The organism is Micromonospora sp. WMMD964, assembly GCF_029581455.1.
Taxonomy (GTDB): domain Bacteria; phylum Actinomycetota; class Actinomycetes; order Mycobacteriales; family Micromonosporaceae; genus Micromonospora.
The window spans coordinates 2,685,288-2,742,958 of record NZ_CP120860.1 but is presented as its reverse complement, the minus strand read 5'-3'; the positions used below and the strand labels follow the sequence as shown (position 1 = coordinate 2,742,958).

The 57,671-nt window shown below is 71.7% G+C and carries 53 protein-coding genes (2 of these 53 cut by a window edge); 22 read left to right on the top strand and 31 right to left on the bottom strand.

All coding sequences use genetic code 11. From position 1 onward, the window contains the following. From O7616_RS12770 to O7616_RS12755, 4 genes are all read right to left on the bottom strand, one after another. A protein-coding gene (locus O7616_RS12770; protein ID WP_282303345.1) for a transposase family protein crosses the window boundary here: on the bottom strand, positions 1–67 show its 5' portion. Its footprint begins 815 nt before the window's first position; the window shows 67 of its 882 coding nt (coding positions 1–67); its start codon is at positions 65–67; the stop codon falls past the left edge of the window. Between the two features lie 397 nt (positions 68–464). Further along, entirely contained in the window at positions 465–2,198 is a 1,734-nt protein-coding gene (locus tag O7616_RS12765) for a DEAD/DEAH box helicase (RefSeq protein WP_282261694.1), read from the bottom strand. Between the two features lie 180 nt (positions 2,199–2,378). Beyond that, complete coding sequence (locus tag O7616_RS12760; RefSeq protein ID WP_282261696.1) at positions 2,379–3,023, bottom strand: trimeric intracellular cation channel family protein; 645 nt, start codon at positions 3,021–3,023, stop codon at positions 2,379–2,381. A 40-nt stretch (positions 3,024–3,063) separates the two neighbouring features. Next, positions 3,064–3,282 (bottom strand): DUF3039 domain-containing protein, encoded by a 219-nt coding sequence (locus O7616_RS12755; RefSeq protein ID WP_007456912.1) that lies wholly within the window; start codon positions 3,280–3,282, stop codon positions 3,064–3,066. A gap of 88 nt (positions 3,283–3,370) precedes the next feature. Between O7616_RS12755 and O7616_RS12750 the strand changes: the two genes are divergently transcribed. Then, positions 3,371–4,306, top strand: a complete 936-nt coding sequence (locus O7616_RS12750; protein ID WP_282306981.1) for a pseudouridine-5'-phosphate glycosidase — start codon at positions 3,371–3,373, stop codon at positions 4,304–4,306. Continuing rightward, positions 4,303–5,202 carry a PfkB family carbohydrate kinase gene (locus O7616_RS12745; protein WP_282306980.1) on the top strand — a complete coding sequence of 300 codons (900 nt, stop codon included), beginning with the start codon at positions 4,303–4,305 and terminating at the stop codon, positions 5,200–5,202. Before O7616_RS12750 ends, O7616_RS12745 begins: the two co-directional genes overlap by 4 nt. A 27-nt stretch (positions 5,203–5,229) precedes the next feature. On the opposite strand, the gene O7616_RS12740 is transcribed toward O7616_RS12745, so the two are convergent. Next, the gene (locus O7616_RS12740; protein ID WP_282261708.1) at positions 5,230–5,589 is read right to left on the bottom strand and encodes a DUF3099 domain-containing protein; all 360 of its coding nucleotides are present in this window, start codon (positions 5,587–5,589) and stop codon (positions 5,230–5,232) included. Positions 5,590–5,692: 103 nt separating this feature from the next. Between O7616_RS12740 and O7616_RS12735 the strand changes: the two genes are divergently transcribed. Both O7616_RS12735 and O7616_RS12730 read left to right on the top strand, forming a co-directional pair. Further along, positions 5,693–5,980, top strand: a complete 288-nt coding sequence (locus O7616_RS12735; RefSeq protein WP_282261710.1) for a hypothetical protein — start codon at positions 5,693–5,695, stop codon at positions 5,978–5,980. A 14-nt stretch (positions 5,981–5,994) separates the two neighbouring features. Then, on the top strand, positions 5,995–6,306 hold the full coding sequence (locus O7616_RS12730; protein WP_124771984.1) for a hypothetical protein: 312 nt from the start codon (positions 5,995–5,997) through the stop codon (positions 6,304–6,306). A 3-nt stretch (positions 6,307–6,309) separates the two neighbouring features. Here O7616_RS12730 and O7616_RS12725 read toward each other — a convergent pair whose 3' ends face one another. After that, entirely contained in the window at positions 6,310–6,894 is a 585-nt protein-coding gene (locus O7616_RS12725; protein ID WP_282307612.1) for an HhH-GPD-type base excision DNA repair protein, read from the bottom strand. 96 nt (positions 6,895–6,990) lie between these two features. Here O7616_RS12725 and O7616_RS12720 point away from each other — a divergent pair, with 96 nt between their 5' ends. Continuing rightward, a complete protein-coding gene (locus tag O7616_RS12720; protein WP_282306979.1) occupies positions 6,991–8,475 on the top strand; it encodes a methyltransferase in 1,485 nt (494 codons plus the stop codon). Positions 8,476–8,533: 58 nt separating this feature from the next. Then, positions 8,534–8,956: a D-aminoacyl-tRNA deacylase gene (gene dtd, locus O7616_RS12715; RefSeq protein ID WP_282306978.1), complete on the top strand. Its 423-nt coding sequence runs from the start codon at positions 8,534–8,536 to the stop codon at positions 8,954–8,956. Positions 8,957–9,133: 177 nt separating this feature from the next. Here dtd and O7616_RS12710 read toward each other — a convergent pair whose 3' ends face one another. Next, positions 9,134–9,922, bottom strand: a complete 789-nt coding sequence (locus tag O7616_RS12710; protein WP_282307611.1) for a sporulation protein — start codon at positions 9,920–9,922, stop codon at positions 9,134–9,136. A 244-nt stretch (positions 9,923–10,166) separates the two neighbouring features. On the opposite strand from O7616_RS12710, the gene sigB reads away from it, so the two are divergent. Then, positions 10,167–11,171, top strand: a complete 1,005-nt coding sequence (gene sigB / locus O7616_RS12705) for an RNA polymerase sigma factor SigB (protein WP_282307609.1) — start codon at positions 10,167–10,169, stop codon at positions 11,169–11,171. A 101-nt stretch (positions 11,172–11,272) separates the two neighbouring features. Next, positions 11,273–11,680 carry a VOC family protein gene (locus tag O7616_RS12700; RefSeq protein ID WP_282306977.1) on the top strand — a complete coding sequence of 136 codons (408 nt, stop codon included), beginning with the start codon at positions 11,273–11,275 and terminating at the stop codon, positions 11,678–11,680. A 10-nt stretch (positions 11,681–11,690) separates the two neighbouring features. Here the strand turns inward: O7616_RS12700 and O7616_RS12695 are convergent, their stop codons facing one another. Genes O7616_RS12695 through O7616_RS12685 form a run of 3 tightly spaced genes read right to left on the bottom strand, consistent with a single transcriptional unit; the run spans position 11,691 to position 16,351 of the window. Then, on the bottom strand, positions 11,691–14,246 hold the full coding sequence (locus tag O7616_RS12695) for a bifunctional GNAT family N-acetyltransferase/acetate--CoA ligase family protein (RefSeq protein WP_282306976.1): 2,556 nt from the start codon (positions 14,244–14,246) through the stop codon (positions 11,691–11,693). A 14-nt stretch (positions 14,247–14,260) separates the two neighbouring features. Further along, on the bottom strand, positions 14,261–15,442 hold the full coding sequence (locus O7616_RS12690; protein WP_282306975.1) for an acetoin utilization protein AcuC: 1,182 nt from the start codon (positions 15,440–15,442) through the stop codon (positions 14,261–14,263). A 48-nt stretch (positions 15,443–15,490) separates the two neighbouring features. Beyond that, positions 15,491–16,351, bottom strand: coding sequence for a sulfurtransferase (locus O7616_RS12685; protein WP_282306974.1), 861 nt, complete (start codon positions 16,349–16,351; stop codon positions 15,491–15,493). 100 nt (positions 16,352–16,451) lie between these two features. Here O7616_RS12685 and O7616_RS12680 point away from each other — a divergent pair, with 100 nt between their 5' ends. Further along, entirely contained in the window at positions 16,452–17,141 is a 690-nt protein-coding gene (locus O7616_RS12680) for a metal-dependent transcriptional regulator (RefSeq protein ID WP_282261732.1), read from the top strand. 19 nt (positions 17,142–17,160) lie between these two features. Here O7616_RS12680 and O7616_RS12675 read toward each other — a convergent pair whose 3' ends face one another. Further along, complete coding sequence (locus O7616_RS12675; protein WP_282306973.1) at positions 17,161–17,709, bottom strand: hypothetical protein; 549 nt, start codon at positions 17,707–17,709, stop codon at positions 17,161–17,163. Between the two features lie 99 nt (positions 17,710–17,808). Further along, positions 17,809–18,063 carry a DUF5522 domain-containing protein gene (locus O7616_RS12670; RefSeq protein WP_282261736.1) on the bottom strand — a complete coding sequence of 85 codons (255 nt, stop codon included), beginning with the start codon at positions 18,061–18,063 and terminating at the stop codon, positions 17,809–17,811. 69 nt (positions 18,064–18,132) lie between these two features. Between O7616_RS12670 and O7616_RS12665 the strand changes: the two genes are divergently transcribed. Then, entirely contained in the window at positions 18,133–19,074 is a 942-nt protein-coding gene (locus O7616_RS12665; protein ID WP_282306972.1) for a MerR family transcriptional regulator, read from the top strand. Positions 19,075–19,079: 5 nt separating this feature from the next. Here O7616_RS12665 and O7616_RS12660 read toward each other — a convergent pair whose 3' ends face one another. Next, a complete protein-coding gene (locus O7616_RS12660) occupies positions 19,080–20,015 on the bottom strand; it encodes a DUF2332 domain-containing protein (protein ID WP_282306971.1) in 936 nt (311 codons plus the stop codon). A 138-nt stretch (positions 20,016–20,153) separates the two neighbouring features. On the opposite strand from O7616_RS12660, the gene O7616_RS12655 reads away from it, so the two are divergent. Together O7616_RS12655 and O7616_RS12650 are read left to right on the top strand one after the other, a co-directional pair. Beyond that, entirely contained in the window at positions 20,154–21,266 is a 1,113-nt protein-coding gene (locus O7616_RS12655) for an FAD-dependent monooxygenase (RefSeq protein WP_282306970.1), read from the top strand. Between the two features lie 144 nt (positions 21,267–21,410). Next, a complete protein-coding gene (locus tag O7616_RS12650; protein WP_282306969.1) occupies positions 21,411–21,722 on the top strand; it encodes an NIPSNAP family protein in 312 nt (103 codons plus the stop codon). A gap of 120 nt (positions 21,723–21,842) precedes the next feature. Here the strand turns inward: O7616_RS12650 and O7616_RS12645 are convergent, their stop codons facing one another. The 3 genes from O7616_RS12645 to nrdR all read right to left on the bottom strand — a co-directional run bounded on the left by O7616_RS12645 (position 21,843) and on the right by nrdR (position 26,175). After that, positions 21,843–22,337, bottom strand: coding sequence for a hypothetical protein (locus O7616_RS12645; protein ID WP_282306968.1), 495 nt, complete (start codon positions 22,335–22,337; stop codon positions 21,843–21,845). A 411-nt stretch (positions 22,338–22,748) separates the two neighbouring features. Beyond that, a complete protein-coding gene (locus O7616_RS12640; RefSeq protein ID WP_282306967.1) occupies positions 22,749–25,652 on the bottom strand; it encodes a vitamin B12-dependent ribonucleotide reductase in 2,904 nt (967 codons plus the stop codon). 34 nt (positions 25,653–25,686) lie between these two features. Then, positions 25,687–26,175, bottom strand: coding sequence for a transcriptional regulator NrdR (gene nrdR, locus O7616_RS12635; protein ID WP_282261759.1), 489 nt, complete (start codon positions 26,173–26,175; stop codon positions 25,687–25,689). A gap of 538 nt (positions 26,176–26,713) precedes the next feature. Here nrdR and lexA point away from each other — a divergent pair. Further along, a complete protein-coding gene (gene lexA / locus O7616_RS12630; RefSeq protein WP_282306966.1) occupies positions 26,714–27,499 on the top strand; it encodes a transcriptional repressor LexA in 786 nt (261 codons plus the stop codon). 70 nt (positions 27,500–27,569) lie between these two features. On the opposite strand, the gene O7616_RS12625 is transcribed toward lexA, so the two are convergent. Then, positions 27,570–29,294: a hypothetical protein gene (locus O7616_RS12625; protein ID WP_282306965.1), complete on the bottom strand. Its 1,725-nt coding sequence runs from the start codon at positions 29,292–29,294 to the stop codon at positions 27,570–27,572. A 50-nt stretch (positions 29,295–29,344) separates the two neighbouring features. Further along, positions 29,345–30,799 (bottom strand): GTPase HflX, encoded by a 1,455-nt coding sequence (hflX, locus tag O7616_RS12620; RefSeq protein ID WP_282306964.1) that lies wholly within the window; start codon positions 30,797–30,799, stop codon positions 29,345–29,347. Positions 30,800–30,982: 183 nt separating this feature from the next. On the opposite strand from hflX, the gene O7616_RS12615 reads away from it, so the two are divergent. Further along, the gene (locus O7616_RS12615; RefSeq protein ID WP_282306963.1) at positions 30,983–32,449 is read left to right on the top strand and encodes an NAD-dependent malic enzyme; all 1,467 of its coding nucleotides are present in this window, start codon (positions 30,983–30,985) and stop codon (positions 32,447–32,449) included. 126 nt (positions 32,450–32,575) lie between these two features. On the opposite strand, the gene dapF is transcribed toward O7616_RS12615, so the two are convergent. Genes dapF through O7616_RS12600 form a run of 3 tightly spaced genes read right to left on the bottom strand, consistent with a single transcriptional unit; the run spans position 32,576 to position 35,218 of the window. Further along, complete coding sequence (gene dapF / locus O7616_RS12610; protein ID WP_282306962.1) at positions 32,576–33,424, bottom strand: diaminopimelate epimerase; 849 nt, start codon at positions 33,422–33,424, stop codon at positions 32,576–32,578. A 7-nt stretch (positions 33,425–33,431) separates the two neighbouring features. Next, complete coding sequence (gene miaA / locus O7616_RS12605) at positions 33,432–34,355, bottom strand: tRNA (adenosine(37)-N6)-dimethylallyltransferase MiaA (RefSeq protein WP_282307608.1); 924 nt, start codon at positions 34,353–34,355, stop codon at positions 33,432–33,434. After that, entirely contained in the window at positions 34,340–35,218 is an 879-nt protein-coding gene (locus O7616_RS12600) for a hypothetical protein (RefSeq protein ID WP_282306961.1), read from the bottom strand. The genes miaA and O7616_RS12600 overlap by 16 nt, the downstream gene beginning before the upstream one ends. Before the next feature lie 150 nt (positions 35,219–35,368). On the opposite strand from O7616_RS12600, the gene O7616_RS12595 reads away from it, so the two are divergent. After that, positions 35,369–36,577 (top strand): DUF349 domain-containing protein, encoded by a 1,209-nt coding sequence (locus tag O7616_RS12595; protein ID WP_282306960.1) that lies wholly within the window; start codon positions 35,369–35,371, stop codon positions 36,575–36,577. A gap of 695 nt (positions 36,578–37,272) precedes the next feature. Further along, positions 37,273–38,622 carry a cellulose binding domain-containing protein gene (locus tag O7616_RS12590; protein WP_282306959.1) on the top strand — a complete coding sequence of 450 codons (1,350 nt, stop codon included), beginning with the start codon at positions 37,273–37,275 and terminating at the stop codon, positions 38,620–38,622. A gap of 39 nt (positions 38,623–38,661) precedes the next feature. On the opposite strand, the gene miaB is transcribed toward O7616_RS12590, so the two are convergent. After that, positions 38,662–40,155: a tRNA (N6-isopentenyl adenosine(37)-C2)-methylthiotransferase MiaB gene (gene miaB / locus O7616_RS12585; protein WP_282306958.1), complete on the bottom strand. Its 1,494-nt coding sequence runs from the start codon at positions 40,153–40,155 to the stop codon at positions 38,662–38,664. A gap of 220 nt (positions 40,156–40,375) precedes the next feature. Between miaB and O7616_RS12580 the strand changes: the two genes are divergently transcribed. Then, the gene (locus O7616_RS12580) at positions 40,376–41,284 is read left to right on the top strand and encodes an alpha/beta hydrolase (RefSeq protein WP_282306957.1); all 909 of its coding nucleotides are present in this window, start codon (positions 40,376–40,378) and stop codon (positions 41,282–41,284) included. A gap of 115 nt (positions 41,285–41,399) precedes the next feature. On the opposite strand, the gene fxsT is transcribed toward O7616_RS12580, so the two are convergent. From fxsT to O7616_RS12550, 6 genes are all read right to left on the bottom strand, one after another. After that, a complete protein-coding gene (gene fxsT, locus O7616_RS12575; protein ID WP_282306956.1) occupies positions 41,400–45,269 on the bottom strand; it encodes an FxSxx-COOH system tetratricopeptide repeat protein in 3,870 nt (1,289 codons plus the stop codon). Continuing rightward, on the bottom strand, positions 45,266–46,537 hold the full coding sequence (locus O7616_RS12570) for a TIR-like protein FxsC (RefSeq protein ID WP_282306955.1): 1,272 nt from the start codon (positions 46,535–46,537) through the stop codon (positions 45,266–45,268). Before O7616_RS12570 ends, fxsT begins: the two co-directional genes overlap by 4 nt. After that, entirely contained in the window at positions 46,534–47,193 is a 660-nt protein-coding gene (locus O7616_RS12565) for a TIR-like protein FxsC (protein WP_282306954.1), read from the bottom strand. Before O7616_RS12565 ends, O7616_RS12570 begins: the two co-directional genes overlap by 4 nt. A 52-nt stretch (positions 47,194–47,245) precedes the next feature. Further along, positions 47,246–48,070, bottom strand: coding sequence for an AAC(3) family N-acetyltransferase (locus O7616_RS12560; protein WP_282306953.1), 825 nt, complete (start codon positions 48,068–48,070; stop codon positions 47,246–47,248). After that, positions 48,054–50,315 (bottom strand): FxsB family cyclophane-forming radical SAM/SPASM peptide maturase, encoded by a 2,262-nt coding sequence (locus O7616_RS12555; RefSeq protein ID WP_282306952.1) that lies wholly within the window; start codon positions 50,313–50,315, stop codon positions 48,054–48,056. The genes O7616_RS12560 and O7616_RS12555 overlap by 17 nt, the downstream gene beginning before the upstream one ends. A gap of 63 nt (positions 50,316–50,378) precedes the next feature. Next, positions 50,379–50,564, bottom strand: a complete 186-nt coding sequence (locus O7616_RS12550) for a hypothetical protein (protein ID WP_282306951.1) — start codon at positions 50,562–50,564, stop codon at positions 50,379–50,381. A gap of 165 nt (positions 50,565–50,729) precedes the next feature. Here O7616_RS12550 and O7616_RS12545 point away from each other — a divergent pair, with 165 nt between their 5' ends. Then, positions 50,730–50,978: a DUF2277 family protein gene (locus O7616_RS12545; protein WP_282306950.1), complete on the top strand. Its 249-nt coding sequence runs from the start codon at positions 50,730–50,732 to the stop codon at positions 50,976–50,978. A 28-nt stretch (positions 50,979–51,006) separates the two neighbouring features. Here the strand turns inward: O7616_RS12545 and O7616_RS12540 are convergent, their stop codons facing one another. Then, entirely contained in the window at positions 51,007–51,486 is a 480-nt protein-coding gene (locus O7616_RS12540; protein WP_282306949.1) for a hypothetical protein, read from the bottom strand. A gap of 230 nt (positions 51,487–51,716) precedes the next feature. Continuing rightward, complete coding sequence (selD, locus tag O7616_RS12535) at positions 51,717–52,706, bottom strand: selenide, water dikinase SelD (RefSeq protein WP_282306948.1); 990 nt, start codon at positions 52,704–52,706, stop codon at positions 51,717–51,719. Positions 52,707–52,902: 196 nt separating this feature from the next. On the opposite strand from selD, the gene O7616_RS12530 reads away from it, so the two are divergent. The 4 genes from O7616_RS12530 to O7616_RS12515 are packed head-to-tail and all read left to right on the top strand — an operon-like array spanning position 52,903 to position 56,310. Next, positions 52,903–53,658, top strand: a complete 756-nt coding sequence (locus tag O7616_RS12530; RefSeq protein WP_282306947.1) for an amino acid ABC transporter ATP-binding protein — start codon at positions 52,903–52,905, stop codon at positions 53,656–53,658. 57 nt (positions 53,659–53,715) lie between these two features. Further along, the gene (locus tag O7616_RS12525; RefSeq protein WP_282306946.1) at positions 53,716–54,594 is read left to right on the top strand and encodes a glutamate ABC transporter substrate-binding protein; all 879 of its coding nucleotides are present in this window, start codon (positions 53,716–53,718) and stop codon (positions 54,592–54,594) included. Between the two features lie 40 nt (positions 54,595–54,634). Beyond that, positions 54,635–55,342, top strand: coding sequence for an amino acid ABC transporter permease (locus tag O7616_RS12520; protein WP_282306945.1), 708 nt, complete (start codon positions 54,635–54,637; stop codon positions 55,340–55,342). Then, positions 55,339–56,310 (top strand): amino acid ABC transporter permease, encoded by a 972-nt coding sequence (locus O7616_RS12515; RefSeq protein ID WP_282306944.1) that lies wholly within the window; start codon positions 55,339–55,341, stop codon positions 56,308–56,310. Before O7616_RS12520 ends, O7616_RS12515 begins: the two co-directional genes overlap by 4 nt. A gap of 540 nt (positions 56,311–56,850) precedes the next feature. On the opposite strand, the gene rny is transcribed toward O7616_RS12515, so the two are convergent. Continuing rightward, on the bottom strand, positions 56,851–57,671 hold the final stretch of the coding sequence (rny, locus tag O7616_RS12510) for a ribonuclease Y (protein ID WP_282306943.1). The gene runs 946 nt beyond the window's last position; 821 of the gene's 1,767 nt are visible here — the last part of the coding sequence; the start codon falls outside the window, past its right edge; its stop codon occupies positions 56,851–56,853.

Here is a 57,671-nt window from a genome sequence, read left to right as displayed (position 1 = left end):
TGGACAGCGCAAGGCTCGACTGGTAGACAAGCGGCGAGCCCTCGGCCACCGGGTTTTTGTGTGTCACGACCGAACACCCTGGCCGAGGGCTCATCTATCTTCTGCACGCCACACCGTCACCACCGGCAAACGATCACCGCGAAGATCACCAGCGGTTGACCTGCTCCATCCCCGCCACCCCCGCACCGTCAAGACCCCCTGACCAGCCAACTCAGGATGGAACTACCCCCGGGATGTTGCTGCCTCCCGCACGTCCGAGGCAGCAACATCCCCGAACTTGCGCGGATCTTGGCGCGGACACGGGCGCGGGCGCGGCGCGGCGCGGGCGCGGGCGGCAGACGCGGGCCGGGCGCGGGCGGCAGACGCGGGCCGGGCGCGGACGGCATCCCCGGCGGCAGACGCGGGACGCGGACACGACGCCGGGCGGCGGGCGCATGCGGATGGTGTCGGTGGTGTGGGTGGCCCTAGAGGGTCTGGACGGTGGCGATGCGTTCCTCGAGTTGCTCGATGGTGGCCTGGGCGCTCGGGGGACCGCCGCAGAGGCGGCGTAACTCGGCATGGATCTTGCCGTGCGGCTGGCCGGTGCGGTGGTGGCGTGCCGCCACCAGAGCGTTCAGTTGGCGCCGGAGCGCCACACGGCGCTGGGCGGCGCTCATGGGTGCCGGCGGCGCCGCGGTGGGCGCAGCGGCCGGCTGAGCGGGCCCGTCGGCGGTACGGCGGCGCTGGGCGGCGAGTTGTGCGGCCTGCCGCTTGGTCAGCAGCAGCGACACCTGATCGGCGGTGAGCAGACCGGGCAGGCCGAGGTATTCCTCCTCCTCGGGGGTGCCGGCCTGCGCCGTGGTGCCGAACGACGCGCCGTCGAAGATCACCTGGTCCAGCTCGGCGGTGGCCGAGAGCGCGGCGAAACGCTTCTCCAACTCCCCGCTGGCCTGGTCGTCGCGCTGCGCCCGTTCCAGCAGGTCGTCGTCGAAGCCGTCGGACTCCTTGGGTTTGCCGAGTACGTGGTCGCGCTCGGTCTCCATCTCGCTGGCCAGCCCGAGTAGGTGCGGCACGCTGGGCAGGAAGACCGACGCGGTCTCCCCGGGACGGCGGGCCCGGACGAACCGGCCGATCGCCTGGGCGAAGTAGAGCGGCGTGCTGGCACTGGTGGCGTAGACCCCGACCGCGAGGCGGGGGATGTCGACACCCTCGGACACCATCCGTACCGCGACCAGCCACCGCTGGTCGGACGCCGCGAACGTCGCGATCCGGGCGGAGGCACCCTGGTCGTCGGAGAGCACCACAGCGGCCTTCTCGCCGGTCACCTGCTCGATCAGCTTGGCGTACGAGCGGGCGGTCTGCTGGTCGGTGGCGATGATCAGCCCACCGGCGTCGGCCATGCCGGCGTTGCGCAGCACGGTGAGTCGGGCGTCGGCGGCCCGCAGGACCTGCGGCATCCAGTCTCCGGCGGGGTCCAGGGCGGTACGCCAGGCCTGTGCCACCAGATCCTGTGTCATCGGTTCACCGAGGCGGGCGGCCAGCTCCTCCCCCGCGTTGGTCCGCCAGCGGGTCTCCCCGGAGTACGCCAGGAAGAGCACCGGCCGGACGACGCCGTCGCGAAGCGCGTCGGAGTAGCCGTAGACCGAGTCGGCACGGGAGCGGAGCAGCCCGTCTCCGCCGCGTTCGTAGCTGACGAACGGGATCGGGTTGTCGTCGGAGCGGAACGGGGTGCCGGTGAGCATCAGCCGGCGTACGGCGGGCTCGAAGGCCGCCTTCACCCCGTCGCCCCAGGATCGGGAGTCACCCGCGTGGTGGATCTCGTCGAGGATGACGAGGGTGCGTCGGGTCATGGTGCGCCGCCGGTGCACCTGTGGGGCCATTCCCACCTGGGCGTAGGTGATCACCGCGCCGTGGAAGTCGGCCGCGGAGTGCACGTCGGCGTTGCGGAACGCGGCGTCGAGTTGGATGCCGACCCGGGCAGCGGCTTCGGCCCACTGGTTCTTCAGGTGTTCGGTCGGTGCGACAACGGTGACCGCCTCGACGGTGCCGTCGGCGAGCAGCTCGGCCGCGATCCGCAGGGCGAAGGTGGTCTTACCGGCGCCGGGGGTGGCGACCGCGGTGAAGTCCTCCGTGCGCCGGCGCAGGTATTCGACCAGGGCCTTACGCTGCCAGGCGCGTAGTGCCGGGAACGTCTCGAGTACCGGCGTCCGGGCTGCCACGCGAAGCTCCTCTCCGACCGCACGACGGCGGATCCGGGGCGAGGGCCACGGTGACCGCCGCCCATGAAAACGCCTCCGCGCAGAAGCTGCCGCGAAGGCCGACTCAGCATAACCAGCGTCGGCCCCACGTCCCAGGCGACGCCACGCTGGTCACATCTGTCACCCCCGACGGGAGGGGTCTCACCACTCCGGGTCACCGGTGCGCGGCGGGCGCAGCGTCGCCACCGGGGCGGACCACCGGCGTCGTAGGGCGATCAGGCGTAGCCCGAACACCAGGACGGCGGCGGCGGTGAGCGGCACCGGCCCGGTCTGGTCGGTGGCGTACAGGAGCACCACGAGGATCGAGCCGGCCAGCGCGGCCAGCGCGTAGATCTCCCGGCGCAGCACGACGGGGATCTCGGCGGTGAGCAGGTCGCGGCCGAGCCCGCCGCCGATCGCGGTGAGCATGCCGATCAGGCATGCGCCGACCGCCGGCACCTGGGCGTCGAGCGCCTTCAGCGTGCCGGTGACGGTGAACAGCGCCAGACCGGCCGCGTCCAGCACCAGGACGGTGGTGCGCAGTCGGGCCAGTTGCGGGTGCAGCCAGAAGACGGCGAGTGCGGTGATCGCGGCGGTGGCCGCGTACCGCCAGTCGGCGAAGGCCAGTGGTGGGACCTCGTCGATGACCAGGTCCCGGAGGATCCCGCCGCCGAGGGCGGCGACGAAGCCGACGAAGGCGACGCCGAAGAGGTCGAGTCGCTTGGCCACCGCCGCCGAGGCGCCGGATGCGGCGAAGACCGCCACCCCGGTCAGGTCGGCGAGGAGCAGGGCGGTGGAGGTGGTCACCGCCGCAGGCTACGTCGCCGGCCGGGAGGCCGGCCCGCGTTCACTCGCGGTACGAGTCGTAGATCTCCTTGCACTTGGGGCAGACCGGCGAACCCGGCTTGGCCGCCTTGGTGACCGGGAACGTCTCGCCGCAGAGCGCGACGACGAATGTGCCCATGACGGCACTCTCGGCGATCTTCTCCTTGCGGACGTAGTGGAACATCTCGGGACCGGTGTCGGCGTCCTTCAGCTCCGGACGCTCGAGAACCTCTGTGCTCACGTCTGCACCTCCAACCGTCAAGTTTGGCAGGTCATCACGGCCGGGTCCACTTGAGGCCGGCGGACACCCGACCCCGTACGGTGCCAACGTGACTGACTTTCGCATCAGCTACGGCACCGAGGTCGCCGAAGCCCTGCGCGACGGCCGGCCCGTCGTCGCCCTGGAGAGCACCATCGTCTCGCACGGCCTCCCCCGGCCGGAGAACCTGCGGGTGGCCCGGGAGATCGAGCAGGCGGTTCGGGACGCCGGGGCCGTTCCGGCGACGATCGGAATGATCCGCGGCGAGTTGGTGGTCGGCCTCGACGACGCCCGACTGACCCGCCTCGCCACCGTCGACGGAGTGACCAAGCTCTCGGTCCGCGACCTCGCTGTGGCGGCGGCGACCGGGGCGGACGGCGCGACGACGGTGGCCGCGACCAGCGCGGTGGCCGCCGCGGCCGGCATCGGGGTGTTCGCCACCGGCGGGCTGGGTGGCGTGCACCGGGAGGCGGCACACACCTTCGACGAGTCGGCGGACCTGACCACCCTCGCCCAGACCCCCATCGCGGTGGTCTGCGCCGGGGTCAAGTCGATCCTCGACGTGGGCGCGACGCTGGAACGCCTGGAGACCCTCGGCGTCGCCGTGGTCGGCTACCGCACACGCCGGTTCCCCGGTTTCTACCTCACCGACGCCGGTTTCGACCTGGACTGGTCGGTGGACTCACCGGAGCAGGTCGCCGCCGTGCTCGCCGCCCGGGACGAGCACGCCGTGCACACCGGCGGACTGCTGGTCGCCAACCCGCTGCCGGTCGACGAGCAGCTCGACCCGGAGCTGCACGACCGGACGCTCACCGAAGGGCTGGCCCTGCTGGAGCGCGACGGCATCACCGGGAAGGCGGTCACGCCGTACCTGCTGGCGCACTTCCACTCGGCCACCGAGGGCGCGAGCCTGGCGGTGAACGTCCGGATCATCCTGCGCAACGCCGACCTGGCCGCGCGGATCGCGGTCGCCGCGGCGGCCCGCAGCACCACCGCCCCGGCGTGACGCGACCGGCCCGGCTGGTCGTCGTCGGCGACGTGATCACCGACGTGGTGGCCGTGCTGTCCGGGCCCCTCGCGGCCGGCTCGGACACCGGGGCGGAGATCAGTCTCGGCGGCGGCGGCCAGGCGGCCAACACCGCAGCCTGGATCGCCGCCCAACGGGTGGCCGTCACGCTCGTCGGCGCGGTCGGTGACGACGACGCGGGGCGGGACCGGGTGGCCGAGCTGACCCGGGCGGGTGTCGACTGTGCGGTCGAGCGGATCGAGGGCGTACCCACCGGCACGGTCATCGTGTTGGCGGCCGACGACGAGCGGACCATGGTCAGCCAGCGGGGCGCGAACCTGCGGCTGAGCGGCGCGCACGTCGAGCGGGCCATCGCCGCGGCGCCCGACGCCGGGCATCTGCACCTGTCCGCGTACACCCTGCTGGACGCCGGGTCGCGCGGCGCGGGCCTGCGGGCGTTGGCCGCGGCGCGCGAGCGTGGGCTCACCATCAGCGTCGACGCGGCCTCCGCGGCGCCGCTGCGGCGGGTCGGTGCGGCGGTGTTCCTGAGTTGGGTACGCGACATCGACCTGTTGCTGGTCAACGCGGACGAGGCGACGGCGCTCGCCGGTGGGCTGGACCCGGCGGCGCAGGGGCGGGTGTTGTCGGCGACGGCCCGGCGGGTGGTGGTCAAGCGGGGCGCGGCGGGCGCGGTCTGGGTCGACCGCAGCGCGGCGGTCCACGCGGTTGCCGCCCGCCGGACGGCGGTGGTGGACGTCACGGGGGCGGGCGACGCCTTCGCGGCCGGTCTGCTCACCGCGTGGCTGGCGGGCGCCGGCCCGGCGGCGGCGCTGAACCGCGCCACCGACCTGGGGGCGTTGGCCGTCTCCACCGCCGGCGCACGCCCACAGCCCTGACGGTACGAGCCCTGGCCCGTTCGCGGGTCAGGGCTCGGCGTCGATGATCTTGTGGGGGCGCTCCTCGGCCGTCAGGCTCATCGGCGGGGTGTCGTCCCGCCGACGGGGGTGGAACCGGTTGGCCAGCCGGTGCTCCTCCTTCGGCGGCCGGTCGTTGGCCAGCAGCACGGCCAGCCAGGGGATGAGCACCATGCCGAGGCCGCACAGCGGCAGCCAGAGCCAGAGCAGTGGGGCGTTCGCACCGACCAGGATCGCGCCGACGACGATGCACAGCACGCGGATGCCCATCATCAGGACATAGCGGCGCTGGCGACTGTTGAGCTGATCGTCCTGGCTGCGCGAGGCGTCGGTGATCAGAATCGGCTGGTACGCCTGCCGCTTCACCATTGACCTCCTCGATGGGATTACGCCTCATCCTGTCACCGTCAGGCCGCGAACAGCCACCTTCAGGCCGTCTCGGTGCGTGTTACGTGCGTGGTACGCTCCGAGCGTGGGCAGCAGGTTCAGCTTCACCGACGAGGCGTTGGCCAACCTGAGGGTCTACGACGTCACGCCCGGGGAAGTCTGGGAGGCGCTGCACAGCGCCCGACGGGTCATCCGCCATCTGGGCGACGACGTGATGGTGGTCTACGCCGCCGCCCGTCGGGGCCGCCGACTGGCGGTGCTGCTCGCCGAGGCCGATGGCACCGACAACGACTGGGACATCCTCTCCGCCCGTGAGCTGAGCGACGCCGAGTCCAAGCGCTACGACGAGGCCGTACGGAGAGACCGCCGATGAGGGGGGCCGTGACGATGCACCGAAACGACGCGACCAAGCAGTTCCACAGCGGCGACGACCGGATCGCCGATCTGATCGACGAGAGCCCGGCGGTGGACCTCCCCACCCCCGACACGGACGTGCCGATGGTCAGCCGGTCGGTCCGGCTGCCGCTGGACACCTACGAGCGGGTGCGTGCCGCCGCCGACGCCCGGGGCATCGGCGTCACCACCCTGATGCGCCAGTGGATCGAGGCCGGCCTGGCCGACCTGGACGATTCGGCCACCGTCTCGCTCGCCGACGTCCGGCGCGCGCTGGCCTCGCTGGCGCACCCCACCGCCGCCTGAGCGTCAGCCCTTCTCCGCCTTCGCCGCCGCCTTCATCTGCTGCTTGTACTCCCGCACCCGGCGCAGCGAGTCGACGTCGGTGACGTCGGCCACCGACCGGTACGCGCCCGGGTCGCCGTACCCGCCGGCGGCCTGCCGCCAGTCCTGCGGGGTCACCCCGAACCGCTTGCCGAGCAGCGCCACGAAGATCTGCGCCTTCTGCTTGCCGAAACCGGGCAGCCCGGCCACCCGGCGCAGCAGCTCCGGACCGTCGGCCACCCCGTCCCAGAGCAACGCCGCGTCGCCGTCGTAGCGCTCCACCAGCACCCGGCAGACCTCCTGCACCCGGGCCGCCATCGCCTTCGGGAACCGGTGCAACGCGGGCGGCTGGGCGAAGATCGCGACGAGCGCCTCCGGGTCGTACCCGGCCAACTCCCCCGCGTCCAGGTCATGACCGAGCCGCTGGGTCAACACGTACGGCGAGGAGAACGCCTTCTCCATCGGCACCTGCTGGTCGAGGACCATGCCGAGGAGCAGGGCCAGTGGGCTGCGCTCCAGCAGCCGGTTGGCCTCGGGGTCGATGGGCAGTACGAGCGTCATACCGACCATCCTGCCCGGCCCACCGATCCGGGCGGACACCGACGCTCCGGGTTCGATCCGGCGGGTGGCCGCGCCCGGCGTCGCGGTGGCAGGCAGGATGTCGGGGTGGACGAACACGACATGCTGCTCTCCCCCGCCGGTGTCGACGCGCTGCGCACCGCGCTGACCCGGGCCGGTTTCACCGGCCACGGCATCGCCGAGAGGTTGGGCGCGCAGGCGACGGCCGCGGTCGCCCGCAACGACTACCGGGCCGCGCTGCGCGCCACCGAGGACGGCGACCCGCTGGGCACCCTGATCCGGGTGTTCATCTGCGACCAGACCGAGCCCGAGGCGGCGGTGGCCGCCGCGCTGACGCCGTTGAGCATCGAGGAGGCGTTGGCCGGCGGGCTGGTCGATCGGTACGGCGACGGGCTGCGCGCCGGCGTCGACCTGGAGCCGTACGGGGACGAGTGGTGGGTGCTCGCCGACGTGCCGGCCAGCGCCCGCCCGGGTCGCCCGTTGCACGCCGAGCACGTGCTCGGCGTCGGCGGCGCGACCCACACCCTGATCGGCGCGACCATGCGCCGGCCGGTCGGCACGGCACTGGACCTGGGCACCGGCTCCGGCGTCCAGGCCCTGCACCTGAGCACCCACGCCGACTCGGTGACCGCCACCGACCTCTCCGAGCGGGCCCTGCGCTTCGCCGCGACCACCGCCGCCCTCAACGGCCAGGACTGGGAGCTGCTGCGCGGCGACCTGGTCGCCCCGGTGGCCGGCCGGCGCTTCGACCTGGTGGTGAGCAACCCACCGTTCGTGGTGGGCCCGGGCACGACCACGCACGTCTACCGCGACTCCGGCCGGGTCGGCGACGCGATCGGCGCCGAACTGGCCGCCGCCGCCCCGGGCCTGCTCACCGAGGGCGGCACCATGCAGTACCTGGCGAACTGGGTGCACGTCGCCGGTGAGCAGTGGGACGAGCGGGTGGCCGGCTGGTTCGCCGGTACCGGCCTAGACGCCTGGGTCATCCAGCGTGAGGTGGCCGACCCGATGGCGTACGTCGACCTGTGGCTCACCGACGTCGGCGAGACCGCCGAACCGCAGCGGATGGCCGCCTGGCTGGACTGGTTCGACGCGCACAAGGTGGAGGGGATCGGCTTCGGCATCGTGTCGCTGCGTCGGGGCGGGCACGCCGACCCGGTGGTGCGGGTGGAGGACCTGCGCCAGCGGGTGCAGCCACCGCTGGGCGACCAGATCGCCGCCTGGTTCGACCGCCAGGACTTCCTCCGGGTACGCGACACCGAGGCGCTGCTCGCCGAGCGCTACCGGGCCGCCGAGGGCCTCCAACTGCGGCAGGAGGCCACCATGGGTGACGAGGGCTGGGCGGTGGACCGGCAGGTTCTCGCGATGCCGCACGGCCTGCGCTGGACCGAGGAGATCGACCCGCTGGTGTTGGCGCTCGTCGGTGGCGCCGACGGCCGGTTGCCGCTGCGCGACCAGCTCGCCCTGCTCGCGGCCGCGCACGACGTCGAGCCCGACGAGATGGCCGAGGCCGCCGGCCCGATCGTGGCGCACCTGGTGGAGCGCGGCTTCATCGAGCGGGCGACCGCGTGAGGCGGACGACGGACTCGACCGCGGCGGGCGTCGGGGCGGGCCCGGCGGTGATCGGCTGATGCGGGCGGTGGTGCAGACCGTCGGACGGGCCGGCGTGACAGTGGACGGTGACGTGGTCGGCGCGATCGAGAACGGCCTGCTGGTGCTGCTGGGGGTGACCCACACCGACACCCTCCAGATCGCCCAGACGATGGCCCGCAAGGTGCACGAGCTGCGCATCCTCGACGGCGAGCGGTCCGCCGCCGACACCGGCGCGCCGATCCTGGTGGTCAGTCAGTTCACCCTCTACGGCGACGCGCGCAAGGGGCGCCGCCCGAGCTGGACGGCGGCGGCCCCCGCCGAGGTGGCCGAGCCCCTGGTGACCGCTGTGGTCGAGGCGCTACGCGAGCGGGGCGCGACTGTCGAGACCGGCCGCTTCCGCGCCCACATGCTTGTGGAAAGCGTCAACGTCGGCCCCCAAACCCTCCTCCTAGACCTCTAACCCCCTGCCCCGCCCCTTCCCTCTCCCCCACCCGCCCCCACGCCCCTGAGTGCGGTGATCAAGAGGTTCGCGTCAGATCTGGCCCGACATTTGACGCGAACCTCTTGATCACCGGGGCGAAGCGGGGGGCGAGACGGGCCGGGAGGGGTGGGAGGGGCCGGGGTGGCGGGGTGGGGGTTAGGAGAAGAGGCCTCGGCGGGACAGGGACTGACGGAGCCAGTTGTCGAGTTCGGCGGTCCAGTCGGTACGGTCGGCGGTGGCGTAATCCACGGTGAACCGTCCGAACGCGTCCCGGCCCTCGGTGAAGACGCCGCCGCGCTTGTCGACCTCCAGGATCACCTGCATCTGCTGCGCGTCGGCGACGAAGGTGACCTCCAACTGGTTGATCGAGCGGGCGTACTGCGGCGCCGGGTTGAACTCGATCTCCTGGTAGAACGGCAGCGTCTGCCGTACCCCGTAGATGTGCCCCCGTTCCACGTCGGCGCGGGCGAACCGGAAGCCCAGTCGCAGCAACGCGTCGAGCAGTCGCTCCTGCGCCGGCAGCGGGTGCACCGACACGGCGTCCAGGTCACCCTTGTCGACCGCGCGGGCGACCTCCAACTCGGTACGCAGACCCATCGTCATGCCGTGCAGGTGCTGCCCGTACAGCTCGGTGACCGGTGTCTCCCACGGCACGGCGAAGCGGAACGGGATGTCGTGGCGTTGCCCCGGCTCCAGCCGGAACGCGCCGGTGATCTGCTGGCGGTGGAACTCCTGGGTGGTGTCGTAGTCGCTGTCGCCACTCTCCACCTCGACCCGGGTGACCAGGCCGAGGCTCACCTGGTCGATGTCGACCTGGTGGTCGCCGCCGACCACCTGGATCCGGCCCTCCAGTCGGCCGCCCGGGCGGCAGTTCGGGTCGGCCAGCACCGTCTCCACCGACGGGCCGCCGACGCCCATCGCCTTCATGAGCCGTTTGAAGACCACGCCGTCCTCCATCTGTCGTCCTCGCCGACCAGAGCCGGCCGACCGTCCGCAACGTAACCGTGGCGGGCAACCGCACACCCGGGCGACACACCGCACCAGCGACCCGACCCGATTCCTGTCGGGTGCCCGATCGCCTCACTCCCGTTTTACGCCCCGCCCGCCAAGCTGTGTCTCACACCGGCACCGCTGGGCCGGAGACACGGCACAGACGTGGAAACGGGGAGAGACAGAGATGGTCCTGCAGATGACGGAACACCGGACGCGCCCGACCACCACGACCGACACCGACGGGACCTCCGAGGTCCTCGTCGACCTGGACGCCACCGACGAGCGTGGCATCTCCACCGACCTGGTCCGGGCGTACCTCAACGGGATCGGCCGGACGAAGCTGCTGACCGCCGCGCAGGAGGTCGACCTGGCCCGGCGGATCGAGGCCGGGTTGTTCGCCGACGAGAAGCTCGCCACCTGCACCCCGGTCTCCGCCGAGCTGCGGGCCGACCTGGAGCTGATCGTCGCGGAGGGCCGGGCCGCGAAGGACCACCTGTTGGAGGCGAACCTGCGGCTGGTGGTCAGCATCGCCAAGCGCTACACCGGTCGCGGCATGGCGTTCCTGGATCTCATCCAGGAGGGCAACCTGGGTCTGATCCGCGCGGTGGAGAAGTTCGACTACGCCAAGGGCTACAAGTTCTCCACGTACGCGACGTGGTGGATCCGGCAGGCGATCACCCGCGCGATGGCCGACCAGGCCCGCACGATCCGCATCCCGGTGCACATGGTGGAGCAGGTCAACCGGATGGTCCGTGCCCGCCGCGAGCTGTCGGTGACGCTGGGACGCGAGCCCACTGTCAGTGAGGTCGCCCGCGCCCTGGAGATCCCCGAGATCCAGGTCATCGAGCTGATCTCCTACGACCGGGAGCCGGTCAGCCTGGACCAGGCCGTCGGCGACGACGGCGAGAGCGCGCTCGGTGACTTCGTGGCCTCGGTGGATCCGCGTACCGAGCCGGGTGACGCCGCCGCCCAGGGTGAGCTGCGCAACGAGGTCAGCATCGTGCTGGCCACCCTGTCCCAGCGGGAGCAGGCGGTCATCCGACTCCGGTTCGGTCTCGACGACGGCCGGCAGCGCACGCTGGACGAGGTCGGACGGGAGTTCGGGCTGTCCCGGGAGCGGATCCGGCAGATCGAGAAGGTGACGCTGCTGAAGCTGCGCGCACCGGAGCGGGCCCAGCGCCTGGAGGCGTACGCCTGCTGACGCGCCCGGTTCCCATGGAAGACCCTGGCGGTTCGCCGGGGTCTTCCATGCCGTCGGGGTGTTTGACTGGGGAGCTGTTGAGCGACGCGAGGAGGGCGACGATGAACTGGACGTTGGAAGTGGTGATCGTGCCGGTCTCCGATGTGGACCGGGCGAAGACGTTCTACGCCGACCAGCTCGGTTTCACCGTCGATCACGACACCGTGATCAGCGAGGAGGCGCGCATCGTCCAGCTCACGCCGCCCGGCTCCGGCTGCTCGATCGTGATCGGCAAGGGTGTCGTCCCGGAGATGCCGCCGGGCTCGCTGAAGGGCCTGCAACTGGTGGTGCCCGACATCGAGCGGGCCCACGCCGAGTTGGTCGACCGTGGTGTGCAGGTCAGCGACGTCCAGGTGGTGGGCCGTAATCCTCGGCCGGTGCCGGAGCCACTGGACAACGTGGGGTTCGTCTTCTTCAGCGACCCGGACGGCAACTCCTGGGCCGTCCAACAGATCTCCAGCCGCGCCTGACCGGCCGCGTTCAGAGTCGGCGGGGGCCGGTGTCCGGGCGGGCGGCGACGCCGCCCACCCGCACCTGGGCGTGCAGGACCGAGATGCCTCCCGGTCGGGCCAGCACCGGGTTGAGGGTCAACGAGCGCACCCGGGGCTGCTCGTCGGCGAGCTGACCCACCCGCAGCAGCAGGTCGGCCAGCGCCGCCCGGTCGACCGGTGCGGCACCCCGGTGCCCGCGCAGCAACGGCGCCGCCCGGGGCTCGTCGACCAGTTCGGTCGCGTCCGTGTCGGTCAGCGGAACCGCCCGCCAGGCCCGATCGCCCATTAGTTCGGTGGCGACCCCGCCGAGGCCGAAGCCGACCACCGGCCCGAACGCCGGATCCTCCACCACCTCCACCACGCAGGCCACCCCCGGCGGCACCATCGCCTGGACCAGCGCGTCCGCGCCGAAGGTCGCCGCCAGCTCGGCGTACGCGCGACGCACCGTCGGCTCGTCGGGCAGGTCGAGCCGGACCGCGCCGAGGTCGAGCCGGTGTCGCAACCCGGGGGCGGCCGCCTTGAGGGCCACCGGGAAGCCCAGCCGGACCGCCGCGTCGACCGCCGCGTCGACCGAGTCGACTGTCACCGAGGCCACCACCTCGATGCCGTACGCGGCCAGCAACGCACCCGGATCGGTGCCGTCGGCGCGGAGCGCGGCCTGCGCGGCGGCCCGGTCGACGCCGGGCAGGTCGGGGGCGACCCCGGGCGGACGGCGTAACCACTCCGCGTAGCGGTGCACCCGGGCGAGGGCGCGTACCGCCTCCTCCACGCCCCCGTACGCGGGCACGCCCGGCGGAAGCCGCCCGACCAGGAACGTCGCCACTGTCGGCTTGCCCAGTGCCAGGGCGGCAGGCAGCGCGGCGGTCACGTCGGCGTCCACAGCGGTCAGCTGCCCGGGCAGCGGCGGGGCGAAGACCACCACCAGGGCGTCCACCCGGTCGTCGTCGGCCGTCTCGGCGAGAGCGGCGGCGAACTCGGCGGCACCGGCGCTCGGCCCCACGTCGCGGGGGTAACCGTCGGCCACGGTGAGGCCCTGCCCGACGCAGGCGGTGGCGGCCAGGCCGGTCAGGGCCGAGGAGTTGCCGACCACGCCGACCCGCCCGCCCACCGGCAACGGCTGGTTGGCCAGCAGCACACCCACGTCGAGCAGCTCCGGCACGGTGTCCACGCGGATCACCCCGGACTGGGCGAAGAGCGCGGCCACCGCCACCTCGTCCGGCCCGGCGGCATCACCGACCCCGACCGGGCGGGCCGGTGAGGCGAGCGCGACGACCGGTTTGGCGCGGCCGATCCGCCGGGCCAACCGGGCGAACTTACGGGGGTTACCGAAGGTCTCCAGGTACAACATGATCACGTCGGTGCCGGGGTCGTCCTGCCAGTACTGGAGGAGGTCGTTACCGGAGACGTCGGCCCGGTTCCCGGCCGAGACGAAACTGGACAGCCCGAGGCCACGCCGGTCCGCCTCGGCGAGCAGCGCCACCCCGAACGCGCCGGACTGGCTGAAGATGCCCACCCGTCCGGCCGGCGGCAGTGCCGGGGAGAGGGTGGCGTTGAGGCGTACCGTCGGGTCGGTGTTGGCCACGCCCAGGCAGTTCGGGCCGATCACCCGCATGCCCGCCGCGTGTGCCGCACGGACCAGCGCCCGTTGCGTGGCCGCACCCTCGGCGCCCGCCTCGGCGAAGCCGGCCGAGATGACCACCAGGCCGTGCACCCCCGCCGCGGCCGCGTCGGCGACCACCGCGGTCGCCGCCTCCGGCGGGACCGCCACCACCGCCAGGTCCACCGGGGTCCCGGCCTCGACCGCCGAGGGGTACGCGGGCAGGCCGGCCACTGTCGACGCGCTCGGGTGCACCGGCACGACCGCCCCGGTGAACCCGCCGTCGCGCAGGTGCCCGAGGACCGCCGCGCCGACGCCCTGACCGGTGGCGCTGGCACCGTAGACGGTGATGCCCCGAGGGGCGAGCAGCCGGGCGATCGAACGCGCCTCGGTGCGGTGCTCCCGGCCGCGCTGCACCTCCAGGGTCGCCTCGGTGGGCGCGATCGGGAAGCTCAGGTGCACCACCCCGTCGGCGTACTCGCGCTGGACCTGGTAGCCGAAGTCGGCGAAGACGCGCAGCATCGTCCCGTTGGCCGGTAACACCTCCGCGACGAAGCTCATGATGTCGTTGCGGCGGGCCGCGTCGGCCAGGTGCTCCATCAGCACCGAGCCGATGCCCCGCCCCTGGTAGGCGTCCTCCACCACGAAGGCCACCTCCGCCTCCGGGGCCTGCGGGCCCAGCCGCTCGTACCGGCCGACGGCCACGATCCGGCCGGCGGCCAACACCACGAACGCCTCCCGGTCGCGGTGGTCGACGGTGACGAAGCGGATCAGATCCCGTTCCGGAATGCGGGGGTACGGCGAGAAGTAGCGCAGGTAGCGGGTGCGCTCGGAGAACCGGCTGTGCATCGCCACGATGCCCGGTGCGTCGGTCGGGTCGATCGGTCGCAACTGGACCGTGCTGCCGTCGCTGAGCAGCACGTCCACCGGCTGGTCCACGGTCGTCACCGGAACGGCCCGGCTCAGTCCCGTGGGTCGTGCGGGTCGAGCCCGAGCAGCGGGAAGACCGTCTTGCGGGTGGCCGCGATCGCCCGGTCCACCGCGTTGGGCTCGCCGGTCGGCTGCCACGGCTCGTACGACGGGTCCGCGTCGTCGGTCATCCGCAGCGGCACCTCGCGGCCCAGACGACGGGAGGCGACCAGGCTCCGCCACCCGGGCGGGGTGAGCGTGGCCGGATCGATCGGCGCGCCGGTGGCCACGGCCAGCAGGTGACTCCAGGCCCGGGGCACCACCTCGACCAGCGCGTACCCGCCGCCGCCGGTGGCGACCCAGCGACCGTCGCACAGCTCGTCGGCGAGTGCGCGCATCGCCAGGTAGGTGGCCCGCTGCCCGTCCACGGTCAGGTTCAGGTCGGCGAGTGGATCCAGCCGGTGCCCGTCCGCGCCGCACTGGGTGACCAGCACCTGCGGCCGGAACGCGCGCAGCACCGACGGCACGATCGCGTGGAAGGCCCGCTGCCAGGCGCTGTCGTCGACACCCGGGGGCAACGGCATGTTGACGGCGGTGCCCTGCGCGCCCGGCCCACCCGTCTCGTCCGCGAAACCGGTGCCCGGGAAGAGCGCCAGCGGGGTCTCGTGCAGGCTGACCGTCAGCACCCTGGGGTCGTCCCAGAAGACCTGCTGCACCCCGTCGCCGTGGTGCACGTCGACGTCCACGTACGCGACCCGCTCGGCACCGAGGGCGAGCAGGTGGGCGATGGCCACCGCGGGGTCGTTGTAGACACAGAAGCCGGAGGCCCGCGCGGGCATCGCGTGGTGCAGCCCACCCGCCACGTTGACCGCCCGCCGCGCCTCCCCGCGCCAGACCGCCTCGGCGGCGGCCACCGTCGCTCCGGCGATCAACGCGCTCGACTCGTGCATCCCCTCGAACACCGGGTTGTCCGAGGTGCCCAGCCCGTATCCGGCGAACAGCGGGTCGCGCGGCGCGGCGCGCACCGCGGCCAGGTAGGCGGGGTCGTGCACGCGGGTGAGCACCGCGTCGTCGGCCATCTCCGGTTTGACCATGCGCACCCCGGGACGATCCAGGACGCCCAGCTCACGGGCGAGCGCGACGGTCAACTCCACCCGGACCGGATCGAGTGGATGGTCGCCCATGTCGTAGGCGAGCAGCGACTCGTCCCACACCACCACCGTGTCGTCGGACATGAGCCCATCGTCGCACGGGGACCGCCGCCGGCCCACCGCACGCGCTGGTCAACGGCCAGGTGTCTGCCCGACGGCGACCGGGCGAACCGGATCGGCCACCCAGTTGCTCCACGATCCGACGTAGAGCGCCGCATCAGTGCGGCCCGCCAGGTGCAGCGCGAGCACCGCCTGCGCGGCGGTCACCCCGGAGCCGCAGTACGCCCCGACGGTCCGCGCCCCGGTCACCCCGGCGGCGGCGAACCGCTCGCTCAACACGTCGGCGGCCGGGAAGCGCCCATCCGGGCCGACGTACTCACCGGCGGGCAGGTTGACCGCGCCCGGCACGTGCCCGGCGACCGGATCGATCGGCTCCACCTCACCCCGGTAGCGGGGAGCCGCCCGTACGTCGAGCAGCACGGCGTCGTCCGTGTCGGCCAACGCGGCGGCCTGCTCCGCGTCGAGGACCGGAAGCCCACCGGGACGCACCACGACGTCGCCGGGAGTCGGACTCGGCGTGTCGGTGGAGACGGGCAGACCGCTGGCGACCCAGGCCGGGTAGCCACCGTGCAGCACACTCACCGGACGGTGTCCCGCCCAGCGCAACGTCCACCAGGCCCGCGCGGCGGCCATGCCGTCGCCGCCGTCGTACACCACGACGGGGTGACCGGCCCGGACGCCGGCAGCCCGGAGCCCGGCCTGCAAGGCCGCCGGGTCGGGAAGAGGGTGTCGACCGCCGACGCCCGGCGCACCGCAGAGCACGGTGTCCAGGTCGACGAAGACCGCGCCGGGCAGGTGGCCGGCGCGGTGGTCGTCGCGGCCGGGCGGGCCGACGAGCCGCCAGCGGACGTCGAGCACGGTGGGCGGGTCGACGTCGTCGAGAGCGGCGGCAAGCCGGTCGACCTCGACCAACGGCTCCTGGGGACCGGACATGGCGACCATCAAACACCATCCGTGCCGACGGCACGCGGTTCGGCGGCGGTCGTCAGTCGTTCACCGAGGTAATATCGTGCACCGGAGGGCCGCTGACGTTATGAAGTCTCACGACCTGGTCGACACGACCGAAATGTATCTACGCACCATCCTCGAACTGGAAGAGGAGGGGGTGCCACCGCTGCGTGCCCGCATCGCCGAGCGGCTACGACAGAGCGGCCCCACCGTGAGCCAGACCGTCGCCCGGATGGAGCGCGACGGCCTGCTCACCGTCGAAGGTGACCGACACCTCACCCTCACCGCGCTGGGTCGCGGCACCGCCGTGTCGGTGATGCGCAAGCACCGCCTCGCCGAGCTGCTGCTGGTCAACGTCATCGGGATGCCCTACGAGGAGGCCCACGAGGAGGCGTGCCGCTGGGAGCACGTGATGAGCGACGCCGTGGAGAAGCGGGTCTACGACCTGCTCAACCGGCCGACCCGCTCCCCGTACGGCAACCCGATCCCGGGTCTGGAAGAGCTGGGCTCGCCGGAGGCGGAGACCACCGCGGCCGTCGAGGGTGAGCGCAACCTGGCCTTCCCGGGCCTCTCCGGGCCGGTCGTGGTCCGCCGGATCTGCGAGAGCGTGCAGACCGACGGTGACGTGCTGCGTCAACTGCACGCCGCCGGTGTCGACCCGGGCGCGACGGTGACCGTGGCGCAGGAGCGCGACGGGGTCTCCATCGACCGCTCCGGCGATCGGGTGCGGCTGCCCCGCGAGGTCGCCTCCCGGGTCTTCGTCGCCGCCAACTGACCAACCAGCCGCTCGGGCGTCACAGCGCCCGGGTGTTCACCTTCTTCGCCAGCGCGGTCAGGTCACCGGTCAGCTTCTCCACCGTCGAGCGTTCGCTGCCCCGGGCCGACGTCCAGCTCACCGTGGCCAACCGCCCGTCGGTGGCCAGCCAACCCACCTCGGCGACCGGCCCACGCCCGCTCGCGGCGGCGAGGGTACGCCGGTACGCCTGCTGGCCCAGCCCGGTGACCTTCGCCGCCTTGTCGGGCACCACGTCCGCGCCGAAGGTCGTCTTGTCGACCGTGGTCTCCGACACAGTCAACGTCAGCTCCGGCAGCGTCGCGCCCGTGGCCCGGACCACGCAGGTGTGCGTGTCGCCCTGTTCGCTGGCCGCCGCCACGTCGAAGCGCACCTTGACCGTCTCTTCGATCACCGTGAAGTCCAGGAGTCGGCAGGCCCCGCCCGAGGAGGCCGCCGCCACGTCCACCGCGATCGGCACCGGCGGCGGCACCGCCACCGGCTCGGCCTCGGCGGCGCACCCGCTCACCAGCAGCCCCGCCACCCCGGCGACCACGATCCGCCCGCGCACGTTCCACCCTCTCGCCGACCGACGGCGGAAACGCGCCCGCCGGATGTCCGTCGGAAACCGTACGGGGTGTCCGGGTCGGGCGGAAGCCCTCGTTCACGCCTATCCGGACGGTGGATCGTCCACGTACGGGCAGTGTCGGCAGCCTCGCCCGCAACAGGTGCCGCGACGGGCCAGGAAACCGGCGCTGAGGACGAACAGCCCGCTCGCCGGGTCGAGGTAACCGGCCTCGTCGGCGGCGAGCGCCGCGTCGTGCGCGGCGAGGATCCGGGCCCGGTCGGGGTGCTCCGGCGACAGGCGGGACGGGTGCGGCTCGGTGAGCGGCCGGCCGGCCAGGGGTTTCCGCTCTCCGGTCACCGGAGCAGTCTAGGAGGCCGGACGGGCGGTGCTTGAGTCTCCATCGGGGGGAGACGCGAAGGTGGTGACATGAGTGGGGAGACACGGCACACGATCGGCGACCTGGCCCTGCGGACCGGCCTCAGCGTCAAGACGATCCGGTACTACGCCGACAGCGGGATCGTCCCGCCGACCGACCGGAGTTCGGCCGGCTACCGCCTGTTCGACGCCGGGGCGGTTGCCCGGCTGGAACTGGTCCGCACACTGCGCGACCTGGGGGTGGATCTGGCCGCCATCCGCCGCGTGGTGAACCACGAGGTGCCGCTGCACGAGATGGCCGCCGCGCACGCCGAAGCGCTGGCGGTCCAGATCCGGGTGCTACGGCTGCGCCAGGCGGTGCTCACCGTCGCGGCGAGGCGCGGATCGGGCCCGGCCGAGGTGGATGAGCTGCACCGGCTGGCCCAGCTCACCACTCGTGAACGGGGGCGACTGGTGGGCGACTTCCTGGACAGCGTCTTCGCTGGTCTGGACGGCGTGCCCGCGTACCCGGGTGTGATCGTCTCGATGACGCCGGAGCTGCCCGACGAGCCCACCATCGAGCAGGTCGAGGCGTGGCTGGAGTTGGCCGAACTGTGCCAGGACGAGACGTTCCGGGCGAGCATGCGGCGAACGGCTCAGCAGTACGCCGCCGACCATGACGTCTCGGGGCTGCCCCGCCCGGACGCCGTCGCGGTGGTCCGGGACGCGGTGGCCCCCGCCCTCGCGGCGGGTCTCGACCCGACCACCCCGGATGCCGATCCGGTGGTCGCGGCCGTCTCCAACCGGTACATGAGCCTGCACGGTCACTGCGATGAGGCCGACCTGCGTCGGCGGTTGCTCGACCGGCTGATTCCGGCCAGTGACCCCCGCCGGGACCGCTACCTCGACCTGTTGGCGGTGCTCAACGGCTGGTCGACCGGAGACGCGACGGCACCGGCGGCGGACTGGTTCGTCCGGGCGCTGCGCCACCGGATGCCCGAGCCGGTCGGTTGAGCCGCTCAGCCGAACCAGGTCATCGCCTGGCCGTGGCCCCTGGTCCAGGCCAACGGCCGACCGTCCAGGGCGAGGACGTTGTGCAGCGCGTCGTTCGGCGGGTCGGGCAGGCCGTCGTACGCCAGCACCTCCGGTGCCTCGTTCGCGACCCAGTGGCCGGGCAGCTCACCGACCAGCCGGACGAACGCCTCCCGGCGCGGCGGCGGCACCTGGTACAGCACCGACGTGTGGAAGACAACGAGCGTCGCGTCGGCCGGTGCGCGGGCCGCCAGCGCCGGCAGATCGTCCACCAGATCACCACGGACCAGCAGCGGCGGATCCGCCGCGGCGACCGCCGCCGCGGCCCGCAGCCGGGCCCGCCGGTGCGCGTGCTCCGGCCAGATCAGCGCATCGAGCCACGACACGTCGTCGGGGTCGGTCACGTCGAGCGGGTTCAGGTCGAGACCGGCCCGCCACACCACTCGGGGTACGCGGGCCGGCGGCACCAACCCGTCTGCCACGCACTCCAGGATCGGCTCACCAAAACCGACCTGGTGCTCCCCGTAGCGGTACGCGTACCGGTCGGGGTAGAGGCAGAGCCCGGCGGACGCACCGACCTCCAGCAGGGCGAGAGGCTGTGGCAGCGCGGCGAGCACCGGCAGCAGCACCGCGCACCGGCCGGTCTCGTTCGTCTGAGTCGCCCGGGTGAGCAGCTCCGCCTTGACGGCGGGCCAGTGCGTCAGCACGTAGTCGTGGAACGCGGCCGGGTCGCCGACCGGCCCGCCCAGCCAGCGGACGACGCTGAACAGCAGATTCGGCTGCCGCCTGGCCGGCGGGACCTCGTCGAGCCGGGCGAGCAAGGGCTCGTCGTCGGCGACGGCAGCCGACAGACGCTCGTAGCTGGCTGACACCCCGCGCGCCTCACGGCTACCGAACTGGACGTACGCCTCGGCGGTCGTCATGCCGTCATCGTCGCAGTCCATTCCTCGGTATCGCAGCCCCCGTACCCGTGGGCTGCCTCACCCGCCTTCTAGGGTTCTGCGGCGGCCGAACCGTTGAGCAGCAGCTCAGCCGGCCTGCCCAACGGGGAGGAACGTGTCGTGCGGGGGGACAATGTCCGGGTACTCATCGTCGGCGGGGGCATCGCCGGGCTGGCGACGGTCGCCGCGTTGCGCGGGTGGGGCGCGACCGTCGACGTGGTCGACCGGGCGCCCGGGCCGAGCGACTCCGGCACCGGCGTCTACCTCACCGGCAACGCGACCCGGATGCTCGACGTCCTCGGTCTGCGGGAGCCGGTCACCGACGTCGCCGTGGAGATCACCCGGCAGCGCAGCGCGAACCAGCGCGGACGCCGCCTCTTCGACATCGACGTGACAGCACTGTGGCAGGGCGTCGGCGCGTGCGTGTCGCTGCCCCGGGCCCGGCTGCACCGGGCCCTGTTGGCCAGCGTCGGAGACGCCCCGATCCGTTGGGGTCGCCACCCGGTCGCGGTCTCCCAGGAGGGCGCCCGGGTAGCCGTCGAGTTCGACGACGGCAGCACCGAACGGTACGACCTGGTGATCGGCGCGGACGGCGTGAACTCGACGGTACGCAGGCTCGCCTTCGACGGTCAGGCGGCCCGCGACCTGGGCCAGTACGCGTACCGCTGGGTTGCTCCCCGCATCGACGACGAGCCGTTCTGGTCGGTGCAGTTGGGGCTCGGGAGGCAGTTCCTGACCATCCCGATCAGCGCGGAGCAGACGTACTGCTACTACAACGACGGCCCGGTGGCCGACCGGCCCGGCTGGCGCGACGACGTGGCCGAGTCGTTCACCGAGCCGGCGGCCATCATGCTCAAGGCCCTCGACCACGACGACAGCACCCTGCACGCCGGCCCGAACCAGGAGGTCGTGCTCGACTCCTGGACCCGGGGGCCGGTGCTGCTGATCGGCGACGCCGCCCACGCCACCTCACCGAACATGGCCCAGGGCGCGGCGATGGCCCTGGAGGACGCGGTAGTGCTCGCGTCGTCGTTGACCGCCGCCGACTCCGTCGCCGAGGCGCTGCGGGGTTACGAGGCACGGCGACGCCCACGTACGGACTGGGTGCTCAGCCAGACGCAACGCCGGGACAAGGCCAGCGGGCTGCCGCCCGCGCTGCGCGACCTGGTGCTACGCCGCCTCGGCGAGCAGATGTTCCGCTCGAACTACGGCCCGCTTTTCGCCCAACCCTGACCGGTCCGTTGCCGACTCCGACCCGGCCCGGCCGCCGTGATCGACACCAGGTCGGTGATGTGGCGGTATCCGGGCCGCGGGATAGCCCCACTCCGCCGACCCGGTGTCGACCATGGAGCCCGACACCGGTCGTAGGGTGGGATCATGATCACGTGCATTGTGCACTACACGATCGATCCCGCACAGATCGCGGCGTTCGAGGACTTCGCGAGAGCATGGATGCGGCTGGTGGCCGAGCACGGCGGGGTGCACCACGGCTACTTCCTGCCCGCCGAGGGTGCCAGCGACAAGGCCGAGGCGCTGTTCAGCTTCGAGAGCCTGGCAGCCTACGAGCGTTACCGCGCACGGTTCGGCACCGACCCGGAGTTCGTCGCGGCCGACCGCATCCGCGACGACTCGGGTTGTGTCGTGCGGTACGAGCGGACGTTCATGCGCCCGCTCCTGCCGACTGACTGAGCCGGTTGGGCACCCGGGCTGGTGATGGGGCATCATCGAGGCACCGGCGTCCGCAACGCCGCACGCGCCGCCGAACGAGCGAGCCAGTAGCCCGATCGCCGAGATCACGATGCTGCGCGGTCAGAGCGGATGATGCCACTCCCTGAGCCGGCGCACCGGCATGTCGCCGGCAGACGGCCAGAGCTGCACCCGCCACCTGTCCCCGGGGGTGATCGAGCCGGGCCAGCCGCGGTTGACAAACCCTCGACCCGATATCCGTGCGGCATACCGGCCGCTCGACACCTCGAAGTCGGCGACGGCGTCCGTGGGGCTGAAGTAGCGAAGCACGTCATCGGCCACCAGGAGGCAAGCCTCGAACACTTCTTCCCAATCCTCCGAATCATCGGGCGGCCGGTCGTCCCACACCTCCAGACGGAACGGCATCTCGACGTTGTTTTGGTGAGGAGAGATAACGATGACCCCGTGGTCGTCCGCCGCGATGCCTGAGCCGTTGATCGCTTGTTCGAGCAGGGTCGTGTAGTCGGCATCGGGCGATGGATTACCGCAGAGGCAGAACTGCCCGTGGTCGAGCCGAACGGTTCTCTCGTCGACCCGGCGTGGTACTGGCTCGCTCACGTAGGCATTGTCCCCGTCGTGCTCGCGTCGCCGGGCCCTGTCCCCGCTCGTTGCCGCACGGCCTCTCATGCCATCGCAGGGACGGGAACCACAAGCACGTGACCATCGAGGGTGCCGACCGCCAGGCGACCGGCACCTACCCACGCCAGCGAGAGCGGCACGACAGGGTGACCGGCGATCGTGTCGACATCCTGCGGGGCCAGCCACTCATGGGAATGATCAAGTGATGAAAAGTAGGTCAGAGATGGCCCTGACGCCTACTTTTCATCACTTGATCATGTCTGGTCGTGGAGGACCGCCGATCACGCGACGCCGCTGCCTCGTGCCAGACGCGCCGGGACGGCCACCCGAGTAACGGCGCTGCCCCGACCTCCACGAAGAAGGCCGGGGCAGCGCCGTTCCGCATATAGGTCAGCTGCAGCCGCTGGTGGAGCCGCAGCCCTCGCAGACGTAGCAGCTACCGGCGGGGCGCATCTTCGTACCGCAGGTGAAGCAGAGTGGTGCGTCGGCGGCCTTGCCGATCACGGCCTCCAGCAACTCGGTGCTGGAACCCACGCTCGGTGCCGGCTTGGCGGCGGCCACGTCGGCCATCTCCTGCGCCGGCTGGGCGACCGCCTCGGTCTTGGCGGGAGCCTCGACCGGCGCGGAGGACGCCATGGCGGTGAGGTCCGCACCGGTCGCGGCGGCCTCCGCGTCGGCCTCGGCCCGCAGCTGGGCGGCCCGCTCCGAGGCGGTGAAGATGCCCAGCTCGGCGCGGCGCTCGTAGGGCAGGAAGTCCAGGGCCAGGCGACGGAAGATGTAGTCCATCACCGAGGCGGCCATCCGCACGTCCGGGTCGTCGGTCATGCCGGCCGGCTCGAAGCGCATGTTGGTGAACTTGCTGACGAACGTCTCCAGCGGAACGCCGTACTGCAGGCCGATGCTGATGGCCACCGAGAAGGCGTCCATCACACCGGCGAGCGTCGAGCCCTGCTTGGACATCTTGAGGAAGACCTCGCCGAGGCCGTCGTCCGGGTAGGACGACGCGGTGAGGTAGCCCTCGGCGCCGCCGACGGAGAAGCTGACCGTCTCGGACGGGCGCTTCTTCGGCAGGCGCTTACGCACCGGCCGGTACTCGATGACCTTCTCCACGGCGGCCGGCTCGGCGGCTGCGGTGTCGACGGCGGCCGGCTCGGTGGCCTTGTTGTTCTTGGCGACCGACAGCGGCTGGCCGACCTTGCAGTTGTCCCGGTAGATCGCCAGGGCCTTCAGGCCGAGCTTCCAGCCCTCGAAGTAGATCTTCTCGACGTCCTCGACGGTGGCCGCCTCCGGCATGTTGACCGTCTTGGAGATGGCGCCGGAGACGAACGGCTGGATGGCCGCCATCATCCGCACGTGACCCATCGGAGCGATCGTCCGCTCCCCCATCGCGCAGTCGAAGACCGCGTAGTGCTCCGGCTTGAGGCCCGGCGCGTCCACCACGTGACCGTGGTCGGCGATGTGCTCGACGATCGCCTCGACCTGCTCCTCCGGGTAACCGAGGCTGCGCAGGGCGCGCGGCACCGTCTGGTTGACGATCTGCATCGAGCCGCCGCCGACCAGCTTCTTGAACTTGACCAGCGCCAGGTCCGGCTCCACACCGGTCGTGTCGCAGTCCATCATGAAGCCGATGGTGCCGGTCGGGGCGAGGACGCTCGCCTGCGCGTTGCGCCACCCGAACTTGTCACCGATCTTGTTGCCCTGGGTCCACTGCTTGGTCGCCTCACGGACGATCGCGGTGGCCACCGGGCTGGTCGGCTTGATCTCGTCGTTGGCGGCGGCGTGCTTACGCATGACCCGCTTGTGCGGCTCGGCGTTGCGGGCGTAGCCGTCGTACGGGCCCACGACGCCGGCCAGCTCGGCCGAGCGGCGGTACGCGGTGCCGGTCATCAGGGACGTGATCGCCGCGGCGACCGAGCGGCCCTGCTCCGAGTCGTAGGGCAGGCCGGAGGCCATCAGCAGGGCGCCCAGGTTGGCGTAGCCGATGCCGAGCTGCCGGTACGCGCGGGAGGTCTCACCGATCTTCTCGGTCGGGAAGTCCGCGAAGCAGATCGAGATGTCCATCGCGGTGATGACGAACTCGACGGACTTGACGAACTTCTCCACCTCGAAGCCGCCGTCGGCGCGGAGGAACTTCATCAGGTTGAGCGACGCCAGGTTGCACGAGGAGTTGTCCAGGTGCAGGTACTCCGAGCACGGGTTCGACGCGGTGATCCGGCCGGTCTCCGGGCAGGTGTGCCAGTCGTTGATCGTGTCGTCGTACTGCAGGCCCGGGTCGGCGCACTCCCAGGCGGCCTGCGAGATGGAGCGGAACAGGTTCTTGGCGTCGACGGTCTCGATCACCGAGCCGTCCAGCCGGCCGCGCAGGTCGAAGCCCTTGCCGTTCTCCACGGCCGACATGAACTCGTCGGAGACCCGGACCGAGTTGTTGGCGTTCTGGTACTGCACGCTGACGATGTCGGAGCCGCCGAGGTCCATGTCGAACCCGGCGTCACGCAGCGCGCGGATCTTGTCCTCCTCGCGCGCCTTCGTGACCACGAACTCCTGGATGTCCGGGTGGTCCACGTCGAGGATGACCATCTTGGCCGCGCGCCGCGTGGCACCGCCGGACTTGATGGTGCCGGCCGAGGCGTCCGCGCCGCGCATGAAGCTGACCGGGCCGGAGGCGTTGCCGCCGGAGGAGAGCAGCTCCCGCGACGAACGGATCCGCGACAGGTTGACCCCGGAGCCGGAGCCGCCCTTGAAGATCAGCCCCTCCTCCTTGTACCAGTCGAGGATGGAGTCCATCGAGTCGTCGACGGCCAGGATGAAGCAGGCGCTGACCTGCTGCGGCGACGGCGTACCGACGTTGAACCAGACCGGCGAGTTGAAGCTGAACACCTGGTGCAGCAGCATCCAGGTCAGCTCGTGGTCGAAGATCTCGGCGTCCGCCGGGCTGGCGAAGTAGCCGTACTCCTCACCCGCGGTGCGGTAGGTGGTGACCACCCGGTCGATCAGCTGCTTGAGCGACCACTCGCGCTCCGGGGTCCCCACCGCGCCCCGGAAGTACTTGGTCGTGACGATGTTGGCCGCGTTGACGCTCCACGCCTGGGGGAACTCGACCCCCCGCTGCTCGAAGTTGATCGAGCCGTCCCGCCAGTTCGTCATCACGACGTCGCGGCGCTCCCAGCTGACCTCGTCGTACGGGTGGACCCCCTCGGTCGTCCACACCCGCTCGATCTTCAGCCCCGCGCCTGCCTTGTTCCGTGAACGGCTAGTTGTCACGCCGTCGCCCCCCTCGTCTGCGCGGTCACCCACCGCGCGTCCCAATCGCTTGAAAAACAGTGAAGATTCAGCTGGTACGGCCGGCGGCCTCGACCGCGTCGGCCCGGGCCCGCGCCGCGGCCCGCAACGTCTCGATCTCGCGCTCGAAGTCGGCAAGCGAGTCGAAGGAGCGGTAGACGCTGGCGAACCGCAGGTAGGCGATCTCGTCCAGGTCGCGCAACGGGCCCAGGATCGCCAGGCCCACCTCGTGGCTGGGGATCTCGGCGGCCCCCTTGGCCCGGACGGTCTCCTCCACCCGCTGCGCCAGCAGCGCGAGCGAGTCGTCGTCGACCGGCCGACCCTGGCACGCCTTGCGCACCCCGCCGATGATCTTCGTACGGCTGAACGGCTCGGTCACCCCGCTGCGCTTGACGACCGCGAGGACCGCCTCCTCGACGGTGGTGAACCGCTTGCCGCACTCCGGGCAGGACCGCCGCCGTCGGATGAGTTGGCCGTCGTCGGCCTCCCGCGAGTCGACCACTCGGGAGTCAGCGTGTCGGCAGTACGGACACCGCATCGCCCACCTCCTAAAATGATCAACTGCGCCCACACCGGGCACCCCCGGACACGGCTCACCGCGACGGTGCCATCCTCGGACGACGCCCGCCGTGCTCGACCTTACGGGAGTGCGGTCGGTAGTCGGACCCAACCTGTGGGCAACTTACGCCCGTGTCACTACTACATCTAGGGGTCGACCGTATGCCGCCGGGAAGGCCGGGTCAAGTTGAACCGCGTGTCCGGCGCGTCACGGACCATCCGGTCATCGGCGACCGCCGGCGCGCCCGAAGACCCAACCGCCGAGCCCTCGCCCGGGTTACCGGCCAGCAGGCCGGACCGACCCGGAAAACGGCCGAGGATCGAACACCAGTGCTACCTGACGTACCATTTATCAGAACATCCGTACGACCGGAGCGCTTTTTCACCCCGACACGCCGGTGAGAGGTCGTACAGATGTTTGAAAATGACTGATCTCACCTATACGGTCATGAACAACGTGGCACCCCGCACGCACCACGAGCCGACGAGGCACCCAGCGCCGACCAGGGAGGACGGACGTGACCGAGGACCGGGCCAGCCGGCCGAAGAGCCCGCAGCAGATCACCGAGGCGGGCCCGCCGGCCACCCGACGCCGAGGCGCCGCGCGCAGCCGGACGGGTCAGCCCGCCGTGCGCCCGGTCACACCGGTGGTCAGCGCCTTCCCCGACCCGGCGACGATCGACCTGACCGCCCGTCAGCGTCGCATCCTGGAGTTCATCCGCACCTGGGTGGAGCGCCACGGCTACCCGCCGAGCGTCCGCGAGATCGGCGAGGCCGTCGGCCTGGTGTCGCCGTCCAGCGTCGCCTACCAGCTCAAGGAGCTGGAGAAGAAGGGCTTCCTGCGCCGCGACCCCAACCGGCCGCGCGCCGTCGACGTCCGCGCTCCGAGCGAGGCGATCGACGACGAGCTGTCCCGGGCACAGCGGCCCACCCCGGCGTACGTGCCGATGCTCGGCCGGATCGCCGCCGGTGGTCCCATCCTCGCCGAGCAGGCCGTGGAGGACATCTTCCCGCTCCCACGCGAGTTGGTGGGCGAGGGCGAGGTCTTCATGCTCCAGGTCAAGGGTGACTCGATGCTCGACGCGGCGATCTGCGACGGCGACTGGGTCGTCGTCCGGCAACAGCCGACCGCCGACTCCGGCGAGATTGTGGCCGCCATGCTCGACGGCGAGGCGACGGTGAAGACCTACCGTCGCCGTGACGGGCATGTCTGGCTGATGCCGCAGAACCCGGCCTTCGACCCCATCCCCGGTGACGACGCCACCATCATGGGCCGGGTCGTGGCGGTGCTGCGCCGGATCTGACCGACCGGCGGGTGGGCGCACGTGGTGCCCACCCGCGCCCGTCCATCAGGGCAGGTGGCCGGCAGAGCCTTCAGTAGCGGTCGCCCCGATAGCCGCGACCGCCACCGGGATACTGCCCGTACGGATCGACGGGCGCGTCGTCGTCCCGTCGGCGGCCGGGCCGCTGACCCCGCTGGTCGGGCTCCTGGCCGCCGCGCCGGGGTGGTTCGGCACGACCGGTGCCGGGCTGGCCGCCACCGCCGCCGTAGACCCCGCCACCGGGCCGACCGCCACCGCCCTGCTGGCGACCACCGGCACCCTGGGGACGACCACCACCCTGCGGGCGACCGCCACCACCCTGCGGGCGACCCCCGGTGCCCTGCGGGCGGCCACCGGCCGGAGGCCGTCCGCCTCCGTAGACGCCGTTGCCGCCATCCGATCGGCCCCCGCCGTAGCCACCGTCGGACGCCGCCGGGCGAGCACCTCCGTAAACGGCACCACCTGCCGGGGCCGCGCCTCCGCGACCCGGGGGACCCCCACGACCAGGCGCACCGCCGTAGACCGCGCCGCCCGCCGCCGCGCCGCCACCGTAGACACCGCCCGGACGGTCGGCAGACCCACGGGGAGCATCGGCGGAACGGCCCGTGCGGGGGTCGAGCGGATCACCGTCCGGGCCCGCCGAGTCGGAATCATCATCAGCCATCGGCCGGCGACGGGCCCGGATGATGCCGAAGATGCCCGCGCCGACCAGCAGCAGACCGATCAACCCGACCGCGCCGACCAGGTACGTGATGTCGTCGAAGCTCAACCCGTCCGTCCACGACCGCGAGGAGGCCGGCTTGGCGACCGCTCCACCTCCCGGTGCCTGTGGCACGGCGGTCGAGGTGGACGGGGTGTAGCTGAGGATGTCGAGGACCTCGTCCTCGGCGAACCGGGTGGCGTCGGAGACGGTGAGGAACGACTTGCCGTCCGGGGTGTAACTGATGGCCTCGCCGAACGGATCCGTCAACGGTGTCACCCGAGGCTTGCCGGTGGTGAGCGCCCCGACGATGTCACCGCCGCTCACGTCGAACTCGAAAGCGTCCGCGTAGGTGCGCAGCACCACCCGGGAGCCGTCCGGTGACCGGGCCGCGCCGGTGATGGCGATCCGGCCGAACGTGTTGAGCGGATTTTCCGTCTGCGTCTTCGGCAGGGTGATCTCGCCGGCCTTACGCATCGGCACCGGCTCGGTGTCGCCGCTCTTCAGAGCCGCCGTCGGTGTGTAGATCTCGGCCTTGCCGCTGGTCACCTTCGTGATGATCAGCGGCTTGCCGTCGTCGCCGATGAGCAACGCCTCGGCGTCGTGCGGTTTCGCCTCGGGATAGGCCAGCCGGTGCAGCGTCGGCTGCTTGGTGCCGCTGACCGACATCGACCAGAGCGCGACCCGCGTACGGCGGGTCTTCGAGTCGGCGTTGTCACCGATGTCGGCGATCCAGAGGGTGTTGCCGTCCTTGGAGAGCGCCAGGTCCTCGGTGTCGGCCGGGCCCTGCCCCGAGTAGCGGACCGGCTCCTTCGAGATCTTGCACTTGGTGTCGAGGAAGAAGATCCGCTTACGTGCCGCGTTCTCGGTGCCGTCGTTGATGACGATGTAGCCGCTCTTGGTCGCGACCAGCCCGGACAACTCCCGCAGCCGCTCGTCGACGATCGTGCACCGCTTCTGGCCGGGAGTGACGGCGGACAACCCGGGAGCGGGAGCCGCCACAGCGACTCCGGTGAGCGCCACGGTTGCCCCGAGCAGGCCGAGGGCAACCGTGACCGAGGAAACAACGCGGCGCATCCGTGCAGTGTCGCATGCCGCGCGTTTCCGGTGGATGACGCCGTGGCCGCTCAGGACCGGACGCCGGCCACCTGACTCTCCCGCTGGACCTCGTAGGGCGCCAACTCCGCAGCCAGCTCCGGGCCGACCCGGACGTGCAGCAGCGTGCCCTCCGGCAGGTGCGACGTGCTGAGCACGTCACCCGTGCGGTGCACCCGTGCCACCAGGTCACCCCGGTCGTACGGAAGCACGGCCCGAACCTCCACGGCGGGGCGCGGCAGCCGCTCCTCGATCGCCGCGCGCAACCCGTCGATGCCTCGACCGGAGTGCGCGGACACGAAGATCGCATCCGGCCAGAGCCGCTTGAGTCGCAGCAGCGTGTCCTCGTCGGCGGCGTCGGTCTTGTTGACCACCAACAGCTCGGGGAGCCGGTCGGCGCTGACCTCGGCGAGCACCGCGTGGACCGCCCGGACCTGCTCCTCCGGATCCGGGTGGGTGCCGTCGACGACGTGCACCACCAGATCCGCCTCCGCTACCTCCTCCAGCGTCGAGCGGAACGCCTCGACGATCTGGTGCGGGAGGTGCCGGACGAAGCCGACCGTGTCGGAGAGGGTGTAGAGCCGCCCGTCCGAGGCGGTGGCCTTACGGGTCGTCGGATCCAACGTCGCGAACAACGCGTTCTCCACCAGCACACCCGCGCCGGTCAGCCGGTTGAGCAGGCTGGACTTGCCGGCGTTCGTGTAACCGGCGATGGCCACGGCCGGGACGGAGTTGCGGGTGCGTCGGGCGCGCTTGGTGACGCGTACCGTCCGCATGCTTTTGATCTCACGCCGCAGTCGGGAGATGCGGTGCCGGATGCGCCGCCGGTCGGTCTCCAGCTTGGTCTCACCGGGACCACGCACACCCACACCGCCGCCGGCGCCGCCACCCCGGCCGGAACCACCGGTCTGCCGGGAGAGGGTCTCACCCCAACCGCGCAGCCGGGGCAGCAGGTATTCGAGCTGAGCCAGCTCGACCTGCGCCTTACCTTCCTTGCTCTTGGCGTGCTGGGCGAAGATGTCGAGGATCAGCGCCGTCCGGTCGACGACCTTGACCTTGGTGCGCTGCTCCAGGTTGCGCAGCTGGGACGGGGACAACTCACCGTCGCAGATGACCGTGTCGGCGCCGGTGGAGAGGACCACCGCGCCGAGGTCGTCGACCTTGCCCCGACCGATGTAGGTGGCCGGGTCGGGCCGGGTGCGGCGCTGGATGAGCCCTTCGAGCACCTGCGAGCCGGCGGTCTCGGCCAGCGCGGCGAGCTCGGTCAGGGAGTTTTCGGCGTCGGTCACCGTGCCCTCGGTCCAGACACCCACCAGGACCACCCGCTCCAGCCGCAGCTGGCGGTACTCCACCTCGGTGATGTCGCTGAGCTCGGTCGAGAGGCCCGGGACGCGCCGGAGAGACTGCCGCTCCGAGAGGTCCAGCTCGCCGGTGGTGACGTCGTCGAACTCGTCCTCGACGGGGACGAAGTTCTCCTGGTCTCGCAAGCGGTTCTCCTGTCCGTTTTGATAAGTAGAACGTAATCCTGACATGACACAACGCCGAACGCACCTGCTATATGCCCATGGTGAAGGTCGCCAAAAGTGGGGCCGAATGCTGGTCGGGCTCGACAACCGAGTAGAAATGCGGGCGGCGGCCGACCGGCCGCACAGCCGTGACGGAGGGATCCCGTGGCCATCACCCGACTGCCCAGCGCCGGATTTTCGATCACCATCCGGATCGCCGTGACCGCGGACGCCTCCTCGATCGGCCGACTCACCACCTCCGTCGGCGAGGCCGGGGCGATCGTCACGGCGCTGGACGTGGTGGACTCCGACCCGACCCACGTGATCGTCGACCTGACCTGCGACACCGCCGACGCCGGGCACGCCGACCAGGTGGTCGAGGCGCTGACCGCGCTGGACGGTGTGGACGTGCGCAAGGTGTCGGACCGGACGTTCCTCCTGCATCTCGGCGGCAAGATCGAGGTGACGTCGAAGGTCGCGCTGCGCAACCGCGACGAGCTGTCCCGGGCGTACACCCCGGGGGTGGCCCGGGTCTGCATGGCCATCGCGGAGAACCCGGCGGACGCGCGGCGACTGACCATCAAGCGCAACACCGTCGCGGTCGTCAGTGACGGTTCCGCGGTGCTGGGCCTGGGCAACCTGGGCCCGGCCGCGTCGCTGCCGGTGATGGAGGGCAAGGCGGCGCTGTTCAAGCGCTTCGGTGGGGTGGACGCCTGGCCGGTGGTGCTGGACACCCAGGACACCGACGAGATCGTGCAGATCGTCAAGGCGATCGCGCCCGCGTACGGCGGGATCAACCTGGAGGACATCGCCGCGCCACGCTGCTTCGAGATCGAGGCCCGGCTGCGTGAGGCGCTGGACATCCCGGTCTTCCACGACGACCAGCACGGCACGGCGATCTGCGTGCTGGCGGCGCTGACCAACGCGCTGCGCGTGGTGGGCAAGCAGCTCTCGGACGTCCGGGTGGTGGTCTCCGGCGCCGGCGCGGCCGGGACCGCGATCATGAAGCTGCTGCTGCGGCAGGGCGTCGGGGACATCATCGCGTACGACCGGCAGGGCGCCCTGCACCGTGGGCTGACCGGGCTCAACTCGGCGTGGCAGTGGTTGGCGGACAACACCAACAAGGAGAACTACTCGGGTGACCTGCCGGGTGCGATCCGGGGTGCCGACGTGTTCATCGGCGTGAGCGCGCCGAACCTGCTCACCGGCGACGACATCGCCCAGATGGCGAAGGACGCGATCGTCTTCGCCCTCGCCAACCCGGACCCGGAGGTCGACCCCCGGGAGGCCCGCAAGCACGCCGCCGTGGTCGCCACCGGCCGCTCGGACCAGCCGAACCAGATCAACAACGTGCTCGCCTTCCCCGGGGTGTTCCGCGGCATGCTCGACGCGCACGCCGAGGAGTTCACCGAGGAGATGGCGATCGCCGCCGCCCAGGCCATCGCCGACGTGGTGGGCGAAGACAAGATCAACCCGACGGTGATCGTGCCGAGCGTCTTCGACTCCCGGGTCGCCCCGGCCGTCGCCGCCGCCGTCCGCGCCGCCGCGAACAACCCGAGCCCGCGGCCGGCCGCCGACCCGGGTCCGGCAGACCTCCCGGAGATCGCCGCCACCGCCAGCGCGACCCCGTAAGGGACCGGCTTGTCGATCAAGAGGTTTGCGTCAGGAAGACCGTGGAATCTGACGCAAACCTCTTGATCAACACGGATGGGGCGGCGGGCCCCACGTCAGGGACGGAGTGGGGCGGCGGGCCCAGCGTCAGGGACGGAGTAGGGCGGCTGGGTCGATCTCGCCGGTCGCCACCAGGACGGCGGGGCCGGACAGCCAGCAGGAATCCGCCGTCACGGTGACCGTCAGGCGGCCACCGGGGACGTCCACCGCGACCACACCCGTGTCCCGGGCCGCGTCGCGCAGGGCCACCGCGCCCACCGCGCAGGCACCGGTGCCGCAGGACAGCGTCTCCGCGCTGCCACGCTCGTACACCCGCATGAGGGTGTGCCCGTCCGTGCCGTCGACCGGGACGCCCGCCACGATGAACTCCACGTTCACCCCGCTCGGGAAGACCATCGGGTCGTACCCGGGAGCCCTGGTCAGATCCAGCGCGGACAGCTCCACACCGGCGGGCAGGACGCAGACCAGGTGCGGGTTGCCGACGTCCACGGCGGCGCCGGTCAGGGTCAGCTCGCCGAGGGTGGCGGTCGACTCGTCGTACACCCGGGGTCGGCGCATCTCGACGGACACGGCGTCGCCCTCGACCAGCGCGCGCACGACGCCGGCCCGGGTCGCCACCGGCAACGCCGCACCCGCGGGCGTCGCCAACCCCGTGTCGAGCAGGTAGCGCACGAAGACCCGGGCGCCGTTGCCGCACATCTCGGCGAACGAACCGTCGGCGTTCCAGTAGTCCATGAACCACTCGGCCTCGCCGGCCAGCCCGGCGCCGTCCGGGTGCTTGGCCGCGCGGACCACCCGCAGCACGCCGTCCGCGCCGACGCCCCGCCGCCGGTCGCAGAGCGCCGCGACCAGCTCCGGGGTCAGGTCGAGCTGACCGTCCGGGTCGGGAAGGAGGACGAAGTCGTTGCCGGTGCCGTGGCCCTTGGTGAACTCCACGCCCCCATCATCGCGCAGCAGCAGGCACCAGGCGCAGGGCGGCCCCGATCAGGTCCGGCTCCGCCGAGTCCAGCCAGTGGATCCGCGGATCCCGCCGGAACCAGGATCGCTGTCGGCGGACGAAACGGCGGGTCGCCCGGACCGTCTCGTCGTGCGCCTGCGCCTCGGTCAGCTCACCGGCGAGCATCCGCAACACCTGCTGGTAGCCGAGCGCCCGACTCGCCGTCCGCCCCTCGGGCAGCCCCCGCCCGACCAACTCGCGGGTCTCGGCGACCAGGCCGTCGGCCCACATCCGGTCGACCCGCACCGCGATCCGCTCGTCCAGCAGACCGGTGTCCAGGTCGACGCCGAGCTGCACCGACGGGTAGTACGGCGTGGGCTGCGGCAGCGAGGCGGTGAACGGCGCCCCGGTCAGCTCGATCACCTCCAGGGCCCGCACGATCCGCCGACCGTTGGCCGGCAGGATGCTCTCGGCGGCGACCGGGTCGGCGGCACGCAACCGCGCGTACAGCGGAGCCGGGCCCACCTCGGCCAACTCTCGTTCCAGCCGCTCCCGCAGCGCCGCGTCGGTGCCGGGGAACTCGAAACGCTCCAGCACCGCCCGCACGTACAGCCCGGACCCGCCGACCAGCAACGGCACCCGCCCTCGGGACAGGATGTCGTCCACCGCCGCGCGGGCCAGCCGCTGGTACTCCGCGACGCTCGCCGGCTCGGTGACCTCCCAGATGTCCAGCAGGTGGTGCGGCACCCCGTCCCGCTCGGCGACGGTCAACTTGGCGGTGCCGATGTCCATGCCCCGGTAGAGCTGCATCGAGTCGGCGTTGACCACCTCCCCGCCCACCGCGTGCGCCAACGCGATGCTCAGCGCCGACTTACCCGCCGCGGTCGGGCCGACCACCGCCACGACCGTGCCGCTCACATCCGCTCCCAGGAGGCCACGAAGTAGGCGACACCGTAGGGGGCCGCCTCGTGCAGCAACTCCCCGCGCCACCCGCCGTCGGCCGCCCGGGCCGCGCCGGCCAGCACCTGCCACGGCGCGCGACCAGCGGCCTTCAGCTCCGCCGACACCACCGGGTCCAGGTCGAGCAGGACGTCCAGGTCCGCCTCGGCCAGCGCCGTCGCAACCCTCTGGTCGTACGGGAGGGCGCGCGGGTCGTCGTACCCGGGTGACTTCTCCCCCCGGCAGGCCGACCCGTCCCCGAGCGCCAGCAACGCCACCCGGTCACCCGCCGCGGCGATCTCGTCGGCGAGAGCCGCCAGCTCGGCCGGGCCCGCGTCAGCGGCCACCTGCACCGCGGTGATCGTCAGCGCGCTGGGCGGCGCTGCCTCGGACGGAGCTGCCTCGGACGGTGCCGCGTCGGACGGCGCTGCCGCGTTGGACGGCGCTGCGTCGGACGGCGCTGCCTTGGACGGCGGTGGCGCCTCGTGGTGGCGGGCCAGGAGCCATGCGCCGATGGTCAGGCTCAACGGCAGCACCGCGCCCCGGTCGGGCTGACCGGGACCCAGCGGCACGTCCAGGTCGACACCCCAGGGCTGGAGGGAGCCAGTCGCCGGAGTGCGGATCGGGCCGGTCACCGGACCGGTCCCGAGCAGCACCACGGTGTCCGGGCCCACGGCCAGCAACCGGCGTACGGCGGTGTCGCAGGCCGCCCGGAGATCGTCCAACTCCGGGGCCGCGGAGCCGGCCACCTCGGGCACGAGCAGGGGCGGATGCGGGCAGACGGCGGCGGCGACCAGTGGCACCCGTTCACCGTAGCGGGAATCCCCGGTGCGTCTCCGCGCCGATCCGGTCATTCGGCCCCTAGGACACCGTATGGTCACGGTCGGCGATAGGCGCTCGACGCGGACCGGGTGAGACCTGTGACAATGCCGGAAGCAACTTGGCTGCGCCGTGGCGGCGACGGGGGTTCGTTCCCTCGACGCCGGGAGAACGAGGATGGGCACATGAGCGACTGGACTGCCTTCGGACGGGTGGACGCGGACGGCACCGTGTACGTCAAGACCACCGAGGGCGAGCGGGTGGTCGGATCCTGGCAGGCGGGTGCGCCGGAGGAAGGTCTGGCACACTTCGCGCGCCGCTTCGCCGATCTGGTCACCGAGGTGGACCTGACGGAAGCACGGCTCAAGTCGGGTGCGGCGGATGCCGGGCACTCGTTGAGCACGATCCGGCGGATCCGCACCACGCTGCCCGAGGCCAACGTGGTCGGCGACATCGACGCCCTGACCGCGCGTCTGGACAAGCTGGCGACCTTCGCCGAGGAGAAGGCCGGCGAGGCGCGCGCCGCCCGGGACGCCGCACGCGGCGAGGCCCTGGCCCGCAAGACGGCATTGGTCGAGGAGGCCGAGAAGCTGGCCGCCGAGTCCACCGGTTGGAAGACCGCCGGGGACCGGCTCAAGGAGATCCTCGACGAGTGGAAGACCATCCGTGGGGTCGACAAGAAGGCCGACGGTGAGCTGTGGAAGCGGTTCGCCGCCGCCCGGGACGGCTTCACCCGACGCCGGGGCGCCCACTTCGCCTCCCTGGACTCGCAGCGCAAGCAGGCGCAGACCGCCAAGGAGGAGTTGGTCGCCCAGGCGGAGAAGCTTCAGGACTCCACCGACTGGGCCGCCACCGCCAACCAGCTCAAGGACCTGATGACCCAGTGGAAGGCCGCGCCGCGCGCCTCCAAGGAGGCCGAGCAGAAGCTCTGGGAACGGTTCCGGGGTGCGCAGGACGCCTTCTTCAGCCGCCGCAGTGAGGTCTTCTCCGCCCGGGACAACGAGCAGCGCGGCAACCTGGAGCGCAAGCAGGCCCTCCTCGCCGAGGCCGAGGCGTTGGACATCGACGCCGACCCGAAGGGCGCCCAGGCCAAGCTGCGGGAGATCCAGGCACAGTGGCACGAGGCCGGCCGGGTCCCGCGCGAGGCGGCAGCCGGGCTGGAGCGCCGACTGCGCGCCATCGACGACAAGGTCCGTGACGTGATGGACTCGGCGTGGCGTCGCACCACCAAGGAAGACAACCCGCTGCTCGCCCAGATGCGGGCACAGGTGGCGGAAGCCGAGGACCGGCTGGCCCGGGCGCAGAGCGCCGGGGACGCCCGCCGGATCAAGGAAGCCGAGCAGGCGCTCGCCTCCAAGCGGCAGTTCCTCCAGCTCGCCGAGCAGGCCGGGTGAGCTGACCTCGTCCGGAGCCCCCGGCCCCCGTTCCGGGGACCCGGGGGCTCCCGCGTATCCAGGCGCGTGCGCCCCGTTTCACATCGCCCAACGCCGCCCCGAGCCTTCCCGTGCCACGCCGCTCCGCCGCCACGCCACGCCGCCGCCACGCCACGCCGCCGCCACGCCGCGCCGCCGCCACGCTCCAAGATCCGCGCAACTTCCCGGATGTTGCTGCCTCCGACGCGCGGGAGGCAGCAACATCCCTGATGTTGCGCGGATCTTGGCGGCGACGAGCGCGCTGGAACGGTCGGGAGGGGTTCAGGCGTCGGCGTCAGTCAAGGTCGCACTCGATCCTTGACGTAGTGGTCTCCGTCGCACGCCACGCCACTACATCCAGGATCGAGCGCGATCATGGGGTGGGCGCTGTGCAGCGTGGCGAGCCGGTGCGCCCGGGCACGGTGAAGCTCGGCGGGGCGAGCGGCTGAGCCGTCGGGACGGCCGGTGCGCGATGCCGCCCTGACCATTTACATGCATGCCCTTCTATGCTTTCATCAGGAAAGCGCTTGCCTCACTGTCGGCGGGCGTAAGCGCGGGAGCCGCTTTCCTTCACGAACCTGCACCGGCGGGCCCGAGGACCACTGGTCCCGGCCGACCTCGCCGCCCACGGGCATGGGCGACGCGACGGTCCGTCCGCCTCATCGAAAGGGAGCAGCATGCGCACAGGACGGCGTCGAACGACGCTGATCGCCACCACCGCGGCAGCCACCGCGACCCTGGTCACCGCAGGTCTGCTGACCTCGGTCTCCGCCCAGGCGGCCGCCGGCTGCCAGGTGGCCTACTCGGTCGCCAGCCAGTGGCCGGGCGGCTTCACCGGCAACGTCACGGTCACCAACCTGGGCGACCCGGTCTCCGGATGGACGCTGCGGTGGTCGTACGGGGCCGGTCAGCAGACCAGCCAGGCGTGGGGCGCGACAATCTCGCAGAGCGGCAGCCAGGTCTCCGCGACGAACGTCGACTACAACGGCAACCTGGCCACCAACGGCACCGCCTCTTTCGGCTTCAACGCGAGCTGGAACAACTCCAGCAACCCCGCCCCGACCAGCTTCACCCTGAACGACGTCGCCTGCACCGGCAGCACCACCCCGACGACCCCGCCGCCGACCACCCCGCCACCGTCGAGCACCCCGCCGCCGACCACCCCGCAGCCGTCGAACCTGGTCGGCTGGGCCACCCAGAACGGCGGCACCACCGGCGGCGGCAACGCCGGCACCACCACCGTCAGCAACGCCTCCGGCCTGACCAGCGCACTGAACGCGACAGGGGCCGCGGTGATCCGGGTGACCGGCACCATCACCTGCTCGGGCATGCTGCGGGTCAGGTCCAACAAGACCATCATCGGCAACTACGGTGCGACGATCGTCGGCTGCGGTCTCAACATCAACGGCGACCGCAACGTGATCATCCGCAACCTGACCTTCCGCAACTGGGACGACGACGCGATCAACGTGCAGGAGTCGGCCACCAACATCTGGATCGACCACAACACGTTCAGCAACGGGTACGACGGCGCGGTCGACATCAAACGCGGCTCGGACTTCGTCACCGTCTCGTGGAACCGGGTCTTCAGCCACGACAAGACCATGCTGCTCGGCCACAGCGACGACAACGCCGGCCAGGACGTCGGTCACCTGCGGGTGAGCTACCACCACAACTACTTCGACGGCAGCAACCAGCGCAACCCCCGGGTGCGCTTCGGCAACCCGGTGCACGTCTACAACAACTACTACCGGGCCAACGGTGGCTACGGCGTGGCGTCCACCGAGAACGCCGGTGTGCTCGTCGAGGGCAACTACTTCGAGAACGTCGACGACCCGTACCACCGTGGTGAGGGCGACTCCGGGCCCGGCGGCCTGGTCGCCCGCAACAACCACTTCGTCAACTCGCCCACCGGCCAGGCCGGTGGCAGCGTGGCAAGCATCCCGTACTCCTACCAGCTGGACACCGCGAGCAACGTCAAGTCCATCGTGACGGCGGGCGCGGGCGCCGGCAAGATCACCATCTGACCGCGGAAGGGCCCCTCGACGAGGGGCCCTTCCGTCCCGTCAGTGCGCGGCGCAGCCCGCCGTGGGCGCGGGCACGACCGGCGGTGCGCCGATCGTCGGCAACCCCAACAACACCCCGGGGGTACGCGGAGCGCGCCCCGCCTCGGCCGCGTCGCCGGCCCGGGTACGCCGATGTGCCACCAGCGCCCCGTCGGCGTTGAGATGGTGCGGTGCCGCGTACGTGATGGTGGTGTGCACGATGTCGCCCGGGCGGATCCGCTCGGCGAGCGACTCCCCGCCGGGGCCCTCGGTCGCGAAGTGCACCAGCCGACCGTCGCGGGCCCGGCCGGACATCCGGCCGGTGCGCTCGTCCTTGCGGCCCTCTCCGACGGCGACCAGCACCTCGACGGTCTCGCCCACCAGGCGCTTGTTCTCCGCCCAGGTGATGTCCTCGACGGTCGCGACCAGCCGCTCGTAGCGTTCCTGCACGACCTGCTTGGGCAGTTGGTCGTCCATCGTCGCGGCCGGGGTGCCGGGCCGCTTCGAGTACTGGAAGGTGAAGGCCGAGGAGAACCGCGCCTCGCGGACCACGTCCAGGGTGCGCTGGAAGTCGGCCTCGGTCTCGCCGGGGAAGCCGACGATGATGTCGGTGGTGATCGCCGCGTCCGGCATCGCCGCCCGGACCTTCTCGATGATCCCGAGGTAGCGCTCGGAGCGGTAGGACCGGCGCATCGCCTTCAGCACGTCGTCGGAGCCGGACTGCAACGGCATGTGCAGCGAGTGGCAGACGTTGGGCGTCTCGGCCATCGCGGCGATCACGTCGTCGGTGAAGTCCTTCGGGTGCGGGCTGGTGAACCGGACCCGCTCCAACCCGTCGATGTCGCCACAGGCGCGCAGCAACTTGCCGAACGCGTACCGGTCGCCGAACTCGACGCCGTAGGAGTTGACGTTCTGCCCGAGCAGCGTCACCTCCAGCACACCCTCGTCGACCAGGGCGCGTACCTCGGAGAGGATGTCGCCGGGCCGTCGGTCCTTCTCCTTGCCGCGCAGCGCCGGCACGATGCAGAAGGTGCAGGTGTTGTTGCACCCCACCGAGATCGACACCCAACCGGCGTACGTGGACTCGCGGCGGGTGGGCAGCGTGGAGGGGAAGACGTCGAGGGACTCCAGGATCTCCACCTCGGCGGCGGCGTTGTGCCGGGCCCGCTCCAGCAGCACCGGCAGCGCGCCGATGTTGTGGGTGCCGAACACCACGTCGACCCAGGGCGCCTTGCGGACGATGTCACCCCGGTCCTTCTGGGCCAGGCAGCCGCCGACCGCGATCTGCATCCCGGGGTGCTTGTCCTTCACCGGGCGCAGGCGACCGAGGTTGCCGTAGAGCCGGTTGTCCGCGTTCTCCCGCACCGCGCAGGTGTTGAAGACGACGATGTCCGGGGTGTCGTCGGCGGGCAGCGCGCGCACGTAGCCGGCCTGTTCGAGCAGCCCGGAGATGCGCTCGGAATCGTGCACGTTCATCTGGCAGCCGTACGTCACGACGTTGTAGGTCCTAGCCACCCTCTTGGTGCCCCTTCCCCTCGGGCTACCAGGGTAGCGGCCCGTTCGGTGGCCCCCACCCACCGGCATTGACCCGGTGGCCAATGGCGGGCATCCACGACGGGCAGTACGCTGCACAACAAGAATGTGTTCTGGGCGATTTCGGGGGCTTTGCACTCGGCGCCGACGATGCGCGGCTCCGTTCACGGGGGAGCACATGACGACCCGCGGGAGGCCAACCGTGACGCGACAAGATGCGGCACAGCGCACCGTCACCACCCCGGACGGGCGGCACCTCGCGGTGGAGACCTCCGGCTCACCGGACGGGCCCGCGGTCTTCCTGCTGCACGGCACCCCGGGCAGTCGCAGCGGCCCCCGGCCACGGGGCATCGTCGTCTACCGCCTCGGCGTACACCTCGTCTGCTACGACCGGCCCGGTTACGGCGACTCCGACCGGCACGAGGGTCGGCGGGTGGCCGACGCGGCGGCCGACGTGGCGGCGATCGCCGACCACCTCGGCATCGAACGGTTCGCGGTGGTGGGTCGGTCCGGTGGCGGCCCGCACGCCCTGGCCTGCGCGGCGCTGCTGCCCGACCGGGTCACCCGGGCCGCCGTGCTGGTGGGGCTCGCCCCGGCCGGCGCACCCGACCTGGACTGGTACGCGGGCATGGCGGAATCGAACATCGAGGACTACGGGCAGGCCGACGAGGACCTGGCCGAGCTGACCCTCAACCTGAAGGTGCGCGCCGACGAGGCCCGGCGGGACCCGATGACGCTGCTGGAGTTCCTCCGCCCCCAGTTGCCGGAGGAGGACATCCGGGTGGTCGACGACATCGCGATCCGCCGGCTCCTCACCGACATGTACTCCGAGGCGCTGCGGCACGGCCCCGAGGGCTGGATCGACGACGTGTTGGCGATCCGACGCGGCTGGGGGTTCGACCTGGGCGCCATCCAGGCGGAGGTCCGGCTCTGGCACGGCGAGCAGGACCGTTTCTCCCCGGTGGAGCACTCCCACTGGCTCGCCTCGCGGATCTCCCGCGCCGAGGTCCAGGTGCAGCCCGGCGCCGCGCACTTCGGTGCGGTGGAGATCCTGCCGCAGACCCTGAGCTGGCTCGCCCGGCCCGACCTGGCGACCAGCCCCCGGCTCTGACCGGCACGGCACAGACCGGCAGGCAGGACGGCGGGCCGGGCCGGATGCGCAACCCGCCCCGCCCGTCGGACCAGCCCGGTCAGCCGGACCAGCCCGGTCAGCCGGACCGGCTCGGTCAGATCGTGTGCGGGTCGATCACCCGGACCACGAACCGCCGCTCGCGCAGGGTCTGCACGGTCGGATGCTCCGGGCCGATCACCTCGGCCAGCCGGTCCGCCACGTCGCCGACGTCCTCGCCCGCCGCCTCGCCACCGACCCGCCTCGACACCAGGGCGAGATCACCGAGACACCGCAGCGTGTCCGGGTGCTCCGCGCCGATCACCGCGGCCAGACGACCGGCGGTCTCCCGCAGGCGGTCCCGGGCCGACTCCCACTCCCCCTCCTCGGCGAGGCAGACGGCGTGGTTCACCTCCGCCGCCAGGGTGTGCGGGTGATCGGGGCCGAGCACCTTGCGCAGCTCACCGGACGCCCGGGCGGCCGACGCGCGCGCGTCCGACCTGCGCCCGACCGAGCGCTCGGCGGCGGAGATGTTGCTCAGCGTGGCAAGGGTGTGCGGGTGTTCGGCACCGAGGTGCAGTTGCTCCTCGTACGACTGCCGGACCGCGGTCATCTCGGTGAGCGCCCGGGCGCCGTCGCCGACGGCCAGCAGGTTCGCCGCGCGACTCGACCGGCACGCCACCGTGTCCGGGTTGTCCGGGCCGAACCGTTCGTCGAGTTCCCGGTAGGCCGTCTCGAACATCGGCGCGGCCTCCGCTCCCCGGCCCGCGCTGCGCAGTGACACCGCCAGGTTGACCTGCGCGGCGAGACTCTGGCCGTCGTCCGGCCCGAGCACCTCGCAGTACGTCTCGTAGACGGTGCGCAGCAGGGTCGCCGACCTCTCGTACTCGCCGGCCTCCCGCAGGTCGCTCCCCAGCCGCACGGCGGAGACGAGGGTGTACGGGTGGGTGGGGCCGAGCACCAGTCGCCGCCGTTGGTGCACCTCGTCGTCCCACCGCCGGGCGGCCCGGTAGTCGCCGACCAGCCGGTACGAGACGGCGAGGTTGTTGGCGGCGCTCAACGTCCGGGGGTGGTCCTCGCCGAACACCTGGAGCCAGGAGGCGTAGGTGGACCGGTCCCGTTCCAGCGCCTCGGCGTAGCGGCCGAGCGCGCGCAGGTCACCGCCGAGGCTGCCGGCGGTCATCAGACTGTGCGGGTGCATCGGGCCCAGCAACCGGCGTTGCTCGGCCAGCACCGCCTCGTCCAGGTCCCGGGCCTCTTCGAACCGGCCCAGGCTGCGCAGGATGTTCGCCCGGTTGAACCTCAGGTGCAGCAACTGCCGGCCCAACGCCGACGCCTCGGTCTCGTCCGGCGTGTCGGCGAGCCGCGCCGTCCAGGTGTCGTCGACCTCCTGGCTGAACACGTCGGCCTGGTCCAGACCACCGCGCTGCCACAGATACCGAACCCGGTCGATCAGCAGTTGGCACACCGACTCGTCCGGGCAGGTCAGCGCCTCGGAGACCTCCAGGTGGGGCCAGAGCATGCGCAACCGGGCCCAGGTGCTCGGGTCGTCCACGTCGCCACGGGGCCGGGACGCGGCCAGCACCAGGTGTACCTGGTGTCGGGCGGCGGCGATCTCGTCCTCGGTCATCCGGTCGCGGACCACCGCCTGCAACAACCGGTGCACCTGGACCCGGCCGCCCTGCACGTCGAGTTTGAGCAGCGCCAACCGGTTGATCTGCTGGACCAGCGCACCGCGCACCAGCCGCTCCGACACCGACGGGTCGAACGGCACGAGGGCCGCCGCCATCTCGTCGCTGTAGATGAGCTCGAGCGAGATCTCCGGGGCCAGCACCGAGCAGAGCTGCAACAGCCGGTACGCGGCCGGTGCCTGTTCGAGCAGCCGGTTCAGCGACAGGTCCCAGGTGGCCTCGACGGAGAGGGCGCTCGGGCCGTGCCGCTCGATCTGCCGCAGGTAGTCGCCGACCGACGTGCCGGTGTCGGCGAGCCAGGCGCCCGCGGCGGCCACCGCGATCGGCAGGTCGCCGAGCGCCTCGGCCACCCGGTCGGCCTCCTCGGCGCTGATCGTGGGCACCCGCTGGGCGAGGTGCGCGACGCTCTCGGTGCGGTCGAAGACGTCCACCTGGATCGGGTTCGCCCGGTCCCCCCAGGCGCGGTTGCGGGAGGTCAACAGGACGTGCCCGGGGCCCTGCGGCAGGAATGGCTCGATCTGGTCGAGCTCCTCGGCGTTGTCGAGCACGACGAGCCACCGCTCGTACGGCTCGCCCCGGCCGAGCACCTGCAGCACGGACCGGACCGTGTCCGGCAGGGTGGGCCCGGCGAGGATGCCGAGGCGACCGGCGAGGTCGGCCAGGGCGGTGTCGACGAACTGCGGCGGGTCCGCCACGATCCACCACACCACGTCGTACGCGGCCTTGAACCGGTGCACGTACTCCAGGGCCACCTGTGTCTTACCGACGCCGCCCATGCCCTGCAGGGCGACCGGCAGCACCACCGCGCTGCCCCCGCTCTGCAGTTGCGCGCGCAACCGGGCCAGGTCGTCCTCCCGGCCGGTGAACCGGGCGTTCCGGTTCGGCGCGTTGAAGATCAACGGTTCGGCGCCGGGGAACCGGGTGCTGCCGCCCGCCGGGCCGTCCGCCGACGACGGCACCGGCCGACCGACCAGCCGCAACACCCGCTCCACGGCGGTCGCCGCGCTCACGTTGACCAGGTTGGTGGAACTCTGCGAGGGGAACTCCGCCAGCGGACGCAGGTCGGCGACGTACACGGCGAGAGCCGTGGAGCCGGTGCTCGTGTCGCGAGCGGGCAGACCGCCGGACGGCGTCGCCACATAGGCCGGTGAGACCACGGTCAGCGTGCGCGGTGCCGGCGTACCGGCGGAGCCGACGGCGGCCGCCGGATCGACCACCCGTAGCCCCGCCGAGCTGAGCACCCGTTCCAGCCACTCGGCCCAGATGGCGTCCTCCGGCGCGCAGCGGAGCACGATCTGGTCGTCGATCGCCTCGGTGCGTCGGCGGAAGCGGGCCTTGCCGCGCTCCCGCACCGACTCGTCCATCACCGGCAGCGCGGTCACCGCGCCGTCGGTGAGGATCCCGGTCAACGTCTCGAACGCGGCCAGCAGCGACGTCGGCGAGCCGGGCGGGTCGCCGAACGTGGCGAGGGTCTCCTCGTACGCGTAGAACGGCCGGTACGGGACCTCGACGGCGGCCCAGTAGCGCCGCCGTTCGGCCTCGGTCATGCCGGCCGGCAACCCGGCGAACCGGCGCATGGCCAGCAGACGCCCCGCCTCGGCCCGCTCCTTCTCGGCCTGGTCGACCCGCATCGGGACGGGCAGGACCCGGATGTCGCGCCGCCGGTACCGGTCCCGTACCGAGTGCGCCACCCGGGCCGCGCCCTCGATGCCCTGGTCGCTGAGCGTGAAGCAGTCGACCAGGGTGTCCGGCAGGTGCAGGGTGCAGATGTCGGCGACGTCGCTCAGCCCCGTCCGGCTGTCGATCAGGGTGAAGTCGTACTGGCGCTTCATGTCCGCACGCAGCGCCTCGAAGAACTGCGCGCCGCCCAACCGGTTGTAGAAGTTGTCCCAGTCCAGCCCGCTGACCGAGACGGCGTAGTCGCTGTTCTGCCGGCCCGCGGAGAGGAAGTCGAGGCCACCGCCGTTCGGGAAGTTCCAGCGAAGCGAGAACGCGTGTCGGCCGACCCGGGCGTACTGCTCCATCCAGCGGTCCGGTCGGTCGTCGACCCGGGTGGTCTCCCACTCGTAGTCGCGGATCATGTCGATCACACCGCTGGTGCCCTGGATCGCCTCGGCGTCGAGGAACGGGTGGAAGAAGCGGTGCAGGCCGGGCGATTCGAGGTCCCAGTCGGCGACCAGCACCCGCCGACCGCTGGCCGCGAGGATCCAGGCCACGTTGGCCAGCGCCATCGTCCGGCCCGTCCCACCCTTGAACGAGTAGAAGGTGACGACCTGGCCGTCGCGATCGTTGTTCATCGGTCTTCTCCGTGGGGACGCAGTGGGGCCGCATCATCGGGCCCGGACGCGGGGTCGGTGGGGACGGCCGGACCGGTGGCGGGCAGGCCGTCACGCAGGCTCGGCACCGGCTCGGGCGGCGGTTCGAAGGGGACCACCGGGCCGTACTTGAGGAACTGACGGCGGGCCTCGGTGACCAGCGCCGGCATCAGGTCGACGAACTCCGGCACGGTGCAGGCGCGCTTGACCTGGGGCAGACCGGCGTCGTGCAGCAGTCGGGTCACCTCGGTCGCCCACCGGTCGGCGTCCTGGGTGTCGTCGTCGTCGGTGACCACCAGTGGGACGACCCACTCCCGCAGGCCGCGCAGCATGCCGGCCAGAGTTCGGGCTCCGTCCGGCACCGCCGCGATCCACGGGTCGACCAGCAGCACGGCAGGCCGCCGACCGAGCAGCCCGGCGGCCTGCGCGAAGTCGGCCGTGCGGGCCGACAGCCCGAGTCGTTCGGCGGTGCTGGCCGCGTACTCGGCGGCGGGCAACTCCTGGCGACGCCCGTACGGCCGCCAGAGCCGGCCGCTGGCCGCGTAACCGGCGGGGTCGCGGTCGGCCGGGAGGTGGTCCCGGGTCGGGGCCAGCACGGCGACGACGAAGTCCGGGTCGGTCGTCCCCGGGCGGACGACCTCGTCGAGGCTCGGCGCGCGGGACGGACCCAGCGGCCGCCGCTCGGCGGTGTGCACGATCCGGCTGGCCAGGCGACTCAGCAGAAGCTCGTACTGCTCCCGGTAGGGGGCCAGCATGCAGAAGGCGCGCAGACCGTCCTCGGCGTACGCCGGGACGTCGCGACCCAGGTCCAGCGCGCCGTCCAACTCCGGATGGGACTCCCACGGGGGGAACGGGATCCACAGCACCGGCAGGAGGTGACCGGCGGTGAGCCGGGCCGACCCGGCGGCGGCCAGCCGGGCCCGGAAGGACTCCTGCTCCCCCAACGCCCAGGGACGACTGAAGTAGCCGGGTGAGTAGAGCGGGACGAAGACCTCGGCGTCGCCGAGCGCCTCGGCGAGAGCCGCCTTCCAGTCGGCCCCCAGCGGGATGTTCTGGTCGAAGAAGCCGATCCGCATCCCCGCCACCGGTCGCGCCTGCCGACGCACCTCGTCGGTCAGGTCGGCGAAGAACTGGCCGACCCACACGTCGGCGTCGGCGCGGGCGCCCGGCGGCGGGGCCGAATGCGCGTAGCTGAGGAAGAAGTACGTGCCTCGCGACGCCTGTCGACGGCGGTCCGCCGGCGGGCTCATCCCGGCTCCTCGGCGAACCTGTTGCACAGTTCGTCCACGCTCTGCGGCACCCAGGGCTCCACCAGGTACGACCGGTGGATGGCCACGATCCGCTGGGCGAGTCGCCAGACCACCGCCCGGTACGCGTTCTCCCACTGCATGGTCAGCAAGCCGTAGACCCCATCCCGCTGGTAGTGCGCCGCGATGTCGGGATCCGGCATCGCGGTCGGGGTGAACCGTTGGATGTCGCGGAGCACCCGGGGCAGCGCCGTGCCGTTCGTCGGCGACCAGGTGACCGGCACGATCGCCGTCTCGTGGGGCGAGGCGGAGCTGTGCCGCGGGACGATCCGTCGGCGGGAGAACGCGTCCCACTCGCGACCACACCACGCGCTGCCGATCAACGCGCTGGACACCAGCGGGACGAAGACCTGGCAGGTGCCGGCGGCCTGGAGAAGCTCCGGGCTCCACCGTTCACCACCGGCGATGGAGGTGTCCAGGAAGCCGGCGTCCACGCCGGTCACCGGGCCGACCAGCTCACTGACGTGGACGGAGACGTCCTCGAAGAACCGGGAGACGTACTCGGCGGGTTTGCCGGTGGCCCGGCCGATCGGCGCGCGCGAGTAGCTGATGAAGAAGAGCGGGGCGCGCGACCTGGAGGGTGCGTCCACTGTGCTCACCGCTGCCCCTCCGCCCTCCCCACGCGGCCGGACCATCAGCGTAGTCCCCGCGTCAACGTCGCACCGCCAAGCGGTTCGCCGCGAACCAGCCCACCGCGAAGTCCACTGCGGCACGCGCCGGCAGCAGCCGGGCCTCGGCCCGGCCGACCCGACCGTGCTGGACGAAGGGCGTGCCGTCGAGGGCGGCACCCACCTGGGGGAAGTCGGTGTCGTCCAGGTCGAGCGCGCGGAAGTCGAGTCGGACCCGACGCCCGTCGACCAGCCGGAAGCAGTGGTAGTCACGCTCGGGCGGCGGCACCGGCAGCCGGTACTCGGCCAGGTGCAGGGCGCTGCACGAGTCGTAGCCCGCGCCGAGCAGCAGGATCTGCCCGTCGGCGGCGTACAGATTGCCGACCGGCGAGCGTTCCCCCAGGTGGCAGGTGAGCTCGTGGCCGTCGGTGAGCTGCCGGGCCCGAGGGCCGAGCGCCGCGAACGAGGTCTGCGGATGGTCGCTGCGCACCGCACCGGGAGCGCAGCGGACGTACTCGGCGAGCGCGCCCATCCGCTGGGAGGGGGTGGTTCGCCGGTCCCAGCCCGGCAGCGCCGCCTCGTAGCGCTCGCGTTGCACCCGATCCATGCCGGCGACGGCGGCCAGGTGCGCTCGGGAGGTGGTCGAGTTGCCGTCGGTCTGGGTGGGCACCAGCAGCGTGCCGGCCGGGCCGAGGACGTCCCGCAGGGCCCCGGCGAGGGTCGCCGGGCCGTGCTCCAACGGGCCCACCCGACGCAGACCGCAGTGCACCACGAGGCACGCACCCGGGCGGACTCCCAGCGCCCGCAGGTCGTCGGCCAGGCGAAGCCGGCCCAGCACGGGCCACGGCCGCTCATCGGGACCCGACACGGGTCTCCTCCAGGGCGTGACGCAACCGCTCGACGAACCGCTCACCGGCGGCGGTGAGCGAACGGCTGGCCAGCAGCGCGTCGGCACCGTCACGGGTCCACGCGAGGTAGCGGTCGGCGTGCTCCGCCGCGCTCCCGCCGTCGGCCGCCGCCCGGGCCCGCCACACCTGGGTGACGGCCAGGTGGGCGTACACCCCCTGGAGGACGCCCTCGGGCGGCCGCGGGTCAGGACGCCAGGGCACCCGGATCACCGGGCCCTGACCCGGCACGACCAGGTCGTACCGGTCGAGCACCGCGCCCAGCTTCGCGTGCTGCCATTCGTGCACCAGCAGCACCGCCACCGTCTCCGCGTCCGGGTGGACGGTGACGGCGACCGCACCGAACGCGTGCCGGGCGGTCGCGCTCCGCAGCGGCCGGCTCGGATCGGGCGACAGCGGCACGACGGCCCGCAGGGCGCCGTCGAGCGCCGCCAGGTGCGCCGGCACGTCGCGGTGCATGATCTGCCAGGCCTCGGCGAGGGTACGGCCCAACGCCCGTGCGGCCGAGGGCGTGAGGCCGGGCGCGACCGGCTGGCCGTAGCAGTCCCGGTACGGGTCGTCGTCCTCGATGAGCAACCGTCCGGCGGGCACCGGCACGTCGCGGGTCGGTCGCCAACCCGCCGACGGCTCGCTCCGGTCGAGGTGCACCGTCCGGTCCGCCGACCCACACCGGACCCGGAAACCCCCGGGTCGGACGGTCACCTCGGCACTCCCCCGCAGGCCGGGCAGCACCAGGCTGCCGAGCGTGGGCACCGTGATCACGTCAGGTCGCACCGGAACATCCACTGTGACGGGCACGCCCGCCCGGACGGCGGCGGCGACGGCGAGGGCCGGCAGCGGGTCGACAGCCGCGCGGACACCGGACCCGGCCGACGGGTCGAGGCGATGCACCAACCACGGCCGGACGAAGGGATGCTCCAGGACCGCTCGGACCGCCGTCGGCGCCGTCACCTCGAGGTCGGCGAGCACCTCCCAGGCGGCGGTGGGGCCGGACACCTCCCGGCAGGCGGCCACCAACATCCGGGTGATGGCGACCTGGTCGTCGGCGAGCCGCCGGACGGTCCGCGGTGACCCGTGCCCGGTCGCCAGGTCGTCCAGCAGTTCGTCGACGGGCGACGCGGTGGACCACTCGTGGGCGGGCTTCGCGTACGCGTCCACGCCGTCGATCAGGCGCAGCAGGTCGGCGCAGTAGACCGAGGGGTTGTCGAAGCCGGTGCCGGTGCGCCACCGATGGGCGTACAGCCCGCCACCGCACCTGTCGACCACCGGGCAGGCCCGGCAGGTCGCGCAGAGCCCCTCCACGCCCTCCTGACGGACGGCGACCCCGGGGTGCCGGGCGGCCTCGTCCACCGACTGGTCGAACACGTCGAACCCGGTGCCGGCCGCGCCGTGGTACGCCGTCTTCAACGAGTCGACCTGCTCCCAACTGCCGTCCGCCTCGACCACCAGCACGTCGGCCGGCGCGAGGCCGAACGCCTCGGTGCCCCCGCCACCCGGCCGCAGCGCCTCGAACAGCCGGATCGACCCGGGCCGACCGTCGTCCACCCACCTCCGGTGGATCCGGAGAAGCCAGTCCGCGTACGGGGTGCCGCTGGGGCCGGGCCGTTCCGGTGGGTTGTCCCAGGTGGCGTGCGGCAGCAGCAGGTCGACCCGCGGTGGGCTCTCGGCCAGCAGCGCCTCGTACACCCGGTCGGGGTCGTTGTGGACGTCGACGGTGCAGAGGATGCCGGCGTAGCTGCTGCGAAAGGCCGGTTGCCGGAGCAGGGCCAGCGCGCGTCGGACGTGGTCGTGGCTGCTGCCGCCGTGGGCGAAGACCCGGTGCCGGTCGTTCGCGGCGCGATCGCCGTCGAACGACACGCCGACCCGGACGCCGTACTCCACGAGCAGCCGGCACAGCTCCTCGTCGAGCAGCACGCCGTTGGTCTGCATGCGCAGGTCGAGCCGCGTCCACGGGCTGATCGCCGACCGCAGCTCGGTCAGCACCTCACGCAGCCCGGCGGCGCCCAGCAACAGCGGCTCACCCCCGTGCAGCACCACGTGCACGACCGGTAACCCGTGTTCGCGGGCGTGCTCGGCGATGCGCCGCGCGGCGGCCCGGACGGTGGCCGGCGACATCCGCACCGGTCGGTCCCGCCACGTCTGGTCGGCGTGCTGGTAGACGTAGCAGTGGTCGCAGCTGAGGTCGCACCGACTGTGCACCTTCAGCACGAACTGGCTGACCCGCCGGCAGGGTCCATCCGTTCCGGACGCACCGCACCGACAGGTCATCGCTCAGATGGACGAGTTGAAGGCGGCGACGGGCACACTGCCGGACGGCACGGACTGGCCGACGGCCCGACGGCGCACCGCCTCGACCAGCTCGGCGTGCTCGACGGCGATCCGTTCCAGCGGGGTGTGCAGGCTACGGGTGAGGTCTTCCAGGTCGGGACAGGATGAGCGGGTGGGGGCGTGGTCCACAATGAGTCTCCGGGGGCCCGGGGCGCTGGGAGCGCGAGCGACGACAATGGCTCGAAAGGCTCTGGTCCGTGACCAGGATAGACAAATATCGACCAAGTGTCACCGTCGGTACAGTCGTCGGCACCACGGGTGGCAGACCGCCGGGCCGACAGAGGAGGAGCGCACATGTGCCGGAGCATCAAGACGTTGCGTGAACCGTTCACCCCGCAGGTGACGGACGCGGATGTCGAGGCGGCGGCGTTGCAGTACGTCCGGAAGATCTCTGGCTTCCGGGCGCCCGCCGCGCACAACGCCGCCGCGTTCGACGCGGCGGTGGCCGCCGTGGCCGAGGCGACGCGCACCCTGCTCGACCAACTGGTGGTGCGGGGCACCGGTTCGGGCACCTCGGACCGGCCGGCCACCGCCTCCCACTGACCGCCGCCCCGGCCCGACCCCGGAGAGGTCAGGCCGCGGCGAGCGCGGGAAGGATGGTGTCCGGCGCCCAGCGCGAGCGGTGGCACTGCGACCAGCCCCGGCATCCCGGGTCGCCCAGCGTGCAGAGCCGCTTGCGGGTGAGCACCTCACCGTCGTCGGTGTCCCGTACGTCGAAGTGCACCGGACGGACCGTGCCGTCCGGGGCCACGAGCAGGTGCCGGCCCGCGTCGAGCGTGTCGTCGCGCAACAGGCAGTTGCGGCCCAGCAGTCGCGCGAGCGCGGCGATGCTGGCGTGCTCGGGGAGCCGTTCGGGCACCCCGTAGATGTCGATCACTGTCGCGAACTCGCCTGGCGCCTCCCAGACGTCGCACACCACCGCGTACGCCGGCAGCCGGGCCGGATCGGCTGCCGCCAACGGCATCACCACCCGACCAATGGCCTCGGCCAGCGCCGGGTAGACCTGGACGGGCTGAGCCCCGTCGATTCTCCAGTTCCACAGCTCGGTCATTTCGCCTCCTCGCTGCGTTCGTCCCCACCGGCCTCCGGATCGGGCCTTACTGACGATGGTGGAGGGCATTTGACCCCAGCCGGGCGCAAGTTACCGGTCTGTGACCATTCCGGGCAAAATTTCCCTGAGCGGCATTGCTCGGAGTAGCGGGAAGGTGACAGTTTATCGGGTACGGTGCGCCGGCCGCACCACCGGCCGCCGCGTGTCCCCACGTCCGCCGGGTCGGTCGGTCAGCGCAGGACGACCAGGTGCTCCCCGCGCGGCAGCAACTCGCCCACCACCGGGGCGCCCGGCACCTCCCCGGCCACCAGCAGGCCGCCGGAGGTCTGCGCGTCGGCCAACAGCAGCCGGTCGTCCGCCCCGGCGGAGCCGAAATCGGTCCACGGCGTCACCCAGGCCAGATTGCGCCGGCTGCCGCCGCTCACGTAGCCGTCGCGCAGCGCCTCCCGGGCCCCCTCCAGAAACGGCACCCGGGCCGTCTCGATGGCCACCGTGAGCTGACTGGCCCGAGCCAGCTTCGAGGCGTGCCCGAGCAACCCGAACCCGGTCACGTCGGTCCCGCAGCGGATGCCGGCGGCGACCGCCGCGCGGGCGGCGTCCCGGTTGAGCGCGCTCATCGACGCCACCGCCTGCGGGAAACTCTCACCGGTGTTCTTGTGCCGGGTGTTCAACACACCCACCCCGAGCGGCTTCGTCAGCGACAACGGCAGGCCGGCCCGCCCGGCGTCCAGGGTGATCATCTCTTCGGGCCGGACCGTGCCGGTGACCGCCAGCCCGTACTTCGGGCCGTCGTCGTCCACGCTGTGCCCACCCGCCAGGTGACAGCCGGCCTCCCGCGCCACGTCCTGCCCCCCGCGCAGCACCTCGCCCGCCAACTCCATCGGCAGCACGTCGCGCGGCCAGCAGAGCAGGTTGAGCGCCACCAACGGGGTGCCGCCCATCGCGTACACGTCGGAGAGCGCGTTCGCCGCCGCGATCCGACCCCAGTCGTACGCGTCGTCGACCACCGGAGTGAAGAAGTCGGCGGTGCTGACCAGGCCGGTCCGCTCGTCCAGGCGTACCACCGCCGCGTCGTCACCGTGGTCCAGCCCGACCAGCAACTCGGCGGTGCCGGTCGCCGGGCCGAGACCGGCCACCATGATCTCCAACTCGCCCGGGGGGATCTTGCAGGCGCAGCCACCGCCGCGGGCGTACTGGGTCAGCCGTACCGGTTCGGTCATTCCCTCATGATCTCGACAACCGGCCACGATCGCTACCGGCGCCGCCCAGACGGTGACCGAAATCGGACCCGCGACGACGATCGTGGCCGGTGTTACCGCTCCGTGACCCGCTGAGTTGCATTCCGCCACATCGGGCCGCCTACAGTGGCCGCACCGGGGGTCGACCGACCCCCGATCAGGGAGACGACAGGGGACGGTGGACGACGTGACGACGGGCGAACCGCTCATCGTGCTGGACGCGGTCAACAAGTGGTTCGGACCGCTGCACGTGCTGGACGACGTCTCGCTGTCGGTGGGTCGGGGCGAGGTGGTCGTGGTGATCGGCCCGTCCGGCTCCGGCAAGTCGACGCTGTGCCGCACGATCAACCGGCTGGAGCCGATCAACTCGGGCACCATCACGTTCGACGGCCAGCCGCTGCCGGCCGAGGGCAAGCCCCTCGCGAAGCTGCGCAGCGAGGTGGGCATGGTCTTCCAGTCCTTCAACCTCTTCGCGCACAAGACCATCCTGGAGAACGTCACCCTCGGCCCGATCAAGGTCCGCAAGGAGAAGCCGGCCGCCGCCCGCGAGCGCGGCCTGGCGCTCCTCGACCGGGTCGGTATCGCCAACCAGGCGGACAAGTTCCCGGCCCAACTCTCCGGCGGGCAGCAGCAGCGGGCCGCCATCGCCCGGGCGCTGGCCATGCAACCCAAGGCGATGCTCTTCGACGAGCCGACCAGCGCCCTGGACCCGGAGATGGTCGGCGAGGTGCTGGACGTGATGACCTCGCTGGCCAGCGATGGCATGACGATGGTCGTGGTCACGCACGAGATGGGCTTCGCCCGGCACGCCGCCAACCGGGTCATCTTCATGGCCGACGGGCAACTGGTCGAGGACGCCCCGCCGGCGGAGTTCTTCGAGAACCCGCGCAGCGAGCGGGCCCGAGACTTCCTCTCCAAGATCCTCACGCACTAGGCGTCCGTAGTGGAGCGCGCCGCACCTCGGTGGGCTCCGTCGAAGAAGGAGAAGAGTATGCGTATCACGCGCGTTGCGGCAGTCGCCGCGGTCGCCGCCCTGGCGCTCGGCCTCACCGCCTGCGGTGGCGACGACGGCGGGGAGGGCACCGGCGCTGGCAGCAAGTCCTTCGCCGCCGGCAGCACGATGGAGAAGCTGAACAAGGCCCAGAAGATCAAGATCGGCACCAAGTTCGATCAGCCGGGCTTCGGCCTCAAGGGCCTCTCCGGCAAGCCGGAGGGCTTCGACGTCGAGATCGCCAAGATCATCGCCAAGGAGCTCGGCATCCCCGAGGACAAGATCGAGTGGGTCGAGGCCCCCTCGAAGGTCCGTGAGGACGTGATCGTCAACGGCACGGTCGACCTGGTCGCCGCGACCTACACGATCAACGACAAGCGCAAGGAGCGCATCGCCTTCGCGGGCCCGTACTACGAGGCCGGCCAGAACATCATGGTCAAGAAGGACGACACGACCATCACCGGCCCGGACTCGTTCAAGGACGGCACCAAGAAGGTCTGCTCGGTCACCGGCTCGACGCCGCTCGAGGAGATCAAGAAGTACGTCAAGGACGTCGCCACCCAGGTGGTGCCCTTCGACACGTACGACAAGTGCCGGGACGCCCTCAAGGGCGGCCAGGTCGACGCCGTCACCACGGACAACGTGATCCTGCTCGGCTACATCGCCAAGGACGAGGCGTCGTTCAAGCTGGCCGGCAGCAACTTCACCAAGGAGCCGTACGGCATCGGGGTGAAGAAGGAGGACGCCGACTTCCGCAGCTTCATCAACGACACCCTGGACAAGGCGGTCGCCGACGGCAGCTGGAAGAAGGCCTGGGACGACACCGCCGGCAAGTTCGGCGCGGAACTGGGCTCGGCGCCGACCATCAACCGCTACTGATCTGATCCTTTGATCTGGAGGGTGAGAGGAACACCGACCCGTGAACGTGCTCATCGACAAGTTCGACGTCTTTGCGGGTGGTTTCTGGCTCACCCTCCAGATCTGCCTACTCGCCGCGATCGGCGCCCTCATCCTGGGCGCCGTCGTGGCGGTGCTACGCATCTCGCCGGTGCCGCCGCTGCGCGCGGTCGGCACCAGCTATGTGAACGTCTTCCGCAACATGCCGTTGACAGTGGTGATGTTCTTCGCCGCGTTCGGTCTGCCGGCGCTCGACTCCAACGCGGACTTCCTCCGCATCCCGGTCATCGACTCGTTGTTCACCCGGCTCGGCACCGACCTGCCGTACTTCCGGTTCGCGTTGATCGCCCTGGTCCTCTACACGGCCGCGTTCGTCTGTGAGGCGCTGCGGTCCGGAGTGAACGCGGTGCCCCCCGGCCAGGCGGAGGCGGCGCGATCGCTGGGTCTGACCTTCGGGCAGAACCTGCGCTACGTGGTGCTGCCCCAGTCCTGGCAGGCCTCGATCGTCCCGCTCGGCTCGGTGATCATCGCAATGATCAAGAACTCCGCGCTGGCCGGCTTCTTCGGGGTCGCCGGTGACCTGTCGGCCACGGCCGATCAGCTCACCGGGGCTGAGGGCTACGCCTTCATTCCGGTCGCCATCGGCATCTCGATCGGCTACCTGATCATGACCGTGCCACTCGGCGCCCTGCTGGACCGAATCGAGAAGCGACAGGCGGTGGCCCGATGAGTCAACAGACCAGCGTCCTCTACGACGTTCCCGGGCCGCGGCAGCGGCGGATCACCCTGATCAGCAGCATCGTCGCCGGCGTGGTCCTGCTCGTCGGCGCGTACTTCCTGATCTACCGGCCCCTGGACGAGAAGGGCCAGCTCTCGATGGAGCTGTGGGGCCCGCTGATCGACCCCTCCAACGAGAACTTCTCCCAGGTGTGGGACCGGATCGGCCTCGGTTTCAAGAACACGCTGCTCGCGGCGGCCCTGGCCATCGTCTCCTCGCTGGTGATCGGCACGCTGCTCGCCGTGCTTCGGATCCAGCTGAAGAGCCTGATCCAACGGCGCTTCACCGGCGCGGCGACGCCGGTGGCATACCTGCTGCGCGGGCTGAGCAGGGTGCTGTCGGCGGTCACCCGGGTCTGCGTCGAGGTGTTCCGGGGCCTGCCCGTGGTGATCACCATCTTCTTCGTGGCCCGCGGCTTCCCCGAGTTCGGCCTCTACTTCGACAACTTCTGGTACCTGGTCATCGGCCTCACCATCTACAACTCGGTGGTGATCGGCGAGATCCTCCGCTCCGGCATGGAGGGGTTGCCCGGCGGTCAGGCGGAGGCCGCCGCCGCCATCGGGCTCTCCCCGATCCAGACCACCCGGATGATCCTGCTGCCGCAGGCCTTCCGGGTCATGCTGCCGGCACTGATCAGCCAGCTGGTCGTGGTGCTCAAGGACACCTCGCTGGGGTTCATCATCAGCTACGAGGAGACCCTGAACATCGGCAAGCAGATCATCGGCGTGCTGGGCAACCCGATCCAGGTCTACGTCGTGATCGCCGTGCTCTTCATCGTGGTGAACTACTCGCTGTCGAAGCTCGCCCAGTACGTCCAGCACCGGCTCGCCAAGGGCCGCAAGACCGCCGGCACCCCGGCGCAGAACCCGCCCCCGGCAGCGCTGATGTCCCAGGCCGAAAGCTCCGGCACGGGCATCTGACACCAGGTCACGCCTGGCCCATGATCGACTCAACATCCTCGATATCGGGGCATCCCCCCGGGGGTGCCCCGATGACGCTTACTGTGCGTACCGAAGACCGGCACCGGGTCGGGTGACAAGGCCGATGACCATCGTCGCCCGACTGGCCGTCGGAGCAATCGTTGCACCGTTCGCCGCCGTCGTTCTCTACGTGCACGGACTGTGGGCGGGTCACTCCCTCGATCTGCGCGCCGCCAGCGAGTACTGCCCCGCCAACCCTGGGGCACCCACGTCGACGAGCGACGACTGGCTGCCACTGAGGCATGTCTGCCGCTATGCCGACGGCGCCACAGCCGAACTGGTCCCCGCATATGTCAACCCGGGCGTATTCCTGTGTCTGGCCACAGCGGTGGCTTGCACGGCACTCGCGCTGCGAGCCGCCCGCCGCCCGGCGAAAGCCGCCCTCACGCCGTCCCACTCCCCCGGGTAGCGGTGTGCGCGCGGCTGCGGACTTGCGTCTCACCTGGAGACCGCACTCAGCCCGCAGACGAGAGGACGCGGTCAGCGGGCGATCTCGGTCACCCGGGACTCGCGGACCACGGTGACCCGGATCTGACCCGGGTAGGTCAGCTCCTCCTCGATCTGCTTGGCCACGTCCCGGGCCAGCACGGCCGCCCCGATGTCGTCCACGTCGTCCGGCTTGACCATCACCCGGATCTCCCGGCCGGCCTGCATGGCGAAGACCTTGTCCACGCCGAGCTTGCCTGCCGCGATCTCCTCGATCCGCTCCAGCCGCTTGACGTACGCCTCCAGGCTCTCCCGACGCGCGCCCGGCCGACCGCCGGAGCAGGCGTCGGACGCCTGGGTGAGGACGGCCTCGATGGTCTGCGGGGGCACCTCGTTGTGGTGCGCCTCGATGGCGTGCACCACGTCCTCGTGCTCGCCGTACTTGCGGGCCAGGTCCGCGCCGATGATGGCGTGGCTGCCCTCCACCTCGTGGGTGAGCGCCTTGCCGATGTCGTGCAGGAACGCCGAGCGCTTGATGATCGGTACGTCCAACCGCAGCTCGGCGGCCATGATTCCGGCGATGTGCGCGGTCTCGACCAGGTGCTTGAGCACGTTCTGCCCGTACGAGGTGCGGTAGCGCAGGCGGCCGAGCAGGGTCACCAACTCCGGGTGGATCTCGGTGATGCCGACCTCGACCAGGGCGTCCTCGGCGGCGCGGAGGCAGAGCTGCTCCACCTCCTGCCGGGCCAGGTCGTAGACCTCCTCGATCCGGTGCGGGTGGATCCGCCCGTCCAGCACCAGCTTCTCCAGCGTCAGCCGGCCCACCTCCCGGCGGACCGGGTCGAAGCAGGACAGCAACACCGCCTCGGGGGTGT

Bases quoted from the DNA above. Each gene is read 5' to 3' on its own strand.
- O7616_RS12590 (WP_282306959.1), top strand. From the start codon at position 37,273: ATGCGCACAGGACGGCGTCGAACGACGCTGATCGCCACCACCGCGGCA.
- sigB (WP_282307609.1), top strand. From the start codon at position 10,167: ATGACGGAACACCGGACGCGCCCGACCACCACGACCGACACCGACGGG.
- O7616_RS12540 (WP_282306949.1), bottom strand. From the start codon at position 51,486: ATGACCGAGCTGTGGAACTGGAGAATCGACGGGGCTCAGCCCGTCCAG.
- O7616_RS12595 (WP_282306960.1), top strand. From the start codon at position 35,369: ATGAGCGACTGGACTGCCTTCGGACGGGTGGACGCGGACGGCACCGTG.
- O7616_RS12570 (WP_282306955.1), bottom strand. From the start codon at position 46,537: ATGAGCCCGCCGGCGGACCGCCGTCGACAGGCGTCGCGAGGCACGTAC.
- O7616_RS12650 (WP_282306969.1), top strand. From the start codon at position 21,411: ATGATCACGTGCATTGTGCACTACACGATCGATCCCGCACAGATCGCG.
- O7616_RS12545 (WP_282306950.1), top strand. From the start codon at position 50,730: ATGTGCCGGAGCATCAAGACGTTGCGTGAACCGTTCACCCCGCAGGTG.
- nrdR (WP_282261759.1), bottom strand. From the start codon at position 26,175: ATGCGGTGTCCGTACTGCCGACACGCTGACTCCCGAGTGGTCGACTCG.
- O7616_RS12515 (WP_282306944.1), top strand. From the start codon at position 55,339: ATGAGTCAACAGACCAGCGTCCTCTACGACGTTCCCGGGCCGCGGCAG.
- O7616_RS12600 (WP_282306961.1), bottom strand. From the start codon at position 35,218: ATGACCGGATCGGCGCGGAGACGCACCGGGGATTCCCGCTACGGTGAA.
- O7616_RS12625 (WP_282306965.1), bottom strand. From the start codon at position 29,294: ATGCGCCGCGTTGTTTCCTCGGTCACGGTTGCCCTCGGCCTGCTCGGG.
- fxsT (WP_282306956.1), bottom strand. From the start codon at position 45,269: ATGAACAACGATCGCGACGGCCAGGTCGTCACCTTCTACTCGTTCAAG.
- O7616_RS12685 (WP_282306974.1), bottom strand. From the start codon at position 16,351: ATGTCCGGTCCCCAGGAGCCGTTGGTCGAGGTCGACCGGCTTGCCGCC.
- O7616_RS12740 (WP_282261708.1), bottom strand. From the start codon at position 5,589: ATGGTGAAGCGGCAGGCGTACCAGCCGATTCTGATCACCGACGCCTCG.
- O7616_RS12680 (WP_282261732.1), top strand. From the start codon at position 16,452: ATGAAGTCTCACGACCTGGTCGACACGACCGAAATGTATCTACGCACC.
- selD (WP_282306948.1), bottom strand. From the start codon at position 52,706: ATGACCGAACCGGTACGGCTGACCCAGTACGCCCGCGGCGGTGGCTGC.
- O7616_RS12690 (WP_282306975.1), bottom strand. From the start codon at position 15,442: ATGTCCGACGACACGGTGGTGGTGTGGGACGAGTCGCTGCTCGCCTAC.
- O7616_RS12725 (WP_282307612.1), bottom strand. From the start codon at position 6,894: ATGGTCGGTATGACGCTCGTACTGCCCATCGACCCCGAGGCCAACCGG.
- O7616_RS12525 (WP_282306946.1), top strand. From the start codon at position 53,716: ATGCGTATCACGCGCGTTGCGGCAGTCGCCGCGGTCGCCGCCCTGGCG.
- O7616_RS12730 (WP_124771984.1), top strand. From the start codon at position 5,995: ATGCACCGAAACGACGCGACCAAGCAGTTCCACAGCGGCGACGACCGG.
- O7616_RS12700 (WP_282306977.1), top strand. From the start codon at position 11,273: ATGAACTGGACGTTGGAAGTGGTGATCGTGCCGGTCTCCGATGTGGAC.
- O7616_RS12660 (WP_282306971.1), bottom strand. From the start codon at position 20,015: ATGACGACCGCCGAGGCGTACGTCCAGTTCGGTAGCCGTGAGGCGCGC.
- dtd (WP_282306978.1), top strand. From the start codon at position 8,534: ATGCGGGCGGTGGTGCAGACCGTCGGACGGGCCGGCGTGACAGTGGAC.
- O7616_RS12665 (WP_282306972.1), top strand. From the start codon at position 18,133: ATGAGTGGGGAGACACGGCACACGATCGGCGACCTGGCCCTGCGGACC.